The following is a 53,762-nucleotide window of genomic DNA, read 5'->3' as shown; positions in this document are numbered from 1 at the left end:
GCGAGGCTCACCATCGCCTGGATGCGGCTGCCGTCGCCCGACTGCAGGCTGGCGAAGCAGAGCTTGCCGGTGTTACGGAGGTGCACGACGCGGCCCGCGACGCCGACCGTGACGCCGGTCGCCTCGTCGGGCTGGAGCTCACCGAAGCGGGCGCGCACCGCCGGGATCGTGTCGGTGATGGGGAGGGTGACGGGGTAGGCGCCACCGGCACCCGACGTCGCCTCGTCGATGAGGCGCTGGCGCTTCGCGAGCCGGACGGCCTTCTGCTCGGAGAGCTCTGCCTGCTCTGCTGCGTCGTCGATCGGCTCTGGCGTCGTGTCAGTCATGCGGTGGGATTCTCCTCGTGCGGTCACTGGAGTTTACCGGGGACCGTGCGGGCCGCGCGCACGGCCGGTTTCCTATGAACCGGCTATCGACGGCCTGGCAAGGGTCTGCGAACAACCATTCGGAGGACATCGCCGGGTATCCGGGCCGTGCTTGGCTCGAAGGACAGGAGTCCCGATCGGGGGCACCGACGCCGGAAACGAACTCGAAAGGCTCGTCATGACGACGCTCTCCGACCACCAGCACACCGACCACCGCGACGCCACCACCGTCCCACCGGTCCCGGCCTCCCCCGCCGCGCCGCGCGGACAGGCGGGGATCGACGCCGGTCTCCTCCTCTTGCGCCTGGCCCTCGGCGTGGTCTTCATCGCGCACGGCCTCCAGAAGTTCCTCGTCGACTCGATCCCTGGCGTCGCCTCCGGGTTCGCCGGGCTGGGCATCCCGGCTCCCGAGGTCGCGGCGGTCGTCGTCGCCGGTCTCGAGGTGGTCGGTGGCCTGCTGCTCATCGTCGGCCTCGGCACGCGCATCGTGGGCGCCCTGCTCGCGGTGACGATGGCCGTGGCGATGGTGCTCGTGCACCTGCCGGCGGGGTTCTACGCCGCCGACGGTGGCTTCGAGTACGTCATGCTGCTCGCACTCGCGTCGCTCGCACTCACCCTCGCCGGCCCGGGCCGACTCGCGATCGACGCGCTGATCCGTCGCCGCCGTACCCGCTGACACGGGTCCGCTGACACGGAACCGCCCGCCTGCCCGGACTCGGGTGGGCGGGCGGCGGTCCGTCCACCCGGCTAGAGCAGCTCGTCGACGTCGGGCGTGGTCGCACCGCGCAGCGCCTCGTCGACCGACGACCGCACGAGCGAGGACAGGAAGCCGCCGGCGTTCTCCACACCGATGTCCTGGAGCAGACCCGTCGCCTGCTGCACGACCGCGCGGGAGAAGCTCGCGGCCGTCTCCACCGCTTCGGCGTAGGCCGCACGATCGGCCTCGGCGATGATCACGGGCTCCGCGCCCATCTCGACCACGAGCGCCTGCCCGATCGGTTGGACCGGGGCCGGTGCGGTCACGGCGAACGACGTCTCGTGCAAGCGGGCGAGGTCGAGGCTCGTCCCGGTGAACACCATCGCGGGGTGCAACGCCAACGGGATCGCGCCGGCCCGTGCGGCGGGAGCGAGGACAGCGGTCCCGAACCGAGCCGAGGTGTGGGCGACGAGCTGGCCCGGCTGCCACGCACCGACCGCCGCGAGCCCTTCGACCAACGACGCGAGTTGCGCATCGGGTACGGCGATGACGACCAGTTCGCTCCGCTCGACCACCTCGGTGGGATCGAGCACCGGCACATCCGGCAACAGGGCGTTCGCCCGTTCGAGGCTCTCCTCCGACACCGCGGTGATGCCGACGATCGCGTGTCCGGCTCCCCCGAGCGCCGCTCCGATGACCGGGCCGACGCGACCACTCCCGATGATCCCGACGCCGAGCCTGGCGCTCCGTCGTTCCGCGCTCACGTGGTCCACCGGTCCTGGTCGGTCTTCGGGAGCGGCACGGACGGCGCCGGGCGCTGCTCCTGCCACGGCTCGGCGCCCGCCTGCGTCGTCGGCCAGGTGTCCGACTGCGCCACCGGCTCATCGAGGTAGGGCGCCGTCGCCTGCGCCTCGGCCGGCTGGTGCTCGGGGTCGAAGCTCGCCCACCGGTGACTGCGGTCGATCGACTGCGCGACCACGATCGCCGCCGACGCCGCGTCGAACATCCGCACCGCCTCGTCGCGGGCCATGGCCGGGAGCTTGGCGATCACCGGGCCGGGGACCGTGTGCGCGGTCGCGGAGGCGAGATCGAGCGCCCGCAGGAGCGGTCCCTGGTCGATCCGGATGCTCTGCAGGCGTGCGAGCGGGAGGATGTGGAGTTTGCGCCAGACCACCCCCTGCCGGAACAGCAGCATCCCGTCGCGCAGGGCGTAGCCGGTACGACGCCAGGAGAACCAGTTGATCCATCGCGAGCGGCGGGGCGAACCCACGAAACCGACACCGTCACGCGTGGCGAGGGCCGACTGCAGGGGTGCCCAGGCACTGCCGTCGATGCGGCCCGCGAGCATCAGCTCCACGACCTGGGCGGCGTCCACGAGCGACCCGACCGGCAACACCGTGTTGCTCGTCGCACCGCGAGCAGCCTGCTCCAGTGACAGGCCGGCCTTGTTGATCCGGACCCGCCACCAGCCGAACGGGCGCCAGATGATGGGCTGCGACACCTCGATCGCGTGGATCCGTCCGGGCGGGACGGTGTCGTTGGTCGTCGAGAAGAGCCCGAAGCCGATGCGGACGCCCGAGGGCGTCGCGGCGATGCTGTAGCGCAGCGACTTCGTCACGCTCGACCAGACGAAGGCCCCGAGACTCAGCACCATGGGGACGAGCCAGAACCAGGCCCAGTCCAGGCCGTTGAGGAGGAGGACGACACCCGCCACGACCGAGATCAGGACGATCACGGTGAACGGGCTGAGCAGCGTGGACCCGACCAAGCGTCCGAGCGTCAGGCGCACGACGGAGTCCGGCACCGCCTCGTCCGGATCGAGTTCGGGCGAGATGAAGTCGTCGACGCGCTCGGTGACGAACCGGGACACCCCGCCGGCACCGTCGGGCGCCGATTGCGGCGGCAGGGTCGGGTTGACCGGGTCGCCGGCTGCGGTGGTCTGCCGGCGTTCGGCGAGTTTCACCCCGCTCGCGAGCGTGAGGACGTCCCGGCGGAGGCCGTCGGCGTCGGCACCGTACAGGTACTCGAGTTTGACGTTCGCGTCCTGGCCAGCGACGCTCACGTTGATGCGCGAGGCCCCGATGAGTCTGGCGAGGAGCGGCTTCTCGATGGAGACACCCTGGATGCGGTCGAGCTTGGCTTTGCGGTTCGTGCGGAACAGGATCCCGCTGCGCACCTCCACCGCCTCGTCGGTGACCCGGAAGGTGTGCATGCGCCATGAGAACCAGAACACGGCGATCACCACGATGAGCCCGACGGCGATCGCGAGGAGCACCCACCCGACGAAGCCGTGGTTGAGGATGTAGTCGATCGGGTCGGTCGGCTGCTCCATCCCCGGAGCGGGGATGAAGAACTCGATGAGGCGCTCGCGGAGGTTCGCGATGACGATGCCGAGGATGGCGACGAACGCGATCCCGCCGCGCAGCAACGGCGTCGCCGGGTGCAGCCGGTGCCACTGCCCGTCGACGAGACTCTGTCCGGCGACCCGTGGGACGATCGCCTCGGCCGTCGGCTTCACCCGAGGACCCGCGGCCGGAGCTTCGAACCGCTCCGGCGGTCCTGCCGCCTGGTGCTCGCTCACAGTCCGGTCCGCCGGCTCTCCGCCACGGCGACCAGGTGGTCGCGCAGCCCCTCGGCTTCGGCTTCCGGCAACCCGTTGATCACCACTCCGGTCGAGGCGGAGGCGGTCACGAACTTGAGGTCGGCGAGGCCGAACGCCCGCGAGAGGGGCCCGCGGTTGATGTCGACGAGCTGCATGCGCCCGTACGGCACGGCGACGAAGCGCTGCCACATGATCCCCCGGCGGAACAACAGATCGTCCGCGCGCAGCTGATACCCGATCGATCGGATGCGGCGCGGGATGAACGCGGCGGCGATCAGGGAGATCACGGCGAAGGCGGCGAACGGCCACCAGATCCAGGTCCAGTCCCAGACGAGCGCGACGAAGACCACGGCCGCCGTGACGAGCACGAGGCCGGCGCCCTCGGAGATGAACTCGACCGCGATGAGCTTGCGACTCACGCGGCGCCACTCGGCATCAGGCAGTTCGAGCCGCTTGCCGCTCTGCTCCGCGGGGCCGGCGTGTACCGTGTCCGGCGACGACAGCTCCTCCAGCGGCGTCTCGATCAGCGGCCGTTCAGCGGGCTGATCAGGTGTGGGACGGGGCTCCCCCGGGTGCGGCGTCGTCATCATCATCCTTCGGAACGGTGCAGAACCACTCGGCCACCAAGGCGGCGACGACGAGTGCGACGGATCCCACGATGGACGCGATCACCAGCCACAACGAGCCTATCGCGGGCAGGATCGGGCGGGTCAGGACGAAGAGCAGGATCCCGACGGTCGCCCCCGCCACCAGGGAGCCGGCGTGGCTCGAGGCCTTCGCGAGCGCGGCGACCCGCATGGCGCGGAACGGATCGATCCGCCGGGTGGCGCGACCGGTCGTGCTGCGGCGGATCGGCCAGGACAGGGCGATGAGGATGATCGCGACCGCCACGAGCGAGACCGCAAGGGTGACGGGCGGGATGATCGACGCGCGTCCGCCGGAGACCATCGCGACCTCGACGAGGAAGCCGACGACGACGCCCACCCCGGCGAGGACGATGAGCGGTGTCGCGGTGGTGCGGGTCACGGGTGCGTGCCGTCGTCGGGGACCACGGAGCCGTCCTTGGCGGCCGCGAGGGTGTCGAGGCGGCCGACGCCGGGCAGCGTCGCGTCGGGGTCGAGGAGCAGCCAGGGCACGACGACGAACCCGCGCTCGGCGGCTCGCGGGTGCGGGACCGTCAGGCGTTCGTCGTCGATCGTCTCGTCGTCGTAGGCGATGAGGTCGAGGTCGAGCGTCCGATCTCCCCAGCGCTCCTCGCGGACGCGGCCGTGCGAGAGTTCGATCCGCTGGAGTTCGTCGAGGAGCACGTGCGGCTGGAGGCGGGTGCGGACGGCCGCGACACCGTTGAGGTAGGCCGGAGCCGACTCGTCGACGCCGGACAGCTTGACGGCCGCGCTCGAGACGAGCGGCGACGGCCGCACCTCGAGCACCCCGTCGACGGCGGCGAGGTCGTCCACCGCCTGTGCGATCGTCGCCCGGCGGTCCCCCAGGTTCGCCCCGATGGCCACGACGGCCCAGACGGCACGGGGCTTCGGTGGCCCCGGCCGACGGGCTGGGTCGTGGATCGGTGTGCGCGAGACCATCAGACGGCCCGCCCGGCCTGGGTGCGATCGGCCTGGGTTCGCTCGATCGTCACCGCCACGTCCGCGAAGGGCACGGTGATCGGCGCGCTCGGCTTGTGCACCGTGACCCGGACCGCTTCCGCGCGTTCGTTCGCGAGCACCACGTCGGCGATGCGCTCGGCCACAGTCTCGATGAGGTCGACCGGGTCGCGCTCCACGGCCGCGACGACCGCCTCGGCGAGCTCCCCGTAGTGCATGGTCGCGCCGAGCTCGTCGCCGCCGGCGGCCGGGCGGAGGTCCAGCGACACGGTGACGTCGATAACGAACTCCTGTCCGGCCTCGCGCTCGAAGTCGAAGACGCCGTGGTGCGCGAACGCCCGCAGGCCCGTGAGGGTGATCGAATCAGTCATCGGCTCCACCTTGCCATGCATCGAGGGTATCGAGAGCGAGTCTGGTGGCGGCGACGTCGTGGACGCGCACACCCCAGGCTCCGGCCTGCGCGGCCAGCACACTCACCACGGCGCTCGGCAGGTCGCGCGCCTCCATCGGTGCGTCCTCGGGGAGGAGCGCTCCGATGAACCGCTTGCGGGACGCGCCCACCAGCACCGGGTACCCGAGCTCGCGCAGCAGGTCGAGTCGGGCGAGGATGCGCCAGTTGTGCTCGGCGTGCTTGGAGAACCCGAGGCCGGGATCGACGACGATCCGGCCGGGGTCGACGCCCTGACCGCGGAGGGTCGTCACCCGATCGTCGAGCTCCTGAGCGACGTCGACCGCCGCGTCGGTGTACGTGGCGCGGCTCGCCATGTCGGCCGAGTGCCCGCGCCAATGGCTGATGACGCAGTCGAGACCGGACGCCGCCATGACGCCCGGCATGCGGTCGTCGGCGAGGCCACCGGAGACGTCGTTGATGATCGAGGCACCGGCGTCGGCCGCGGCACGGGCGGTCTCCGCGTTCATCGTGTCGATGCTCACTCGCGCACCAGCGGCGGCCAGCGCCGCGATGACGGGTGCGACCCGGTGCTGCTCCTCGCGAGTGTCGACCCGGGCGGCACCGGGCCGCGTCGATTCGCCGCCGACGTCGATGATGGTCGCGCCGGCCGCGATGAGCTCGAGCCCGTGGGCGACGGCGTCGTCGACGTCGAGGTACCGGCCGCCGTCGCTGAACGAGTCGGGTGTGACGTTGACGACGCCCATGATCTGGAACATGCGATCACCCCGCCTGGTCGGCGGACGCGCCGATCAGGACCATCAGCTCGGCCCGCGCGGCCGGATCGGCCAGGGCTCCACGGCTGGCGATGGTGACGGTGGTGCTCGTCAGCTGGCGTGAACCGCGCATCGAGACGCAGCCGTGTGCGGCCTGGAGCACGACGAGGACACCGCGAGGCGCGAGCCGTTCGACGAGGGTGTCGGCGATCTGCTCGCTCAGGCGCTCCTGGACCTGCGGGCGCGACGCGAGTGTGTCGACGAGCTTCGGCAGGGCACCGAGTCCGATGACGAGTTCGTCGGGCAGGTAGGCGATGTGCGCCATGCCGAGGAACGGGAGCAGATGATGCTCGCAGACGGAACGGAAGGCGATGTCGCGGACGAGCACGACGTCGCTGGTCGCGCCCTCCTCGATCGGGATGGGGCGGGCCAGGTGCACACCGGCGTCCTGACCGACGCCACCGAAGAACTCCGCGTACGCGTCGGCGACACGCGTCGGGGTGTCGGTGAGGCCGTCGCGGGAGGGGTCCTCGCCGATCGCCTCGAGGATCTCGAGGACCGCTGCGGCGATCCGCTCGCGGTCCACGGACGACCGCGAGGCCGAGCCCTGATCGGGCTCGGCCTGCGCGGCTGCGACCGCGTCGTCCGCGGTGTGCTCGCCGTGGGTCATGCGGGCTAGGCGGTCGCCGGTCGAGGCTTCGTCGCGCGGGTGCGCTTGGGCTTCACGGGAGCCTCGGGCTCGGGCTCCGAGCTCACGCCGCCGTCGGCCGCACCGGAGTCGATGGGGGCGGTGAAGGACGAGGAACCGACGGCCGAACCCGACCCGACGGGCCGCTTCTTGCTGGACAGCCAGACGGGGCGCGGCGGGAGCTTCTTGACGTCCTTGAAGATCTCGGCCAGCTGGACGTGGTCGAGGGTCTCCTTCTCCATCAGCTCGGCGGCGAGGCGGTCGAGCACGGCCCGGTTGGTCGTGATGACCTGCCAGGCTTCGTCGTGCGCGGCCTCGATGAGCTCGCGGACCTGGGCGTCGACCCGCTGCGCGATCTCCTCGGAGTAGTCGCGCTGGTGGCCCATGTCGCGGCCGAGGAACATCTCGCCCGAGGACTGCCCGAGCTTGACGGCACCGACGTCGGTGGTCATGCCGTACTCGGTGACCATCTTGCGGGCGATCCCCGTGGCCTTCTCGATGTCGTTCGACGCACCCGTGGTCGGGTCGTGGAACACGAGCTCCTCGGCGACGCGGCCGCCCATCGCGTAGGCGAGCTGGTCGAGCAGCTCGTTGCGCGTGACGGAGTACTTGTCTTCGAGGGGCAGGACCATCGTGTAGCCGAGGGCGCGGCCGCGCGGAAGGATCGTGACCTTCGTGACGGGGTCGGTGTTGTTCATCGCCGCTGCAGCGAGCGCGTGCCCGCCCTCGTGGTAGGCGGTGATGAGCTTCTCCTGCTCGCGCATGACGCGCGTGCGGCGCTGCGGGCCGGCGATGACGCGGTCGATGGCCTCGTCGAGTGCGCGGTTGTCGATCAGCTGCGCGTTGGAGCGCGCCGTGAGCAGCGCGGCCTCGTTGAGGACGTTGGCGAGGTCGGCACCGGTGAAGCCGGGCGACTTGCGGGCGACGACCTCGAGGTCGACGCTCGCGGCGAGCGGCTTGCCCTTGCCGTGCACCTCGAGGATCTTCTTGCGGCCGGCGAGGTCGGGGGCGTCGACGCCGATCTGGCGGTCGAAGCGGCCCGGGCGCAGCAGCGCGGGGTCGAGGATGTCGGGGCGGTTGGTCGCGGCGATCAGGATGACGTTCGTCTTGACGTCGAAGCCGTCCATCTCGACGAGCAGCTGGTTGAGGGTCTGCTCGCGCTCGTCGTGACCGCCGCCCATGCCGGCGCCGCGGTGACGACCGACGGCGTCGATCTCGTCGACGAAGATGATCGCGGGCGAGTTCTCCTTGGCCTGCTGGAAGAGGTCGCGGACGCGGCTCGCGCCGACACCGACGAACATCTCGACGAAGTCGGAACCGGAGATCGAGTAGAACGGCACGCCGGCTTCACCGGCGACGGCGCGGGCGAGGAGCGTCTTGCCCGTTCCGGGAGGGCCGTACAGCAGGACGCCCTTCGGGATGCGCGCACCGACGGCCTGGAACTTCGCGGGCTCCTTGAGGAAGTCCTTGATCTCCTCGAGCTCCTCGATCGCCTCGTCGGCGCCGGCGACGTCGTCGAAGGTCACCTTCGGCGACTCCTTCGAGACGAGCTTCGCCTTCGACTTGCCGAACTGCATGACCTTGTTGCCGCCGCCCTGCATGCCGGAGAGCATCAGCCAGAAGAAGACACCGATGAGGAGCAGCGGGAGGAGGAGTCCGAGCATCGACAGGAGCCAGCTCGGCTGGGGCACCTTGTCGTTGTAGCCACCGGACGGGTCTGCGGCGTCGACGGCCTCGACCACGTCGGCCGCGCGGGCGCCGACGTAGTAGAACTGCACCTGCTTGCCGAACTCGTCGTCTGCCTTCGTCAGCGTGAGGTCGACGCGCTGGTCGCCGTCCGTGATGACGGCCTCCTTGACCTGACCCTTCTCGAGGAAGGCGAGACCCTCTTGCGTGGAGACCTCACGGAAGCCGTTCATGCTCATCAGGCTGATGCCGATCCAGAAGACCAGGGCGGCGATGATGAGGTACGGGATGGGACCCTTGAAGAGACGCTTGACGTTCATAAGTTGAGAGGCCGGGGCTGGCCCGTTCCCTTTCTGCAGGAGGGGTCGACGGGCGGAGCCGCGTCGCAAATCAGGCTACCCCCTCGCCGCTGGATGCCTCCCCTGTGTTTGCCGTGGGCTTAACGGGGGTGCGGTGTGAGGTCGGTGGAGTGGTTCAGGCGTAGACGTGCGGGGCGAGGACGCCGACGTCGCGGAGGTTGCGGTACTTCTCGTCGAAGTCGAGACCGTAGCCGACGACGAAGTCGTTCGGGATGTCGAAACCGACGTACTTGCACTCGACGTGCACCTTGGCGGCCTCGGGCTTGCGGAGGAGCGCGCAGACCTCGATGGACGCGGCTCCGCGCGAGGCGAAGTTCTCGAGCAGCCAGGAGAGGGTGAGGCCGGAGTCGATGATGTCCTCGACGATCAGGACGTGACGGCCCGTGAGGTCGGCGTCGAGGTCCTTGCGGATCTGGACGACACCACTCGACTTCGTGCCGGCGCCGTACGAGCTGACCGCCATCCAGTCCATCGAGAGCGGGATGCGGAGTTCGCGCGCGAGGTCGGCCATGACCATGACCGCACCCTTCAGCACGCCGACGAGCAGGACGTCCTTCCCGGCGTAGTCGGTCTCGATCTGCCGGGCGAGTTCGGCGAGCTTGTCGCGGATCTCCTGCTCGGTGACGAGGATGGTCGTGAGGTCGTCGGAAATGTCGCTCTGCTCCATGCGTCGAGTGTATGCGAGATGACCCGGACGCCCGTGCGCCTCCTGCTCGGGAAGCCCTGGGATCAGCGGGCCGTGAAGACGATGCGTCCCGCGTGCCGGGACGCCGTCAGGCCGGGCAGGTCGATCGGTCCCTGGCCCGCCCAATCGGTGACGAGCCGCGCGACCTCGATCGTCTGCGACCTCGTGAGCGAGACGCCGAACTCGCTCTGCACGATGTAGCGGATGATCCGCTGGCGGAGCGCCGCCGGATTGGCGGCGAGTGCCCCGGCACTGACGGAGATACCGGCCTCGGCGTGCTCGACGAGCTCCTCGATGGTCTCCTCGATCATCTCCTCGAACGCGTCCGCGTCCTCCCGGGCGGCGTCGGCGGTGCGGGCGAGGGCCTCGGCGATCCCCGGCCCGAGCTCCGCCTCGAGCACCGGCAGGACCCGCTCCCGGACCCGGACCCGCGCGTAGGCGTCGTCGGTGTTGTGCGGGTCGTGCCACGGTTCGAGCCCTTCGGCAGCGCACGCCTCCCGGGTCTGGGAGCGCCGGATCCCGAGCAACGGTCGGAGGAGCGCACCGGAGACGGGCGCCATCCCCTGGAGGCTGCCGGTTCCGGACCCGCGAGCGAGGCCGAGAAGCACGGTCTCCGCCTGGTCGTCGAGGGTGTGCGCGAGCAGCACCAGGGACGCACCGACCTCGACTCGCGCGGCGTCGAGTGCGGTGTACCGGGCCGCCCGTGCCGCGGCCTCCGGTCCACCCTCGGAGCCCACCTCGACGGCCCGGACGAGGACGGGGTCGAGCCCGAGGGCACGCGCCTGGTCTGCGGCACGCGCCGCGACGTCGGCCGAGCCCGGTTGCAGTCCGTGGTCGACGATCACGGCGCCGGCCCGCAGGCCGACCTTTCCGGCTTCGAACGCGGTCGCGGCGGCGAGCGCGAGCGAGTCCGCACCGCCGCTCAGTGCGACGAGCAGGTCGGCACCGGCGGCGTCACGCGACGGCGTGGACGCCGTGCCCGCGATCGCGTGGCGCACCGCCTTCCGGAGGGCGGCGACGGACGGGTGGAGCGGGGGTCGGACGTCGTTCACGCGGACCACGCTATTGCACCGCGCCGAGCGCCTCCCCACACCGTTCGCTCCGGGACGCATCGGTTATGGTTGGTCCTCGTCGGCGACCGCGCCGACTCCACGTCATCCAACCGCGCAAGGAGCAGGCTTATGGCCGAGTACGACGCCGTCATCGAGATCCCGCGGGGCAGCCGCAACAAGTACGAGATCGACCACGAGACCGGTCGGGTCTTCCTGGACCGCGTCCTGTTCACGAGCTTCGTCTACCCCGCCGACTACGGCTTCTTCGAGAACACCCTCGGCGAGGACGGCGACCCGGTCGACGTCCTGGTCCTGCTCGACTTCCCGACCTTCCCGGGCGTCGGCATCAAGGTCCGCCCCGTCGGTGTGCTGCACATGACGGACGACGGCGGCGGCGACGACAAGGTCATCGCCGTGCAGTACAAGGACCCGCGCTGGTCGCACATCCAGGACCTGAACGACATCCCGCAGGCGACGCGCGACGAGATCGAGCACTTCTTCGTCCACTACAAGGACACCGAGCCCGGCAAGTGGGCGCGGATCGACGGCTGGGGCGACGCCGCTGCGGCCGAGAAGATCATCCTCGCGGGCTTCGACAAGCTCAAGGCGGAGGGGCACTGACCCCCTGCGGACCTCCGCACACCGCATGACGAAGCGGCCGGCACCCTCGGGTGCCGGCCGCTTCGTCGTGCGGGTCGATGCGCTCGATCAGCCGAGCGGCGCCCCGCGGTCGGCCATGAACGGCTGCGCGTCGATCGCGCTGCCGTTGATGCGGACCTCGAAGTGCAGGTGGCAGCCGGTGGAGGCGCCGGTCGTGCCGACGTAGGCGATGACCTGTCCGGCGGAGACCTGGTAGCCGACGCCGACCTGGATGCCGCCGTTCACGATGTGCGCGTAGCCGGTCGAGACGCCGGAACCGTGGTCGATGAGGATGAAGTTGCCGTAGGTGCCGTACCAACCGGCGTAGGTCACGGTGCCGGAGGTCGCCGCGTAGATCGGGATCCCGCAGCCGCCCGCGATGTCGGTGCCGCGGTGGAAGCTCCCTGAGCTGCCGCCGCCCGTGGAGATCGGATCGCGGTAGCCGTAGGTGCCCGAGATGCTGCCGGAGGCCGGGATCGCCCAGCCCTGGCTGCTGAGCTGACCGCCGTCGGCGCTCTGCCCCCGTGCGGCGGCTTCGGCCGCGGCCTTCGCCTTTGCCGCAGCGACTCCGGCTTCGTAGTCCTGAACCGTCTTCGCCGTCGTGTCCTGCAACGCGGTCAGCTGCGCGTTGAGCGTGACGATCAGCTCCTGGTTCTTCTCGAGCTTCGCCGCCGCCGCGGACGCCGCCGCCTGTGCGGCCTCCATGGCCGCCTGCGCCGCCTGCCGGAGCGACTCGCGCTCGTCGCGGGCGACACCGGCCTGTTCACCGAGCGCAGCCGCGGTGTTGCGTGCAGCGACCGCCTGCTCGTAGACACCGTTGCTGTGCTCGGCGACCTGGTTCATGTTGCCGAGCTTGGACAGGAGGTCGGTCGCGCCCTTGCTCTCGCCGTCGAGGAAGAGGCTCAGGCTGAGGTCGGCGCCGCCGGAGCGGTAGAGCTGCGAGGCGACCCGGCCGGCCTGCTTCGTCGCGGTGTCGGCCTCGGCCGTCTTGGCATCGGCCTGCGACTGGATCGCGGTGGCCCGGGCGTCGGCCTCGAAGAAGGCCTCTTCAGCGGCCTGGAACTCCGTACCGCGCTTCTCGGCCTCGTCCTGGGCGACCTGCAGCTCGTCCTGCAACTGGACGATGAAGTTCTTGATGTTCGTGACCTCGGCGGCCTTGGCGGCCTCATTGCCCTTCGCGGCCTGGACGTCGTCCCACGAGGGGTAGTCGGCTGCTGAGGCCGGACCGGCGACACCGAAGGAGCCGACGATCGCGAGCGACATGACGATGGCGGCGGTGAGGCGTCCTCGCCATCGCACGGAGGACGCCGATCCGGCGTTGGTCGTCCGGCTTCGGCGCCAAGCGCCGGCAAGCTTCTTGCTCATGAAGTAGGGGCCCATCTCGGTTCGCTGCAGTCACATCGGTCACATCGGTACCACTGTCCACGCTAGCCCGACGGGGGTCGGGACCGGCTGCGGACACTCCCGTCGGCCGCGGCATCCGGGAGTGGTCCACGCCAGAGGCTAACCCCGGCCGGGGGCCGTGCAGTGGTCATTCGGCGCCTGTCGTCACATCCGGCATGGAGCGCCGATCGCTGCTCCGCGAACCCGATTTTGGATTCGGCGGTTTCATCCGTATGCTTGTCGCTCGGTAGTCATGAAGCTTCAGGGCTTCGCGGCCCTATCGTTTAGCGGCCTAGGACACCGCCCTTTCACGGCGGCAGCACGGGTTCGAATCCCGTTGGGGTCACCACCGACTACTGGAAAAACAGCCGAACAGATTCAGGTATAGTGAGTCTGCGCGACTGCGAGAAGCACTGAGGAACACCAGCATCACCGCAGTTCGTATCACCAGCAATTCAACATGTATGGCCCTGTAGCGCAGTTGGTTAGCGTGCCGCCCTGTCACGGCGGAGGTCGCGGGTTCAAGTCCCGTCAGGGTCGCAAAAGGTCGGAAGCCCTCTCGCAAGGGAGGGCTTCTGCTTTTGAGACATCGTCGCCGTTCGTGCAGCTGATGTACTCGGCTCTGTAGCTCAGTTGGTAGAGCGCACGACTGAAAATCGTGAGGTCACGGGATCGACGCCCGTCGGAGCCACGGAACCCCCACCTAGCTTCTACATGGTGGGGGTTCTTTTTTTCTCACAGTCGTTCCACCCCGCACTTACCCCGCACATTTGGCGCTAGCCGTTGAGCAGTGATTCGAGTGATTGAGCAGCTTTCTTGCTCCCCGAGTTGCGAGCCATGTAGACGTCCTGCGTCATCGACGGGTTCTTGTGCCCGAGGTAGTCCGCGATGTCGCGCGCGCTGAGGCCTGCACCATCCAGGACCGTCGCGACGGTCTTGCGGAAGCTGTGTGAGGTGACGCCCGGGTACCCGAGTTCCACACGTCGCTCTCGCCACTCTCGTTCCGTGTTGGACGGATCCCGAAGATTGCCGAGCAGTGACGGGAACACGAGGCCGAGGTCGTTCGGGGCGACGTTGCCGCGGCGCCGCTTCAGCATGGAAAGCACAGAGGCGGGGACGGAATTCGTGCGTCGCGAGCTGTCAGTCTTCCCGTACTCTTGGCGCACCATCCCCTCCCCACGAACACGAACCGCGATCGCGGTCATGGTGACCGTGCCCGTCACGTAGTCGACGTCGGACTCGACGAGTCCGCATGCTTCGCTGATCCGCCAGCCCGTGCCAATCATGAACTCGAGCAGGTCGACGGTGTCACGCTCGACAAGCACCGGATCGGCCGCAATCGCTGCGCGGAGCGCCGGCAGCTCCTCGAGCGGGATGGCAGACGATCCCTTGACGGCCTTCTGCTGGATCCGTTCGAGTTCACGGACCGGGTTCCGATCAGATGCACCGTTCCGCACTGCGTAGCCGAACATCCCGCTGAGCACCGACCTGCAGTTCTTGGCCGCTCCCGGCCCTCGCGACTTGTGCACGCCTGTGAGGAACGCCTGCAGGAACTCCGGGGTTGACTCCCGGATGGTCAGTCCACCGATAGACGGTTTGATGTTGACGCGTACTGCGTACTCGTACGTCTCTAGGGTGCCCGCAGAACGTCCAACGACAGCCCTGTCGAGCAGGAACCGGTCAGCGAGCTCCGACAGCTTCATCGCCGGGTTGAGCGCTCCTCCACTCCCCTCCTCGATGGTTTGGAGCGCGACCTTCAACGCGAGCTCCGCTTTGGCAGAGGTCTTGCCTGCTGCGAACCGCTCGACCTGCTTGAGCTTGCCGTCACGGAATCTATACCGAGTCCGAGCACGCCACTTTCCGGGCTCGACCTCCTTCACGTGGACGACGCCGTAGGAACCGACAGGGTTCCGGGGGCGGGCCACCTCAGTCGCCTCGCTGGATGGAATCGACGAGACTGGCGACCTCCTCCACCGCACCTGCAGGCACCTTGACGTTGGCAAGCGGCGCAGTGCGCAGCAAGACCGCAATGAGCTCCTTTGTCGCTTCCAGCTGGCGAGTCCAGGACTCGATTTGCCGTTCAGCGGCACCGTCGGCCGCCTCGCGGTGAATCTCCGCGATTTGCCGTTCAAGCGCCGTCGCTCTGAGCTGGTACTTCACCAGGTCGCGGGCCATGTTCACTCGGTAGATCGGGTCGAACATGGTCGATTCGTCGAGCTCCGGCGGGTTCTCGAAGATGAACTCGAAGAGCGTGACAATCGCCGGTTCGTGTGCCCAAGCGCCAACCAGCAGGTCCGTACCGGCGGGTTCGAACAGGTTCTCCACGTCGAAGATCAGGGACAGTGGCGAGACTCGTAGCCCGTAAGCGATCGCGAGGACATCTCGAATACTCGGGTCCGACTTTCGTCCAGCCTCGATGTTGACGATGGTCGACCTCGAGACTGCGTTGTCAGGGATGAATTCAGCGAGAGCCTCCGCCGTCTTGAACCCTCGGAGCTTCCGGTAGCTGGCGATCCGTTGGCCGATGGCGCTCTTGTTGGCGCTTCGTGCAGTTGTCATATCGACAATCTACACGGTAGTTGACATTCATTGCGAGTATCCGCTAGCTTCTGAGCAAGGCATTCGCAAAACGACAGCCCCAGCCAAAAGAATCGTCAATTTGAGAAAGGTTCGAGATGACCGTCATCAACCCAAGCGTCACTGGCTCCAGTCGCCGTCTACTGGACGTGAAGGAACTGGCAGAACAGTTGCACGTCAGTGTCGCCACCATCTACCGCAAGAGAAGCCTCAGCGAGCCGCTGCCGGCCGCAGTGAAGATCGGCGGGCGTGTGCGCTGGCGTCAGGACACCGTCGATGCCTGGGTCGAATCTCAGGAAGCTGCGGTCGCATGACTGTTGAGCTCGAGGGCAAGGTCCGGGCTCACAGCCGTGAGGAGTCCTGGGAAGCAGCCGGCCGTCAGACGAAGTCGAAGACCGAAGCCGTCAAAGCGACGATCCTGACTCTGCTCCGTCGCCACGGCGGGATGACTCACGAGGAACTCGTCGACCGGTACGAGGCTTCGGCGTGGCTCGACGAGAGCATCCCGAAGGTGACGCCGCAATCTGTGAGATCCCGCGCGCACGAGCTTTTCGTCGAAGCGAAGATCACCGACGCCGGCCGACGCGGCAGAACCCGGACCGGCAATACGGCGACGGTCTGGGAGGTCACCTGATCTTGACGGATCCACAGGGCATCGACCTTTCAGGCCTGCCGACTCCCGCTCACCGCGACCCGACTGGTGATGCTGCGATCCGTAACATCCTCGCCGGCATCGACTGGTCACCACACGCCGACTGGCGTCTCTTCGGACCGGACGGAGGCGACGGAACGCCCGTCACCCTTTTGCTCGCCCCAGACGTCGCACAAGCGTTCTTTGCGTTCCTCTTGAGGAACAGCGAGACGAAGAAGACCCGGAGCGGGAACAACTACCGCGTCCGGCTCAAGAAGAAAGCCCCCGGAACCCCAGTCGTTGGAGCGACTGGCCGGGAGCCTCACACCGATTCACCCAACCCAATGGAGAAACCAAATGTCTAACGTCATCATCCCACAGGTCGCCATCGTCCGCACTGCCGAGCAGGAGCAGGCGGTCCTCGACTGGGCGGCGCAGGTCCGAGAGATCCACGCGCGGGACAGCCGGCCGTTCGAGGAGAACGACCTCCGTACCGCGGCGCTCATCGAAGCCAGCAACAAGAAGTACGGGCGCAACATCACTGAGATCCCGGAAGACTTCTCGCCGGAGGATCTGGGCCGGTTCTACTTCGACGACGTCAGTGAGCTCCCCGCTTTCCCGATCGCGCCGCCGGCGTGGGCTACGGAGACGAAGGTGCTCAAGTCCCAGTACCCCGACATCGTGATCGAGTGGGAGGGTGCACCCCGAACCGCTGGCGGAGGGCAGTTCCTCGCGTTCATCGAGCAGATGGGCTACGTCGTCGTGGACGAGGACAGCGGAGAACTTCACGGGCAGAAGCCCGCCGCCATCGGCGACAACAGCTTCGACGCTGCCCATGTGTTCGTCCGCCCGGTTGGGGAGCTGCTGACCGCTGACGACGCGATCAGTCTCGCGTTCTGTATCGACGAGGCCGGCCAGGAGCTCGCTCAGCACGAGTTGAAGGCGGCACGGGCATGATGCGCCAGCAGCACGTCAACAGGGTCATCGGCGAGCACGTCGCCTCTGTCCTCTTGGGACAGGGGGCCTCGAAGCAAGGAACCGCACGTCGGGCTGGTATCGCACCGACCACGTTCAGACGTTGCCTGACGGGTGAGCGAGCGTTGTTCGTTTCGGAGCTGTGGAGGGTGTCGCAAGCACTCGCCCTCGATGTGGGTGCGCTTCTGCCACCGGCGGAGCTGCTGAACGCTGCGGTCGACCGACAGCGCGCGGAGTACCTCGACGACAGCGAATGGCCTGAGGGGTAGGCATGGTCAACGAAGAGGGGCCGGTGGACACACGTCTGCCGGCCCCTTTCCGGTATCCCGAACCGAACCCGAGATACGACGTCTACCTCGCCGGGTGGGTCAAGGGCTTCCACGAGCGTGACGACGAGATCGCCCGACTGCAGGCCGAAGTTGACCGGCTGTACCTGCTGGCCTTCAACAGCCCCGAGAAGATCGCCGAGATCCAGCAACGGCGCCTCACGCAACACTTCCGCGACGAGGAGCGCCGATTCTTCGCAGACCCGCCCAAGCAGTGACGTCCGTCCTCAACACGACGCGAGATTTTGAAAGGCAGGCCACATGGCCGACACCGCAGAACATCGGATCGCACGGCTGACCCCAGCCGCGACAGTCCGAATCCAACGACAGAAGGAGCTCAAGCCGAAACAGATCCCACTCGGAACCTGCACCGTCGTGGCAGGCATCGCAGGAGAGGGAAAGTCCTCCTACCTAGTCGACGTCACCGCCCGCGCGAGCATGGGGCAGCTTGAGGGAGACTTCGCCGGCACGAAGGTTGCTTCGATCTGGGTGAACATCGAGGACGACCCCGGACGGGTTCAGGTACCCCGGCTGAAAGCTGCCGGCGCTGACCTCGACCAGGTGTACTTCCTCACCATCGACTCCACGATCGACGAGGAGACCCGAGAGAGCATCCCCAGCCTGCCGATGGACATCGAGCCGATCAGGGTCGCGATCATCGAGAGCGGTGCACAGCTCGTCGTCCTCGACCCGGCGTCGTCGCTTATGTCGGGAGACTTGAACAAGCGGGATGACGCCAGACGCTCGCTCGACGTTCTCTCCGCACTCGCGCAGGATCTCGAAATCGCGATCGTGCTAGTCCTCCACTTCGGGAAGGGTCGAGGATCAGCGTCTGAGAAGATCAGCGGCTCACACGCTCTCCGCGATGCAGTCCGGTCGGTGCTTCTCGTTGCTCGTGATGATGAGACCGGCAATCGCATCATCACGCTCGACAAGTCCAACTACTCCCCGCACGTGGGGCAATCGTGGGCGTTCGACATGGTCGACACCGAGGTCACAACCGACGACGGCGAGGTTGTACACGTTGGTCGCGTTGTGGACCTCGGTGAGACAGACGTGTCGGTGGGCGACATCATCAACCGTGAAGCCGGCGACGACGCTCGAGAGGACCGGAACGCAGCCCAGGAGTTCGTACTCGACTTCCTCGTCAACAGCACCCCGCACGAAGCGAAAGCCGGCGACGTACTCAAAGCCGGTCGAGCTGCAGGGTTCACCGATCAGGACATCAAAGACGCCCGTCGTCGCAGCCGCAACCCGAAGATCCTGAGCGTCAAATCCGGATTCGGCGCTGGGTGGGTTTGGCAGCTTTCGTCCGAAGGTGGCACCGAAGGTGGCGAAGATGGCGCGTATTCGAATACGGCCACCTTCGCCACCTTCGTGCCACCTTCCAGCGCTCCGAGCAACGTCACGCCCCTGCATCCAGGGGGTCAGAGCGCATGACGATCGCCACTAACGCCTACATCGCGCTGCAAGACGCGATGACCCGTAACGATCCCGAATGCCAAGACGACGGACGATTCATCCTCGACGACCAACCCGCCGACAGCCTCGCGTACATCTGCGAACGCTGCCCGGTGCTCAACCTCTGCCGCACCTACGCGGCCGCGGAACGACCCAAAGGAGGCGTCTGGGCAGGACGCCGCTGGAACACAAAGGAGACCCAATGACCGACAACAACCCGGACACCGAAACCGAACCCGTCGAGTACACCGTCGAAGAGATCGTCGCAGCGGTCACCCGCGGGAACTCAACCAGCCAAGACATCACCGACATCGTCAACCAGGCCACCGGCCACTGAAAGGAACAACACCATGTATCACCAGTTTGAGGAAAAGCACATGGACCTCGTCGAGTGGCTCGTCACCCTCGAAGAGCTCGGAGTGAACGTCGCCGAAGCATTCCCTGCCGTCCTCGCCGCCAACGAACGCATCGACACCCTCGAAGCGATCCGCCAGCAGCACACCAGCACCGAACCCGACCTCGCCAGCTTCGCCCGACGCATCGGCCTCACCGCTGAACTCGACAACCCCGACACCGTCCTCGCCGACGTCGCCCAGGTCGCGTACAACCAGGATGAGGAGCACCGGCAGCGAGTGGGGGAACTCCTCGAGCGCGCAGCCGACACGGCCAAGGGCGAGGCAATCAGGCGGTTCCGACGCAGCGACATCCTCGCCGCCATCACCCCCACCTTCGACACCATCGCCTCACGCATCGTCGCCAGCACAGCCACCATCACCACCAGCGTGTTCAACCTCGACGACGCCGCACGCCTCGGATACGCCGACACCTACCTGCAACTCGAACGCGACCTCACCACCTGGAAGCAGATCGCCGATCTCATCGGGGTATGGAAGACACAAGGGATCCTCCCCGACCAGGGCGGCTACACAGTCGGCTACATGGTCAACGACCCCGACGCCTACCGGGAAGCCGCAGCAGGTACCGCCCGCCCCTCACGGCAAGCCGCCGGTATCACCGCCGGGGTACCCCACCTCCACCTACCCGACCCCACCCCCTTCGAGCCACTCAACGACAGGCTCACCGAACGTGCAGCACGTGACGCCAACCACGACGACCACACAGCACGAGCAGACCTCGGACTCACCACAACACGGTAGAGACCGACACAAGACATCGCGTCAAAGTCACTCCCGATCACACGAGCGCGGAGAACCAAGGAGCAGCACGCCATGATGGCCTCCTGCGCGATGACAGCGCCGGCCGAGTTCCAACACAAGGACTCGGCCGGCGTCCCACCTCGACCATCTCCGTGACCCCACGAACACGGTCAGAGGACCCGCCACCACCCCCTCCCCCCGGGCTGCAAGAGCGCGGTGAGCTGCTGTAATGCAGGCTTCCTACGGGTCTGGGGATTTTGCCTATACCGCCATTTCTGGACCCCTTTACTAGCTTCAAAGAATCTCAGAGCCGTCACCAACGGGCACTACTGATCGCACTATGCAGAGGCCACCTTCGGGTGGCCTCTCGCGTTTAAGTGCACTCGCTGAGAGGAAGCAACATGGCTACATTCATTGGCTGCGCGAGCGGCCAGACCGTCAGGGGTGTCTCTGATGGCTACTGAAATCGCAGATGCGTATATCGCGCTGTACACGAGGATGCCGGGCGTCAGCCGGGACATCGGTCGTTCGCTTGGCGCGTCGGATGTCCAGGGTGCCGTGGACGCTGCAGGGCAGCGGTCCGGGAACTCGTTCGCCGCGGGTCTGGGGAAGATCGTCAAGAGCGGAGCTGTGGCCGTTGGAGTCGCTGCTGCCGCTGGTCTCGGCGTCGCTCTGGCGAAGGGTTTCGGTCGCCTCGAAGCCATCGACACCGCTGAGAAGAAGCTCACGGGTCTGGGACAGACCACGGAGAACATCTCTCAGATCATGTCGAATGCGTCGTCCGCGGTGAAGGGTACCGCGTTTGGTCTCGGTGACGCTGCGACTGCTGCTGCGTCTCTGGTGGCGGCGAACATCAAGCCTGGTGAGCAGCTGCAGGGTGTCCTGAAGTCCGTGGCGAACAGTGCTTCGGCTGCTGGTGTGGGTATCGGCGACATGGGTTCCATCTACGCGAAGGTTGCGTCGCTGGGTAAGGCTCAGAACGACGTCCTGCAGCAGGTCGCCGACCGGGGTATCCCGATCTACCAGGCGCTCGCGGACAACCTTGGTGTGACGACTGAGGAAGTCTTCAACATGGCTTCGGCCGGGAAGATCGGTTTCGCTGAGTTCGAAGCGGCCATGACGTCCGCATCGGGCACAGTCGCCGAGGAAATGGGCAAGACCATCCCCGGCGCCACGATGAACTTCTTCGCCGCGCTCGGTCGGGTGGGCGAAGGCCTCCTCGCCGGCGTGTACCCGATGATTGCCCCGCTGATCACAGCAGCAACCGGGGCGCTGAAGCCGATCGAGGATCTCGCCGTGAAGGTGGGTGAGAAGATCACCGGGTTCCTCGGGCCGGCGCTGCAGTGGATCACTGACCGGTTCAATGCAGGGTTCGACCTGACACCGTTCATCGACCTGATGACGGCTCTATCCCCGTTGGGAGTGGCACTGAAGGCTCTCGAGCCGTCACTGAAGGTCATCGGTGGGGCGTTCAGCGACATCGGGGCGGTGCTCGGTGGCGTGCTGATGACCGTGATCAAGACACTTGTGCCGCTGGTCATTCAGCTCGCTGAGGTGTTTGTCGGCGTCCTGGCAGCGGTCCTGCCGCAGATCGTGCCGGTGTTCGAGCAGCTCGCCACGGTCTTCGGGACGATCCTGGCCGCGGTGGAGCCGCTCATCGCGCAACTCATCACCGCGCTTCTGCCGGCGTTCAACTTGATCGGCCCGCTGATCGGCATGCTGGTCCCGATCTTCTCCACCCTCATCTCGGCCCTGATGCCGATCGTGGAGATGATCTTCCCGCTGCTCTCCACCTTGGTCGCGGCACTCGCCCCAGTGTTCATGCAGTTGGTCGGGGCAATCACGCCCCTGCTGACACCGATTCTGGCGCTCCTCACCCCGCTGCTGGATCTGATCGGGGTCATCCTTCCACCGCTGATCCAGCTGCTGTCGTTCCTGATCAACGCGGGAGTCATGGGGCTGCAGATCGCCCTCGGCTTCCTGATCCCGATGATCACCTCCGTGGTCAGCGCGATCTCAGGAATCCTGGTCCCGGTCATCCAGATGATCTCCGACACCCTCGGCGGTCTGATCACGTTCATCACTGGTGTCTTCACTGGCAACTGGGAGCAGGCATGGGACGGGATCGTCCAGATCTTCGCTGGCATCTGGAACGGCATGGTCGGCATCGTCAAGGGCGTCATCAACGGCGTCATCGACCTCATCAACGGTGTGATCGCAGGAATCAACAACGTCGCACAGGGCATCAAGGACGCTTCCGGCGGAACCATCGACCTGACGGTCAGTGAGCTTCCGAAGCTCGCGAAGGGGGGCATCATCGCCGCCCGTCCTGGCGGCATGGCAGCGATCCTCGGTGAAGGCCGCTACGACGAAGCCGTGGTGCCCCTCAGCCCCCAGAACCTCGAGCAGATCCGAGGCGGCGGAAGCGGCGGGATCACGCAGAACAACACATTCGAGCAGCGCCAGGAGGATCCACAAATCCTGTTCCGGCAGGCCGGCCGTCTGCTCGAAGAAGCGATGGGATAGGACCAAAGATGAAACGACGATCAAGGAGAGAGAACATGTCACGACACCTGGACCCCGAGTTCTGGTCGGAGGTCATGCGTGAGTCACGAGTAGCCGTGACACAGATCGCCCGACAAGCAACGGAAACCGGCACCTTCGACGCCAGCGTCGTCGGCAAGAGCGTCAACGAAGCGATGGACCGCTACGACACAACCGAGGAGAAAGCCGCGGCCATGAACCTCTGGGCACAGTCGGCGATCGGCATGCTGTCGACGACGCTCAACTCGCTCGCGCAGCAGCGCGGGTACAAGAGCTTCGACGAGTTGCAGACGATGGTCACGCTTGAGGAGCTGCTGAACGACGAGTAGGACAAGCCCCGCCAGGGACCACTTCGGTGACCTCTGGCGGGGCTTTTCGTCGTTCTACCGCTCCTGGATCGGCAAGTCGTCGCCGCGGTTCTCGTCAGAGAGCGCTAGAGCGATCTCCTGCACCCCGAAGGCGAGGTGATGCAGTGCTTGCGCAAGTTCCCGGATGGCTGGGTCGCTGTGACCCTTGAGTCGAACGGCAGTCGCTGTGGCGGTTTGGCTTTTCTGGATGCCGGCATGAATTAGCTCGAGTCTGCTCTGCGTCATGCGCCAAGTATGGCGACGGATCCGCCGCCTGTCGCCATCTGATGCTCTTCGGGAACCGCAACCTAGTACGCTCCACGGCATGACCCTTCGATCTGAAATAGAAGAGATATTCAACCAAGCGCAAGCTCAAATCGCTGCAGCTAGCACCCCGCACGGTCTGCCTCGTGAGACTGGTCTGGACATCCGATTTGTCACTATCAACGCCAACAACCAGGCATTCGCGGAGGCTCTCATGAAGATTGCTGATCGACTGGACACCATGGAGAGTGATTCGGTGGCTTAGCTCTTCGATCGCCATCCGCACATGCCGCACAGAGCATCGATTCCAGTCACTTCACCCCGCACTTACCCCGCACATACGTTGCAAGCTGGTGCGAGAATCTGGATGTCTAAATCGCAGAATCTCGCTGCGGATGAAGACGACGAGATCCCGCAGAAACCCCTGATAGGTGCCGACGGTTACTCGTGAGGTCACGGGATCGACGCCCGTCGGAGCCACGGAACCCCCACCTAGCTTCTACATGGTGGGGGTTCTTTTTTTGCCCGGATGCCCGTGAACACCCACGCCACCTTCTGAGTTGCCACTCCTGGCCCACGGCGGACAGACTCGCACTGTGGAATCGAAACCGTCGCGCTGGGTGACCGCCTCCGTACTCGCAGTCATGCTCGGCACGTCGCTCGTCGCCTGCTCGGACACGCGGTACGGACTGCCACGTGGTGAGGCCGTCGGCACCTGGCGCAGTGGGGACACCCGGCTCGAGCTGGCCGACGACGGAACCTTCGAGGCCACCGCCTGGCCCTCGGATGTCCAATGCAGTCGTGGCGACGACCCCCGCGCGGACGACCCGATCGACTTCTCCGGGACCTGGATGGTGGACAACGAGGGGACCCACCGAGACCTCGTCCTGCATCCCGGCGACGGCGCATGCGAGACGTCCCGGATCACCTCCGACGTACGGAGCGACGACGGTCTCGCGCGCCTGTGCGTCCACGCCCGCGGATCCTTGTCCGGCCCGGCCGAGAACTTCTTCACCCTCTACCAGGGTGATCCTCCGGAGACCGAGGATCCGGATCGCTGCCTGAACTACTAGCCCGCCCGATCCGAGCGACCGCGCGGGCAGACGAGTCTCGCCCGCCCGATCCCTGAACCTCCTCCGCTCCCTGAGCCTGTCGAAGGGCACTCGGAGAAGCATCCAAGACCAGCGACACCCTTCCGGTCCCTGAGCCTGTCGAAGGGTACTCGTAGGCACTTCGACAAGCTCAGTGACCGGAAGAGGTGCACCCGCACTCACTCCGGTCTCCGCGCAACCTTCCCCGGTCCCTGAGCTTGTCGAAGGGCACACGGGAGAACCCCACAAAACCGGTATGCCTCCTCCGCTCCCTGAGCCTGTCGAAGGGCACCCGAGGAGACTTCCACAACCGGGACAAGTCGTCATCTGGAATGTCAGTGGTCCATGGTGGACTTGTTCCATGACCGAGACCATCACCACCGCGATCCGCGCGAGCGATGAGCACGCCGCGCGCCTCGCGGAGTTCTCGGATCGCTACGCGGACATCCAGCGTCGGCGTGCTGCTCTGGATGCCGAGGAGGCCCGGCTACTCGCCCGTTCTGCGGCCTATGCGGACGCGCTCGCGGACTCGGTCGTTCCGGCCGTGTTCCCGCCGGCCGAGCGCCTGGCGCTCTCCCGCCGATCCACCTGCGCGGCCCTTGCAATGGCGACCCGAACGCCCGAGCGGACGGTCCAGCGCGCGACGAACACGGTGCCGGCACTGAGCATGGCCGGCGTCTCCGACGTGCCCGGCATGCTCGACGGGTACGGACCCATCGACCCCCAGACCGCAGCCCGTATCGCGGTGAACGCACCCGGCTTCACCCGGATCATCGTCCAACCGGAAACCGGCGCGGTCCTCTCCGTCGGGCGGAACCAGTACCGCGTTCCGGCCGACCTCCAACGTGCAGTCCGCCTACGGGACGGCACTTGTCGGGCACCGGGCTGCGGGCGACGAGCCAGAGCCTGCGACCTCGATCATTCGGTCGCGTGGGAGGACGGCGGGACCACGGATGTCGGGAACCTTGCCTGTCTCTGCCGACATCACCACCGGATGAAGCACCTCCCCGGCTGGAACCTCGACCACCAGCCCGGCGGGGTCCTCGAGTGGACGACACCCGACGGGAAACACCATCGGACGGAACCGGACCCCGCACCGTTCTGACCTCCGCCGGTCCCTGAGCCTGTCGAAGGGGTCCCCGTGGGCACTTCGACAAGCTCAGTGAGCGGGAAAGGTGTGCCCGGAACGATGAGGCATCCTCGTGGGCACTTCGACAAGCTCAGTGACCGGGATGGGTGTGCCCGCGTAGCTTCGGCCGTGAGCCTGTCGAAGGGTTCCTCGTGGGCACTTCGACAAGCTCAGTGAGCGGAAGAGGTGTGCCCGGAACGATGAGGCATCCTCGTGGGCACTTCGACAAGCTCAGTGACCGGGAGAGGTGTACCCGGAACGATGAAGAGTCCTCGTGGGCACTTCGACAAGCTCAGTGAGCGGAAGAGGTGCGCCCGGAACGACGAGGCATCCTCGTGGGCACTTCGACAAGCTCAGTGAGCGGAAGAGGTGCGCCCGGAACGACGAGGCATCCTCGTGGGCACTTCGACAAGCTCAGTGACCGGGGAGAACAAGCTCGGTGACCGGGAGGAGTGTCCCCGGAACGCTCCGGTCCCTGAGCCTGTCGACGGGCAGTCGGGGTGCGCTCGCTCGGTGCGCGGCAGGACGTCCGCCGGCTCACATCGTGCACCTCCGTCCGCAAGCCCGAGACATCCGGGGCCGATCGGGACAGACTGGTGGCATGAGTTCCGCAGACGACCGCACCACCGACGGCCCCGACGACGCCCACCGAGTCCCCGCAGGGGTCGACGACGCCACCGTGGAAGCGGTCGGCAAGGTGACCGAGGCGCTCGAAGTCGTCGAGCAGGCGCGCGGCATGCTCTACGGCTTCCATCGCCTGACCGGCAAAGCGGACCTCGCGCTCGGCGAAGCCGCGGACGCCCTCCGCGAAGCAGGACACGACGCCCTCGCCGACCGGATCGACACCGAGCTGGTCGGACGCAACGTCATCGACGGACGCTGGACGTTCCAGATCGTCGAGGACTACGACGGCAACTACTGGGAGCCGTTCCGCACGCTCGAGGCGGAGGTCCGGAACGAACTGGCGGGCGGCCGACGCCACCTCGCGGAAGCCGCCATGAAGGAGGACCGCCGCACGCACGGCGCGCCCCACCACGAAGCCACACCACCGACGGTCTGAACCCGCACGGCATCAGTGCCGCGTGCCGTTAGGCTCGATCCGATGACCGATGCACCCGTTTCCCGGACGAAGTTCTCCCGCCAACGGGTGATCGTCGGAGCCGCCGAGTTCGCCGACACCTACGGCGCCGACGCCCTCACGCTCGCCGCTTTGGCCCGCGAGCTCGACACCTCGGCACCGGCCCTCCTCAAGCACGTCCGCAGCACCGAGGACCTCCGCGCCGCCGTCGCCCAGCTCGCCCTCGCCCAACTGGCCAGCGGACTCGACATCGCGACGAACGGCCTGAGCGGGCCCCCCGCACTCACCGCGCTGGCCGACGGGTACCGCCGCTTCGCCCTCGCCTATCCCGGTCGGTACGCCCTCGCGTTCTCGATCGAGGACGTCCGCACCGACACCGGCGAGCCGGCCGACCGCGAGCTCGTGATGCTCGTCGAACGAGCACTCGCGGGGCGCGGTCTCGACAGTGTGGCGATGACGGACGCCGGACGCATCGTGCGGGCAGCCCTCCACGGCTTCGTATCCCTCGAGCTCGTCGGCGGCTTCAGCCGCGGCGCCGACCCCGCCACCAGCTACGCTGCCCTCGTGGACCTGCTCGACCATGCGGCCGCGCTCGGCTCACGCCACCTCCAGGAGACGCCATGACCATCACGCCCACCACCCCCACCGTCCTCTTCGTCTGCGTGCACAACGCCGGCCGCTCCCAGATCGCAGCCGGCTTCCTCGGTGCCCTCGCCGGCGACCGGGTCGAGGTGCTGTCGGCCGGGAGCGAACCGAAGGACCGGATCAACACCGTGGCGGTGGAGGCGATGGCCGAACACGGCATCGACATCACCGCAGCCGTGCCCCGCATCCTCACGACCGACGCCGTCCGGGCGTCCGACGCGGTCATCACGATGGGCTGCGGCGACGCCTGCCCGATCTTCCCCGGCAAGCGCTACGAGGACTGGCAACTCGAGGACCCGGCCGGGCAAGGCATCGAGGCCGTCCGCCGCATCCGCGACGACATCGAGGAGCGGATCGCCGCGCTCTTCGTCGAACTCGTGCCCGCCGAGGCGTCCGAGTTCCCGGCCACCATCGGCTCGGTCGCCCACGAAGCCCTCGGCGCGCACGGATTCACCCGCTTCGAGCAGCTCACGCGGGTCTCCCCCGCCGCCCTGCTCCGCATCCACGGCGTCGGCCCGAAGGCCGTCAACGTCCTGACCGAAGAACTCACAGCCCGTTCACTCGCCTTCGCCTCCTGAGAGCGATGGTGGTCGGCCAGCGCCCGGCGTCGGCACGCAACCCCATTGCCCAGCGCGACACCCGTCGTATCGTGGTCGTATGAGCAAGCACGCAGCGAACGACGACAACCTCCCCGAGGACCACGAGACCACCGAGGACTCCATCGAGCAGGAGGTCGACGGCGAAGACACGTTCCTCCCCGTCGCCGAGCCGACCACCGGTCCCGCTCCCGCCCCGTAACCCGACGCGCCTCCGGGGCCGCGGATCAGGGGCCGACGAGTGCCTGGAGGTCGCGCAGGGAGCCGTCGAAGACGTTCACATCGATGAACTCCTCCTTGCCGACGTACCCGAGCATCCGTTCCCGGCTCGTGTACTGCCAGAGGTCCCACGCCCGCCCGTCCGACAAGACCGGCGGCGTGATGACCGAGCGGATCCACATCGGGTTCCGCTCGTACGCGCCCGTGAGGAACGCGTCGTAGTACCGCATGGTGGCGTAGACGATCGGCGGCCGACCGTAATGCTCCTCGAGTGCCGCGAGGAGCGGATCGAGTACGGCGGCGACCCGCTCCGCACTCGGTGGCGTCCGACAATAGTCGGCGTAGCACTCGAGATCGATGGTGATCGGGAGAGCACCCGCGGTGACCGGGACGGTGTCGAAGATGTTCTGGGCCTGCGTCTCGGCCGGGCTGTCGAAGCTCAGGAAGTGGTACGCCCCGATCAGCAAGCCGGTCTCGTCGGCCGCGCGCTGTGCACCCGCCCAGTTCGCGGCGAACCGTTCGTCCCGATCGCCGGATCCCTCGGTCGCCTTCATGATCGCGAAGTCGATGGGCTGAGCCGCGAGGACGTCCCAATCGATCTCGCCCTGGTACGAGGAGACGTCGACACCGCGCACCGCGTACGAGGCGGCCAGGATGGCGTTCGTTCGGGCGCACGAGCCCCATGGCGACGAGCGCCGCGCAGATCCCGCCGATCGCGAGCGTGCCGGCCGCCCCGACGACGAGCGGCCACCAGCGTCTCCAGAATCGGTTCATCGACTCACTCTGTCACGTCTCGGACGTGTCCCGGTGCAGGACGCCTCAGCGCGGGTAGAGGACGGCTGCCCGCGGGTCGACCAGGAAGTCGACGACGTCGCCCGTCGACCAGCCCGCGGCCGCGAGCTGCTGCACGGCGACGTCGGCGGTGATGACCGCCGAGCGGACCCGGACGACGTCGCCCCGCGGCTCGAGGTCGGTGATCGTCGCGCGGAGGGCGCCTGACGCACTCGGGCCGCCAGACCCGTCAGCCTCCCGGACCTCGACGCGGGACGGTCGGAACGCGCAGGCCACGGCGACCCCGACCGGGATCGGGTCTGCCTCCGCGGAGGAGTCGACCTCGACCTCCGCTCCGTCCGGCAGACGGAGCCCGCGTGCCGTGCGAACGCCCGTCAGCAGTTCGAGTCCCGCGAGGTCCGCGGTGAACGCCGTCCGCGGCCGCTCGAGCACCTCCGCCGTCGGCCCCTGCTCGACGATGCGCCCGGCGTCCAGGACGATCACCCGGTCCGCGAGCGTGTAAGCGTCGAGCACCTCGTGCGTCACGAGCACGGTCGTCCGCCCACGCAACTGCTCGCGGAGCATACGGCGCAGGTGCGGCGCGACCGTCGCATCGAGCGCGGCCATCGGTTCGTCGAGGAGGAGCAGGGCCGGGTCCGGGGCCAGCGCACGGGCGAGCGCCACCCGCTGCGCCTGGCCGCCGGACAACTCGGCGGGACGGCGCCCCTCGAGCTCGGACGCCTCGACCTCCGCGAGTCGTCGTCGGGCGACGTCCCGAGCCTCGCCGCGCGACGCACCGGCGACCAGCGGGCCATAGGCGACGTTGTCGAGCACGGAGCGGTGCGGGAAGAGCAGCGCCTCCTGCGCCAGGAGCGAGATCCCCCGCCGGTGCGGCGGCAGCCAGTGGTCCCGACCCGATCCACCGACCGCGAACAGCTCGCGACCGGCGAGCGTCGCGTGACCGGTGTCCGGACGCAGGAGCCCGGAGAGGACCGCGATCAGCGTCGACTTGCCGGCGCCGTTGGGGCCGAGCACGGCGACGGTCTCCCCCGCGGCGAGGTCGACGGCGAGCTCCCAGTCGCGTTCACGCAACGTCGCTCGGAACTCCAGGGCCGCCCCGGTCATCGCACCGCTCCGGCGACGGTCCGTCCACGGCGGAGCGACCCCTGCGCCCCAGCGACGCCCACGACGAGCACGGCTACGACGACGAGGACGAGCGACAGCGCGACCGCGGCGTCGGGATCGGTCTCGCGCTGCAGGTAGATCTCGAGCGGCAGCGTCCGCGTGACCCCCTGCAGGCTGCCCGCGAACGTGAGAGTAGCCCCGAACTCACCGAGGGCCCGCGCGAACGAGAGGATCGCGCCCGACACGACGGCGGGTGCGAGGAGCGGCAGCGTGACGGTGCGGAAGACCGTGGTGGGACGCGCGCCGAGCGTCGCGGCGACGGCCTCGTACCGCGAGCCGGTCGTGCGGATCGCCCCCTCCAGGCTCAACACGAGGAACGGCAGGGCGACGAAGGTCTGGGCGAGGACGACGGCGGTCGTGGAGAACGCGATGTCGATCCCGGCGTCCGCGAGTGCCGGCCCGAGCAGGCCGAGCCGGCCGAAGGTGTAGAGCAGGGCGATCCCGCCGACGACGGGCGGGAGCACGAGCGGGAGCAGGACGAGCGACCGCAGCAGGCGCTGCCCCGGGAACCGGGTGCGCGCGAGGACGAGGGCGAGGGGCACGCCGAACACGACGCAGAGAGCCGTCGCGAGTGACGACGTCCGCAGACTCAGCCCGAGCGCCGCGACCGACGACTCGGAGGTGACGAGTGCACCGAAGTCCGCCCAGTCCACCCGCAGGACGATGGCGACGAGCGGCAGCAGGACGAAGGCTGCGCCGACCATGGCGACGACGACGATCCAGCGGGGCACCCCCGAGCCGAGTTCCCTCACGGGGTCACGGTGCGCCGAAGCCGGCGTCGGCGAGCACCCGCTGTCCCTCGGCGCTCACGACGTAGGCCGCGAAGGCCGCCGCGACGGTGGGGTTCGCGCTCCCTGCGAGCGGCGCGATCGGGTAGGTGTTGACGGCCTTCGACGACTCCGGGAAGGTGATGCCCCGCACGGCGTCGCCGGCCGCGATGACGTCGGTCACGTAGACGAGCCCCGCATCGGCCTCGCCCGAGGTCACCTTGCCGAGGACGTCGGTGACGGAGGACTCCTCGCTGACCGGGCTCAGCGCGACACCCGTGGCGTCCTCGACGGCGACGGTGGCCGCCCCGCAGGGGACCTCCGGCGCGCACACGACCGTCTTGACGCCCGGACGGGCGAGATCGGCGAACGTCTTCACGCCGGCGGGGTTCGACGGGGGCACGGCGATCTGCAGGACGTTGGTCGCGAAATCGACCGGGTCGCCCTCGACGAGGTCGGCATCGGTCAGCTTCGCCATGTTCTTCTCGTCCGCCGAGGCGAACACGTCGCCGGGAGCACCGTTCGTGAGCTGCGTGACGAGGTCGGAGGAGCCGGCGAAGGTCAGCTCGACGGTCGTACCGGGGTGCGCCTCCTTGAAGTCCTCCGCGAGCGCGGTGAAGGTCGTCTTGAGCGACGCCGCCGCGTACACCGTGATGGAGCCGCTGAGCTCGTCCGCCGCGGCCGAGACGGTGGGTGTCGACGTCGCGGCGGGGGCGGCGCAGGCGGACGCCGCGAGCAGGACCCCGGTGCCGAGGGCCAGTGCACTGAGCAGTCGGAAGGATCGACGGGGTGCGGTGCGGTTCATGAGCTCGCCTTCGGGGTTTCGATGAGGACCGTCGTGGCTTTCACGACGGCGATTGCTGTCGAGCCGAGTTCGAGACCGAGTTCGCGGACCGCCTCACTGCTCAGGAGCGACACCACGCGATGCGGCCCGCACTGCAGTTCCACCTGCGCCATGACCGTGTCCATCGTGATGTCGGTGACGATGCCGACGAAGCGGTTGCGTGCCGAGCGTCCGATCTCCGAGGGGTCGACGGGGAGGACGGCGTTCTCTCGGGCCAGCCGAGCGAGCGACAGGCCGTCGACGACCGCTCGGCCCGCCTCGTCCTTCGCGCTGACGAGTGCGCCCTGGTCGATCCAACGACGGACGGTGTCGTCACTGACCCCGAGGAACAGGGCGGCGTCTCGGATACGGATCTGCGGCATGGAGACAGGCTAGTGCACGCATTCGCGTTGACACGACCTAGCTGTAACCGCATTCGCGCTTCGGGTCGTCGGCGGCGGGCCGGCGCTTCGACCCTCCACGACGCCCCCTGCTCCGAACCATCCGTATGAGATCACGCCTGCTCGCCGCCGTCACCCTGCTCGCCCTCGCCACCGGCCTCTCCGCCTGCGCATCGCCCGATTCAGGAACCGGCGGCGCCACGGGCGACGGACCGCTCGTCGCGTTCTACGGCGACTCGTACACCCTCGGCACCGGAGCGAGCGACCCGGCCAATCGCTGGTCCACCGTCGTCAGCGAGGAACGCGGCTGGCGGGAGTTCAACCCCAGCGTCAACGGCCTCGGGTTCGTGAACCACCGCGACCGATTCGGCGACGGCAGCGGCGACCTGCCCTCCCTCATCATCGCCGAGCAGCCCGACATCGTCTTCGTCACGATGGGCCTCAACGACGCGTTCAGTTTCGACGATGCCGCCGACCGGATCCACGAGCAGATCACGACGGACCTGCATCGCCTCCGCGACGCCCTCCCGGAGGCCCGCTTCATCGTCGTCGAACCGTTCTGGTACACCGATGAGCGACCGCAGTCGATCGAGACGATCATCGGCTGGGTGGCCGACGCCGCGCAGGAGATCGACGCCGACACCGTCCCCGGGGCGTCGCACTGGATCGAGGGGCACCCGGAGTGGATGGCCGCGGACGGCCTCCACCCGAACGACGAGGGGTACGCGGAGATGGCTCGGCGGATGGACGTCGAGCTCGAGCGCCTCGGACTCTGACGCCCCGGTGTCCGTCGCCGCTCAGCCCAGGCGGATGCCCCGGTCAGCCATGAACGGGACGGCATCGACGCGCGAGCCGCCGATCCTGACCTCAAAGTGCACGTGGCATCCGGTCGAGGCACCCGTCGTCCCGACGAGCGAGATGTTCTGACCGGCGGACACCCACTGCCCCTCGCCGACGAGGATGCTGCTGTTGTGCGCGTACCCGGTCATGACGCCGCCACCGTGGTCGACGAGGACCCAGTTGCCGTAGGTGCCGAGCCAGCCGGCGTAGACCACGGTGCCGGCGTTCGCGGCGTAGACCGCTCGCCCGCAACCCGCTCCGATGTCGGTGCCCGAGTGGAACGGGTTGACGCCGGGCACGGGGCGACCGGGTCGCGGTCCGTAGTTGTCGGTGATCCGGCCGGAGATCGGCAGGGCCCACCCCTGGCTCCCGACGGCACCCGAGGCACCGCCGCCTCCGCCGCCGCCGCCTCCGCCGCCGCCGCCACCGCCGGCGTTCGCAGCGGCCTCGGCAGCCGCCCGTGCGGCCTCAGCGGCAGCCGCCGCGGCTGCAGCAGCGGCGGCGGCAGCCGCCTTCACTTCCTCACCCTTGCGGTAGTCGGCCTCGGTGGCTGCGCGGTTCTCCTTGAGGACCACGAGCTGGGCCTCGAGCGTCGCGAGGTACTCCTGCTGCTCGGACACGGCGGTCTCGGCGTCGGCACGGGCTGCGACCGCATCTCCGAGCGCGGTCTCGGCTGCCGCGGCGAGCTCGCCGAGGGCGGCCTCGGCGATGGTCGCCTGCTCGGTGAGCAGCGACGCCGTGTTCGCATCGGTCCTCGCCCGGTCGTAGGTGCCGTCCGTGGACTCGCTGAGCTTCGTGATCGTGCTCAAGCGCCCGAGGAGCGACTCCGGCTCCTGGCCGTCGAGGAATGCGGCGGTGCTGAGGTCGACGTTCCCCGACCGCAACCACGCGGCGACGAGCGCGCCGGCCTGACGTTTGGAGGCCTGCGCCGCGGTCGTCGCGGCGACGGCCTGCTCGCGGAGCGAGACGGCACGGTAGCTCGCCTCGTCGACGGCCAGCTGAGCGGCCTCGTACTCGCCGGCACGGAGGACGGCCTCAGCTTCGGCGAGCGCCGCAGCGGTCTTCAGCTGCTGGACGAGCCCTTCGATCTGACCGATGGTCGACTGCTTCGAGGACTCGCTCGAGCGGGCCGCCTCGACGTCCTCCCAGCTGGGGTATTCCGCAGCGGCGGCCGGCTGTGCGAGACCCATCGAGAGGACGATGACTCCGGCGAGGGCCGCGGCGATGGAGGCGCGACGGCGCGCGGGACGGAGGCGTGGCATGGTGCCATCGTGGCAGTGGTCAGCCCCGTTCGGGGGGAGGCTCGCCCGCCTGGGAACGAACCGGCTCCGCCCGGTGGGCGAGCACGAGGTCGAGCACCCGGTCGGCGATGCTGCGCTTCGAGCCGGTCGCCTCACCGACCACCTCGCCGGCGCCGTCGATCACGACGACCTCGTTGTCGGCCGTGCCGAAACCGTTCATCCACCCCACGCGATTGAGCACGAGGAGGTCAGCGCCCTTGCGTGCCGCCTTGGCCCGGCCGAAGGCCAACAACTCCTCGCGGTCGGCGGCGGTCTCTGCAGCGAACCCGACGACCATCCGTCCCGGCACCGGGGCAGCGGCGAGTCCGGCGAGCACGTCGGGGTTGCGGACGAGTCGCAGGGTGAGCTCCTCACCGGTGTCGTCCTTCTTGATCTTCCGTTCGGCGATCTCGGCGGCGCGGTAGTCGGCCACGGCTGCCGCCATGACCACGAGTGTCGCGTCGGCCGCCACGTCCTCCATGGCGACCGCGAGTTCCGCAGCGGTGCCGACCGGGACGATCCGCAGACCGTCGACCGCAGCCGCTTCGGCCGCGACGTCGGCGTCCAGGTGCGCCGCGACGAGCACCACCTCGGCACCGCGCTCGGCGGCGGCCTGCGCGATGGCGAGCCCCTGCCGACCGCTCGACCGGTTCCCGAGGAACCGCACCGGGTCGAGCGGCTCACGGGTGCCGCCGGCCGAGACGACGATGCGCTCGGCCCGCAGGTCGGCCGGGTCCGCGTCCGTTCCGCCGGTGCGTCCGGCGAGCAGTGCCAAGCCCGCGGCCACGATGTCGTCGGGCTCGCTCATGCGTCCCGGCCCCGTGTCGCCGCCCGTCAGCGCACCGTGCGCCGGCCCGATGACGGCCACCCCGCGCGATCGCAGGAGGGCGACGTTCGCCGTCGTCGCCGGGTGCTGCCACATCTCGGTGTGCATCGCCGGTGCCAGCAGGACCGGTGCCCGGCTGGCCAGGATGGTGGTGCCGAGGAGGTCGTCGGAGAGGCCCGCAGCGAGTTTCGCGAGGGTGTTGGCCGTCGTCGGCGCCACGACGATGAGCTCGGCACGCTGCCCGAGGGCGACGTGCCGGACTTCGGCGACGCCGTCGTACAGCGAAGTCGTGACGGGGTTCCGGCTGATCGCCTCGAGGGTCGGCAGGCCGACGAACCGCAGTGCGTTCTCGGTCGGCACGACGTGGACGTCGAATCCCGCGAGGACGAACCCGCGGACGACGCCGACCGCCTTGTAGGCGGCGATCCCGCCCGTGATCCCGACGACGACCGTGCGCCCTGCCGCCTCCCGCGATGCGTCCTGCACGCCCATGCCGCCTCCTCGCTTCCGGCGCTCCCGCGCCGGGTCCTCGTCTAGTCTGTCCTAGTCCGGCCGGCCGAGGAGGAACCAGCGTGTGCACCGTGATCATCGACTTCGAGCCGGGGCGCGCGTGGCCGATCGCCGTGCTCGGGCTGCGAGACGAGCAGCCGGGGCGCGCCTGGGACCCCCCAGGCGCGTGGTGGCCCGGACTCGGTGACAGCGTCCGCGGCATCCACGACCGCGAAGCGGGCGGCGCGTGGCTGGCGACGAACGACGATGCCCCGGGCGGCCCACGGGCGGCGGTGGTCCTCAACCGACGCGAGGACCTCGACATGCCCGCCGCCGGGTGGACCTCGCGAGGCGTCCTGCCGCTGGAAGCCGTCACGACCGGCGTCGATGCGGACGACGCCCGCAGCGCCCGATCCTGGAACCTCGTGGAGCTGCGTCCTGATCGCGTCGCCGTGACGAGCTGGGACGGCACCTCGCTCCGGTCGATCGACGTCGCACCCGGTCTCCACCTCGTGACGCACGAGGGCCCCGACCACCTCGACGTCCCACGGGTCCACCGGTGGCGGCCGGCCTTCCTCGACGTCCCGTCGCCCATCGGTCCGCTGGACGGTGCGACGGCCGCGTCCTGGGAGCCGTGGCTGCGCACGTTGCGCTCCACGACGACCGTCCCCGCCGATGCCGACGAGGCGATCGTCCGCATCGACGACCATGACGGCCTGCGCCTCGCCTCGCTCTCGGTGACGGCACTCTCGCTCGGCCCCGACGGCGCGGTGCTCCGGAACGCCCGACTCGCCGAGCCCGGCCATCTGCCGGAAGAGCTCGTCTGGGAGTGACCCGGACGGCGACGGTCGTCACCCTCCGGGAGCCACGGGACCCGGATCGGACTGCCACCCGTGTGGAGGGCGCCCTGGCGCGCTCGATACTGTTGCAGCATGGCCCTGAACCCCGTGCGACTGCGACTGCTCGAGGCGTTCGACCGCCTCGGTACGATCCGCGCCGTCGGCCGTGAGCTCGACCTCAGCCCCTCGACCGTCTCGCAGCAGCTCTCCGTGCTCGAGGCCGAGACCGGCGCCGCGCTCCTGGAACGACGCGGCCGGACGCTCACCCTGACGCCGACCGGTGCGCTGCTCGTCGAACGCGCTCGGGCCCTGCTCGCGCAGATGGACGCCATCGAGGTCGAACTGGCCGAGGTCGAGTCCGAGCCGTCCGGTCGGTTCCGCATCGCCGGGTTCGCGAGCGTCATCGCCCCAATCCTCATCCCCGCCGCGCGCTCCCTGGCGCGGCAGTACCCACGCCTCGAGGTCGAACTCATCGAGGTCGAACCGCACGAGAGCACCACCGCCGTCCAGCGGGGCACCTGCGACGTCGTGATCACCGTCGATCAGGAGGACGGGTTCCTCCTCGACCCCTCCGTGCACAGCGTGCCGCTGACCACCGACCCGCTCCTGCTCATCGCGCCGCTCGACCACCGACTGGCCGCGCAGGAGCAGGTCACCTTCAGTGAGCTGCAGACGGAGTCGTGGGCCCTCGACGCACCGGGCACCTACCTCGGCGAACTCGTCCCGCTGATCTGTCGTCGCGCGGGGTTCGAGCCGAGGGTGGCCGGACGGTTCACGAGCTACGAGGTCGTCATCGACCACGTGGCGGCCGGGCTGTCGATCGCCGTCCTCCCGGACATCGCGATCGGCTCGCGGACGGACGTCGTGCGGAAGCCCATCGCCGGGATGAGCGAGCGGAAGATCGTCGCGACGGCGCGGAAGGGCTCACTGCAGCGTTCGGCCGTCGCGGCAGCGCTCGCAGCGGTGCAGCGGGCCACGGACGAAGCCGTCGCCCGCTGAGCCACCGCGGAACCGGCCAAGCCTCCTGCGGGGAGGATCAGCCGTGGTAGCCGGACTTGGACATCGCGACGAGCGCCCCGACCAGGCCGATGCCGCCGAAGACGGTGATGAAGGCGATCACGCCGATGAGGATGTCGTTGACGGTCATGCACCCATCGTACTGAACTCGACGGGCCCCACGACTAGGGTTGGTCCGTCCCCCGACAACCACCCGGAGCAGCACCATGATCACCTCATCGAGCGAGTCCCAGGCTGCCGCCTTCCGCGACGGCAGGATCCCTGCGACGGAACACCTCGACGCCGACACGGTCGTCATCGCCGTCCCGACCGGCGACCCCGGCAATCCCTTCACCCTCTGCTCGGTCCTCTTCGGCACCGACGGTCGCGCGATCGTCGTCGACCCCGGAACCGACACCCCCGAGGGCCGCGAGCACCTGTTGCGGGAGCTCCGCGGCATCGGCGTGACGACGCTCACGGGTGTCGTCGTGACCCACCTGCACCCCGATCACCTGGGCCTCGCCGGCGCCCTCCGCGACGAACTCGCCGCACCCGTCCTCATGCACCGTCTCGAAGACGAGGCTGCCGGCTCGACGCCGCCCGGCCCGGCCGACCTCGCTGTGGCGTTGGACGAGTGGGGCGTCCCGGCGGACGACACGACCGTGCGCCCCTGGGCCACTGGTGCGACGGCACCCGCCGGGCACCTCGGCGACACCCGCGCGGACCGGACGCTCGAGGACGGCGAGCTGCTGACGCTCCCCGGTCGCTCGATCAGGGTCCTGCACACACCCGGCCACACGACGGGTCACCTCACCCTGCGCGATGAGGACCGCGGCTACCTGTTCACCGGTGACCACGTGCTGCCCACGATCTTCTCGGGCCTCGGCCTCGGGGCGCGCACCTCGGAGAACCCGGTGACGGCCTACCTGTCGTCGCTCGACCGCGTCCGCGGCTACGACGGCGATCAGGTGGTCCCCGGACACGGCTTCCGGTTCACGGGACTCGCGGACCGCTGCGACGAGCTGGCCGCGCACCATCTGCGGCGAGCCGACGAGGTGCGCGCCGTCCTGGCGGACGACCCCGATGCGAGCGTGTGGACCATCGCCTCTCGCATCGGCTGGTCGGCCGGATGGGACGCACTGACCGGTCTCCTCCGCGTCTCGGCGCTCACACAGACCGAGTGGCACCGGGCACGCCTCCAGCAGCTCGCCGGCTGACCATCCGCGCTACCGACTGAGGCCGGCCCACCCTCCTCGACGACGCGCCAACGCCCGTTCGAAGGCGTAGAGCCCACCGCCGGCCGCAACCCCGGCGGCGAGCACCGCGAACACGACGACCCCGATCGTCGAGGCGAGTCCGATGGGTGCGGCGATGAGGCCGCCGACGATCAGGACGAGGAAGGCCGCACCGCCACCGGCGATCCAGGCCCGGTGGACCGGGCCGCGCTCGCCCCAGTGGTCGAGGATGCCGAGCGCCAGCAGCGCACCGACCGCCCCGACGGCTGCGAGCATCCCACCGACGAGTCCGCCGACGAGGACCGCGATCCCGCCGAGATCGGCCGGATGCACCGAGACGGTCCCGACCGCCCCGAAGAGCTCTGCACCGGCCGCGAGGGCCGCTCCGGCGACCGCACCGACGCTGACGGCGAGGCCGAACAGCGGGACGACACGGAGGAGGGACCAACCCGGGTCCGCTGCTTCATCGAACACGTCCATGGCTTCGACCGCCTCCTGCGCGCCTCGTCGTCGACGGCGCTTGGCGCTCAGCGTGGCACGAGGGTGCGTGGTGCTCCAGGGCGTTGCGCGCGAAGGAGGAGCGGGTGTAAGACTGCGGCGTCCGCTACCAGCCGCGCGTGCCCGGGGCGCCCTTGAACGGCCCGACGATCCCCGGCGTGATCCATCCGCCGTAGAAGTCGCCCTCCTGCGCCTGCACCGGCACCCCGTCGACCTCGCAGGCGTCCATGCGTCCCGGATAGACGGCGATCATGCCGAACAGCGGCGCGTATCCCGGGCGTGGATCGGGGTAGGTCCACGCGGCGGCACCGGCGACCGCGTCGCCCACCCGTACGTCGAGGTAGTGGGCCTCGCCCTTGAACTCGCACATGGTCGTCCCGTCGACCGGCACCAGGACCCCCGGCGAGAAGTCCGCCGCCGGGACGTAGTACACCGGAGGGTGACTCGTCTCCAGGACCCGGACCGCGGCCGTGGACTCCGCGATGACCGTGCCGCCGAACCGGATCACGACGCGCTCGTCGCGCGGCTCGACCCGCGGCGGACGCGGGTACTCCCAGACGGACTCCTCACCGGGTCCGGGCTGGACGGGCAGGGGGCGGCGGAATCGCGAGGAGTCGGGCATCTCCCCACTCTGCCCGGTCCACCTGAGCGACGACCGCGAATCAGGCGCGTCGGTCCACGGGCCGGAGCGCCAGCCAGAGCAACCAGGTGCCGGCCGCGGCGTACCCGATCAGCAGCAGCACGACGGCCGTCGACCCGAGGTCGTACATGACGGGGACCACCGGGGAGCCGCCGACGCCGGCATCCGTCGACTTCCAGTTCGCGGTGAGGAGGGCCAGGACGAGTAGCACCGCGGCGCTCGAGAGGATCGGTCCGCCGGTGGCCCAGACCTTCTGCCTGGTCGTCCAGGCGCGCGACCGCCACAGCATGACCATGCCGGCCACCCAGCCGACGAACGGCACGACGAGCCCGCCGAGCATCACGAACAGGGCCGCCGTGATCGCGAAGCCGCGGCGTTCGAGGACCTGCTCCGCGAACGGCCGGTCGTCCTCGGGTTGGCGGGCGCCCTCCTCGTCATCGTGTCCGATCAAGCGCTCCTCCTCGTCGACGTCGCCCGGACGTGCATCCGTTCGCCCTGCTTGCCGAACAGGCTGAGGAACTCCACCGCTCCGGCCTCTGCCCGGCCGAACCAGTGCGGGACGCGCGTGTCGAACTCGGCGACCTCCCCCGCCGTGAGCACGATGTCCTGGTCGCCGAGGAGGAGCCGCAACCGACCGTTGAGGACGTAGAGCCACTCGTATCCCTCGTGGACCTTCTGTGTCTCGGGCGTCTGCGGACCGTCGCCGCCGTGGATGATGCTCTTGAACGCGTGGAGGCCGCCCGATCGACGCGTCAGCGGCACGATCGTCTGGCCGTACCGCTGGACGGGCTTCAGGTGGACGCGGGGATCACCCGTCTGCGGAGCACCGACGAGGTCGTCCAGGGGCACCTGGTGCGCCTTGGCGAGTGGCAGGAGCAGCTCGAGGTTCGGTCGGCGCTGGCCGGACTCGAGCCGGGAGAGGGTGGAGACCGAGATGCCCGTCTCGGCCGACAGCGCGGCGAGGGTGGTGCCACGATGCTGCCGGATGGCTCGCAGCCTCGGCCCGACAGCATCCAGCACGCCGTCGATGGACCGTTGCTCGTCGTGTGCATGCGCCATGGGTCGATTCTCGCTCCCACGTTGCCGCTTCGGCAAGTCTTCTTGCCACTTCGGCACCGGTCGGCGCACCCTGGACACCTCCCAGCACGTCGACCGAACGGAACGATCCATGAGCACCCCCGTCACCCCAGCAACCAGCACCGACCTCGTCGACGCCGTCATCGTCGGCGGTGGCGCCGCAGGGCTCAGCGCAGCCATCATGCTCGGACGATCACGACGATCCGTGATCGTCGTCGACGGCGGCGAGCCGCGGAACGCACCCGCCGACGGCGTGCACGGCTTCCTGACCCGCGAGGGCACCCCGCCTCGTGAGCTCCTGCGCCTCGGCCGAGCGGAGGTGGTGTCGTACGGCGTCCGCATCGTCGACGGCCAGGTCGTCGATGCCGGGCGCGACGACGACGGGTTCATCCTGACGACGGCGGACGGCGCGATCGTCCGGGGCCGCCGCCTCCTCATCGCCACCGGCACCGCCGACGAGCTCCCGCCCATCCCCGGCCTCTGGGAGCGGTTCGGCCGCGACGCCCTCCACTGCCCCTACTGCCACGGGTGGGAGGTCCAGGACCGCGTGATCGGTGTCCTCGGCACGAACGCGGAGGCCGCAGCCCACCAGGCGCAGCTGTTCCGGCAGCTGAGCGACCGGGTCGTCGTGCTCCGCAACACCGCGGGCGCCTTCACGCCGGAGCAGGAGGCGGCGTTCGCGGCACGGGGCATCGAGGTGGTCGACGGCGTCGTGGAGCGGCTCGAGATCGCCGACGACCGGCTCGTCGGCGTACGCCTGGACGACGGCCGCACCGTCCCCGTCGAGGCGCTGGCCGTGGCCCCGGTCAACCGGGTGCGCGCCGAGGCGTTCACCGGTCTCGGGCTCCACACGCGACCGCACCCGCGAGCAGCCGAGTTCGGAGACGCGATCGGCGTCGACGAGCTGGGCGCCACCTCGGTGCCGGGTGTCTGGGCGGCCGGGGACGTCACCAACCTGCGCACCCAGGTCCTGCAGGCGGCGGCCGCCGGATCGATGGCCGGCGCGATCATGAACGCCGACCTCGTCCAGGAGGACGTGCGCCGAGCCCTCGCGAAGCGGTAGAACCACCACTGTCGCGCGAGACGCGGACATGGGACGATGACGGCACGGGGGCAGCGGCTCCCGTGCCGTCTCCGTTCCGACGAGGAGAGACATGCCGGGTGCACCCACCACGATCGACGACTACCTCGCCACGCAACCCACCGACGCCGCGGACGCCATCGAGGAGATCCGACTCCGCGTCCACCGCATCGTGCCTGGAGTCACCGAGGCCATCCGGTACGGCATGCCGACCTTCATGCTCGACGACCGCTACCTGCTGTACCTCGGCGCCTGGAAACACCACATCGCCCTGTACTCGATCCCGCCGTTCGACGGCCCCTTGCAGAACGCCGTCGCCGACTACCGGGCGGCGAAGGACACGCTGCAGTTCCCGTTCAGCCGGCCGATCCCCTTCGAGCTCATCGACCGGATCGTCACGGAACTATTGGAGCGGCGCCGGGCGGCCGACGCACGCCACGAGCACTGAGGGAGAGCGACGCGTCGCCGCCCTTCGACAGGCTCAGGGACCGGGGAAGGGTGCTCAGGGACCGGGGAAGGGTGCTCAGGGACCGAGGGTGCGCTGCGACGTCACGGGAGTATCGCGCCCGCACCCTGGGCCAGCCAGAGCCCGACGGTGGCGAGGGCCACCGTCAGCGGGGCGACCACGAACCCGAGCGCGATGAAGCGGCCCCAACCGAACTCGACGTCCGCCGCGGTGAGCCGCGCGTGCCAGAGCAGCGTCGCGAGTGCCGCCCACGGGGTGATGAGCGCGCCCGCGTTCACGCCGATGAGCAGGGCGGCGAAGCGCACGGGGTCGCCGGCCACCGGCTCGAGGGCGAGGTACGCCGGGAGGTTGTCGACGAGGTTGGCACTCGCCATACCGACCCCCGCCAGTTGCAGGAGCGCCAGGAGCGAGTCGCCGGTCCCCGCGATGGACGCGAGCGCCCGCGCGAGTCCGAGAGCGTGGGCCGCCTCGACCACGAGGAACAGCCCTGAGGCGAGCAGGACGAGCTGCCACGGGACCAGCGCCGGACGCAGCGCCGCCGGACGCCGGATGAGGAACACCACGACGAGGACCACCGCCGCACCGACCGCCGACATCCACACCGGGATACCGGACACCAGCAGCGGCAGGAGCACGAGCACCACGACCCCGGACGTCCACAGCAGCACCCGGTCGTCGTCCTGCGCTTCCACGTCCACCGTGTAGGCACCGGCGAGCTGGCGGCGGTACACGATGGCGAGGACCACGCACGGGACCACGACCGCGATGATCGCAGGGACGACCATGAGCGCTGCGAATCCGCCGGGGCCGAGTGGGCCGCCACCCGACGCTGTGGCGGCCTCGTCGATCGCGTGCTCCGCGAGGAGGTTGGTGAGGTTCGACACCGGCAACAGCAGCGACGCCGTGCACGCCAGCCAGACGGTGGTCAGGGCGAACGGCACCGGCGACAGCCCGGCGTGTCTCGCGAGCGTGATGACGACCGGCGTCAGGAGGACGGCCGTGGTGTCGAGCGAGAGGAAGACGGTGCTGAGCGTTGCCAGCGCGACGACGAGCAGCCACAGCAACCAGGTGCTCCCCCGACCCCAGCGCACGAGCCGCGAGGCGACGAGGGTGAACAGGCCGGCGTCCGCAGCGAGTTCGGCGACGACGGTGATCGCGACGACGAACAGGAGGATCGGCCACACGCGGTCGGCGATGCCGAGCGCCTCCGGGGCGGGGAGGACACCGGTGAGGATCGCGATCGTCCCGATGACGAGCAGCACGAGGCCGAGCACGGCACTGCGCACGAGGCCTCCTTCACCACCGGTCCGTCGGTGCGCTGTCGCCCGCTCGGCAGTCGATCATACGACGGCTCGCCGACCGCGTGCGCTCACGCTCGTCGACGGTTGTCAGGCCCGAACCCAGCGCCCGATGAGTTCGAGCAGGGCGGGTTCGGCGTCGACTGCCGCATCGATGGTCGAGAAGGTGACGACACCGCGGTCCGGTGCCGCCCACACCACGAGACCGGAGGGGTCGTCGAACCGGAAGGCGTCGGTGTCGTCCCGCTGATGCGCGCCCCGGTGCAGGATGATCCGGATGCGGTTCGCCGGGTGCAGAGCGAAGGTGACGCGGTCCTCGCCGTCGTAGACGAAGCTCGGCGCCTTCCACTTGAGGTGCTCCGACATGCCCTCGTCGGAGGCCATGATCGCCTCGCGCAGACGGACGACCGCCGGCTTCAGCTGGTGCGTGAGGGAGGCGAGGTAGGCGTCGACCTCGGCGGAGCTCATGGGGTCAACCCGTCGGGCGACCGACGTAGGGTGCGACGTCGCCGGATCCCCAGATGCCGCCGACGCGGGTGCCGGCCCGCTCGTTGGCGGCCTCGACGATCTGGCCGTTCCCGAGGTAGATGGCGACGTGGTAGTAGTCGTAGCCGCTCGACCAGAAGATGAGGTCGCCGCGCTGCTTCTGGCTGTAGGGCACCAGACGTCCCTGCGACTGCATCGTGTAGTACTGGTTCGTCGCCGAGTGCGTCCCGATGCCGCTCCCGTAGGCCGCGCGGGTGAGCCCCGAGCAGTCCCAGACGTTCGGGCCGGAACCGCCGAGCTGGTAGCCCTTGCCGACCTGGGCGAGCGCGAAGGCGATCGCCGACTCGACGCCGGCGGAGTCCGGAGGTGCGACCGAGCCGCCGCCGCCACCGCTGGACGCACCGCCACCGCCGCCACCACCGCTCGATCCACCGCCGCCGGACGAACCGCCGGACGAGGCGGGAGGGGTGTTGGCCGCGGCAGCAGCCGCCGCTGCTGCAGCCGCTTCCGCCGCCTGGCGAGCGGACTCGCCGGCCGCGTACCCGCGCTCGGTCTCGGCGGTGGTGTTCTTCAGGGAGGCGAGCTGCGCGTAGAGCTGGTCGGCCTGCTGCTCCTGTGCCGCCACCGCTGCGGATGCCGCCGCCGAGGCGCTCTCCGCCTCGTCGTACTTCGTCTGCGCTTCGCCCTCGAGGCGTTCGCGTTCCGTCTTCGCGACCTCTGCTTGGTCGGTCAGGCCGCTCGCCGCGTTGCGGTCGGTCACCGCCTCGGCGTAGCTCGCCGCGTTCCGTTCGCCCAGCTTGTCCATGACGGACAGCCGGGACAGCAGGTCGTCGGACTTCCCCGCGCCGAGGACCAGATCGAGCGAGACGTCGCCACCGCCGCCGCGCGACAGCTGCGCGATGAGTGCTCCGGCGCGCTGCTTCGAGACCTTGGCTGCGGCCGCAGCGGCCTCGGCCTGCTCGCGCAGCGCCGACTCACGGGCGGCCGCCTCGGTCACGGCGTCCTGCGCCTGTCGATAGGCCTCGGCGGCGATCTGCGCCGTGCGGAACGCGGCGTCGGATTGCTCCTGCAGCGAGGTGATGAGTGCGGTGATGTTCGTGATCTCGGCGGCCTTCGCGGACTCACTCGACTTGGCCGCTTCGACGTCGGCCCAGCTCGGATAGTCGTCCGCGTGGGCCGGCAGGGCACCGACGGTGAGTGACGCCGTGACGACGCCGACGGAGAGGGCCATCGCCAGCCAGGGACGGCGGCGGCCGTACTGCGCACCGGGCGTTCGTGCGGGGGTCATCATTCTCCAGTCCGACGACACGATCACGGCGACCTCGGCGGGTCGCAGCCGTCATCCTGTCACAACAGTCACAATAGAAACTTTGATCACACTAGCCACTCTCGTCCCGGAGCACCAGCTCGAATCCCCCCGGACGGGGCACGGGTGTGCAGATCCGGCCCTCAGCGGACACCCGAAGTGCAGCCCCTGCTGGACACCCTCGCATCACGGAGGTTCCTCGGGGCACTTCGACAAGCTCAGCGACCGGGAGAGATGCACCCGGACTTGGAACGGTCCCTGAGCCTGTCGAAGGGCAGCCCCGGCTGGACACCCTCGCATCACGGAGGTTCCCCGTGGGCGCTTCGACAAGCTCAGCGACCGGGAGAGGTGCACCCGGACCTGGAACGGTCCCTGAGCCTGTCGAAGAGTCGCCCCGGCCGGAAGCCCTCGCATCATGGAGGTTCCCCGTGGGCGCTTCGACAAGCTCAGCGACCGGGAGAGGTAGACCCGGACCTGGAACGGTCCCTGAGCCCGTCGAAGGACAGCCCCGGGTGGGCACGCTCGCATCATGCGAGGTTCCTCGGGGGCACTTCGACAGGCTCAGCGACCGGGAGAGGTGTACCCGGACCTGGAACGGCCCCTGAGCCTGTCGAAGGGCAGCCCTGGCCGGACACCCTCGCATCACGAAGGTTCCCGTGGGCGCTTCGACAAGCTCAGCGACCGGAAGAGGTGCACCCGGACTTGGAACGGTCCCTGAGCCTGTCGAAGGGCGGCCCGGCAGGCAGGTCAGGCGGGTTCGACGTCCTCGGGTGACCAACGGGAGGACTCGCCCGAACGGATGATCGCAAGCAGCTGCGACCGCAACGCCGACTCGTCGGGAAGTTCGGGGAAGACGTCGGCCTCGAGCCGGTGTGCGGCCAGCCAGGCCTCATCGCCCGCGGGCGTCCGGCTCACCACGTGACGCCGACGGTCGTCGGCCGCGGCGATGCGCTCGATGTGGCCGGCCCGCTCCAGTCGGTCGAGCGTGCGCGACATCGTCTGGTTCTGCACGCGGGCTCGCCGGGCGAGCTCCTTCTGGCTGGCGGGGCCACTGTCGAGCAGGTGCAGCACGATGAGACCGGCGTGGGTCACCCCGATGCCGTCGAGGGCCTGCTGCCAGGTGTGCTCGATCAGTCGCGACGCCGTGGAGAGAAGGCGCCCGGTGGGCCAATCGGCCATGGGATCGCGGGCGGCGTCGGCGATCACGCCATCGGTCGCGCGCGCTCCATCCATGGCACCAATGTAGTCGCTGAGCGTACGGCCGAGCCGCCACCCACCACCGGCGTGACGTCGGCGGACCGTGCTGTCCCCCACCGGGCGGCGACGAGAGCGACCGACGAGGTCCGTCGTCATCTCGGCCGATGACGACGGAATCGCGCGTCGAAGGACCCCCACACCCCCAGCATTGGGGGCGGCGACCCCCCTGGAGTGGGGGATCCGCCGATGACCCCCGCTTCCTACAGTTGAGGGATATCCAAGGGGGACGCTCATCTCGACCGGTTTCACCGGTCGGTCGTGGGCACACGAGCGACGTCGCGTTCTCCGCGGGCGGCCCGAACCGCCCTTGCGCATCGCGCACCCGAACCGCACCCGAACCCCACAAGTGGATAGCAACCCAATGACGACGTACCCGAACCGCCGTCGGTCCTCCCGACAGATCCGTCCGCGCACCCGAAGCGCGGCGTTCGCCCAGTTCCGCTCCGAAGGGTCGACCCGGGCATGAGCGCCGACGTGAACGACAACGCCTTCCCGATCACGGGACCCATCGCACTCGTCCGACGCCGAGCTGCTGCGCTCGGCGCGGAGTCCTCCACCGTCGCGGTCAAGTCCATGACGCAGCGCGAGTGGTCGAAGCGCTACCGTCGCTGGCTCATCCTCACCGACAGCGTCATCGCACTCTTCGCCGTCTCAGCCGCCTTCGTCGTGCGGTTCGGCGACGACCCGGTCGGCCCCGAGGCCCAGCAGCTCTACATCCTGCTGTCGGGCGTCATCGTGCTCGTGTGGCTCGCCTTCCTCGGCTTCACCAGGACCCGGGACAGCCGCATCATCGGTTCCGGCGTGGCCGAGTACAAGCGCGTCGTCAACGCCAGCGCGTTCGCCTTCGGCATCCTCGCCATCGTCTTCCTGATCCTGAAGATCGACATCGCCAGGGGCTACTTCATCCTCGCGCTCCCCGCGGGGACACTCGCGCTCCTCGCTTCCCGCTGGATGTGGCGCAGATGGCTGCTCAGCCGTCGTCGCGTCGGTGAGTACACCGCACGGACGGTCGTCGTCGGCCGGCGTGACGACGTCGCGTACGTCCTCGAACAGGTCGCCAAGCAGCACAGCATGAGCTACACCGTCGTCGGTGCGGCCGTGGTCGACCAGGAGACGGCAGAGCCGTTCTCGAGCCGGGGAACCTCCGTCCCGGTCATCGCGCACATCGACGGCGTCGCCCAGGCCGCCGCGAACCTCACCGCCGACGCGGTCATCATCGCCGGCCCCGTCGACGGCGGCAGCGACTACGTCCGCCGACTCGGGTGGGACCTCGAGGGCACGGCGACCGAGCTCGTGCTCGCGGCCCGACTCACCGACGTGGCCGGGCCCCGCATCCACTTCCGCCCGGTGGAGGAGCTGCCGCTCATCCACGTGGAGATCCCGCAGTTCGAGGGCGGTCACCACATCATGAAGCGCGCACTCGACGTCGGGCTCACGAGCCTCGGGATCCTCCTCATCTCGCCGCTGCTGGCCCTCGTCGCCCTCGCCGTCAGGCTCGACAGCCCGGGCCCGGTCCTCTTCCGGCAGGAACGCGTCGGCAGGAACGGTGAGCGCTTCACGATGTTCAAGTTCCGATCCATGGTCACCGACGCCGAAGCCGTCCTCCCCGCCCTCATGGCGCAGAGCGAGGGCAACGGCGTGCTCTTCAAGATGAAGAACGACCCGCGCGTCACCCGCGTCGGTCGCATCCTGCGCAAGTACTCCCTCGACGAGTTGCCGCAGCTGTGGAACATCCTCACCGGCGACATGAGTCTCGTCGGGCCCCGGCCGCCGCTGGCGAGCGAGGTCGCCGAGTACGAGAAGGACGTCCACCGGCGTCTGCACATCAAGCCGGGCCTCACCGGCATGTGGCAGGTCTCCGGGCGCTCCGACCTGACGTGGGAGGAGAGCGTCCGCCTGGACCTCTACTACGTCGAGAACTGGTCCATCACGGGCGACCTGATGATCATGTGGCAGACCGTCAAGGTCGTGCTCAAACCGGTCGGCGCGTACTGATGTCAGGACTGCTGTCGGTGATGCCCCCAAAGCGAGGGGTGTCCTGCGAAAAGAGGACAAATCCCCTTCCAGAGGGGGCAACACTTCGATACAGTCGTCACCATCACCGCCCGCAGTCGCACGGCGAGTCACCCGAAAACGGCTCGATCGCACAGCTGCTCACTGGCGAGACCCGCACACCCGAACCCGCCCGCGACGCACTGCAGCGACGACTTACCCGAGCCGTCGGCGCATCACCTCCGGCACCGTGCGCGCCCCGCCACGATTCCCGCACTCCGGCACCCGTCCGGTCGCGGAACACCCGAACCCGGGCGCGCCTTCGTCGCCCGACCGCTCACGACCGCTCACCCGAATCAGCGATCGCCTGCAGCGCCCACATGAGAACACAAGGACCGGCATGACCCGAACTGCCCCCATGACTCAGCCCACGGAAGACCCCGAAGTCGCCGAGCGGTACTCCGACATCGTCGCCCGTCTCGCCGGTGCACAGAAGAAGCGGACGCGAGGCGCTCCGGCGTACTCGATCTACGTCAACCGCAAGGCGGGTCGCTACCTCGCCGCGGCGGCGTACCAGCTCGGTCTCACGCCGAACATGGTCACCGTGATCAGTGCGGTCTTCACGTTCAGCGGCATCATCATGCTCGCGACCCTGCCCCCGAGCATCGGTCTCGGTGTCGGCGTGTGGCTCTGTCTCGCGATCGGGTACGCCTTCGACTCGGCCGACGGCCAGGTCGCGCGACTGCGCGGCGGCGGATCACCGTCCGGTGAGTGGCTCGACCACGTCATCGATGCGACGAAGATCTCGTCCCTCCACCTCGCCGTCCTCATCAGCGCGTTCCGGTTCTTCGAGCTGCCGACCCCTGCGCTGTTGCTCATCCCGATCGGCTACTGCGTCGTGGCGGCCGTCGCGTTCTTCGCGATCATCCTCAACGAGCAGCTCAAGCGCGTCTACGGCGCCGACCCGGCTCCGGAGAACGGCCACAGCACCATCCTGCGCTCGCTGCTCGTCATCCCGACCGACTACGGCTTCCTCTGCCTGATCTTCGTGCTCCTGGGTGCCCCGCAGGTGTTCTTCGCCGCCTACACCCTCATGTTCCTCGCCAACGCCGGCCACCTGCTGCTCGCGTCGGTGAAGTGGTTCCGTGACATGGAGCGGCTCGGCTCGGTCGGGACCGCGTCCGGCGGCCAGCCCGTCGCGCTCGGCCGGTGACCGCCATCGACGCATCGGAGACCACCCTGGACGCTCACGCGCTCGCCGGCACCTCGGCCACCGATGCCGGTCAGACGGTCCTCATCGCGAACCCGTCGGGTGACGTCTACGGCTCGGACCTGCAGATGCTCGAGAGCATCAGCGCGTTCGTCGGGCGCGGGTACCGGGTGATCGTCGCCCTCCCCGCCGACGGCAAGCTGGTCCCGAGGTTGCTCGCCCGCGGCGCGGAGGTCCGGTTCGTCCCCTTCCCCGTCCTCCGGCGGGCCAACGCCTCGCTGGGCGGCGTCGCCTCGCTCGCGATGGAAGGCCTGCGCTCCGTCCGCTTCCTGCGGAGGGTCATCGAGGAGATCGCGCCGACCGCGGTCTACGTCAACACGGTGACGCTCCCGTGGTGGATCCTCGCCGCGCGCCTGACGCGCACACCGGTCGTCTGCCACGTGCACGAGGCGGAGACCGCGGACGGCAGGCTGGTCCGGTTCGCGCTGAACTCACCGCTGATCCTCGCCGACGCGCTCATCGTCATCAGCCGCGCGGCGGTCGAGGCGACCACCACGGCCGCGCCCGGACTCGCCCGGAAGGTCCGGCTCGTCTTCAACGGCGTCGCCGGCCCCGACGTCGACCCCACGCCGGCGCCGATCGGCTCCGAACCGCATCGACTCGCGATCGTGGCCAGACTCTCCCCGCGGAAGGGGCCCGACATCGCGCTCGACGCGGTCGGGATCCTGCGCCGTGCCGGACGCGACGTGCGGATCGAGATCGCGGGCACGCCGTTCGAGGGGTACGAGTGGTTCGAGCAGCAGCTCCGGGACCGTGCCGACCAACCGGACCTCCGTGGCGCGGTCACCTTCTCGGGTTACGTCTCCCCGATCTGGCCGGCGCTGGAGCGCGCGCACCTCGTCGTCGCCCCCTCGCTCCGGGAACCCTTCGGCAACGCCGTGGTCGAGGCCCAGCTGGCGCTGCGACCCGTCGTCGCATCGGCAGCGCTCGGCCATCTGGAGAGCATCGAGGACGGCGTGACCGGTCTTCTCGTGCCGGCGGGTGACGCCGAGGCCATGGCCGCAGCGGTCGCCGAGCTCCTCGACGACCCGGACCGGAGCGCACGGATCGCCGACCGGGCCCGCCGCTCGGCGCAGGAGCAGTTCTCCCCGGAGCGCTACCGATCCGAGATCATCCAGGTGGTCGAGTCCGTCCGGCGCGTCCGCGTCTGACGGCGAGGTAACCGACGGACCGACGCACCGACCACGACACGAGGAACGGCCCCTGGTATGCCAGGGGCCGTTCCTCGTGTCAGCTGGGCCCGCGCCCGATCAGGCCCCGAAGAACTCGTCGACCAGGCGGCGCGTGCTCTGGATGTTCTGCCGGCTGGAGGCCCCGAACACCATCGACTCGATGTTCGGCTGCTCGGAGAGCCACTCGATCGCCTCGCGCGGCGGGATCGCGCCGGACGCGTAGACGGACATCGCGACGGCACGGAACCGACGCTCCTCGAGCACCCGCTGGTACCCCTCGATACCGCCCGACATGCGGAAGCCGATCTTGTTGATGTTCGAGCACACGATCGGGTTCTCGAGGCCGGCCTCGTCCAGGGCGTCGAGCAGCAGGGGCAGGTTCATCGTGATGAACCCGGGCTGCGCGTGGTACTTCGTGCGCACGTGGTGGTCGAAGATGGCGAACGCGTCCTTGAACCCGAGGCCGAGCAGGAGGTCCACGACGACGTTCTGCAGCCAGATCACCGGCGTCTTGACGCCGCGGAACATCGCCATCTCGGCGTCGATGAGCAGCGTGATGATGCCCTCGACGTCCTTCGTGGCGAACGCCTTGCCGCCACGCAGGGCGGCGTTCATCAGGCCCTCCTCAGGCAGGAAGCGCTTGAGCGCACCGAGCATGCCGTTCTCCGTGACGGCGTCCGCGTACTTGTGCGCGTACGGCATGCACGGTTGGAACGTGAAGTCGGCGTACCGCGTCGGGTCGAGCCGTACCCGCTCCGCGACCTCGGCGATCCGGTCGTGCGTGGTGCACATGAACGAGGTGATGCCCTCGTCGTACGCGACGTCGAGCACGTCCATGATCGCGCCGGTGTCCTGGAAGCGCATGGCCTGGGCGCGCGCCTTCTCCTCCGACATGTGGTTGACGCCGAAGAACTGGTTGTCTCCGAACAGGAGCCGGGGAAGCTTCGGGGCAGCGGTCGCGGCCGCTCCGGTCTGGGTCTCTACGCTCGTCGCCATGGGAGGAGGCCTTTCTTCTTCGCGACGGGAGCGGGTGCGGCCGTCGCGGCTCGGGTGGACGGGCCTGCCGCCGCGTCGATGGTGAGGAGTTCGAGGACGTGGTCGGTGGCGGCCGCGCTGGTGAAGGAGTTCGTCCCCAGCACGGCACCCTCGACGACCCGGGTGACGAAGTGGTCCAGCTGGGCGCTGTACTCCTCGCCGCGCAGGTAGTACCAGACCTCGTCGGTGAGCTCGGTGGTGTACTTGACGTTCCAGCCGGTCTCGTAGCCCTCGATCTCTGGCGCGGTGTCGCGCAGGTAGACCTGGCATTCCTGCCGGTCCGCGTGGATGCGACCGGCGGTCCCGGTGATGGTGATCTGCGTGGTCATCTTGCGATAAGACTCGTCCGACCAGTTGACGGAGAGCTGCGCGCTGACCCCGGCGTCGAAGAACAGGGTCGAGAAGACCTCGTCCTCGGTGTGCTCGGAGAACACGCTGCCGAGGACCGTGCCACCGACGCCGATCGGCTCGCCGGCGTACCAGGTGAGGAGGTCGACCGGGTGGGCGGCGTAGTCGTAGAGGCAGCCGCCGCCCTCGTTGCGGTTGCTCCGCCAGGTGGAGCCGCGCGATTTCAACACGACGGGACCGTAGGCCTCCGCCTGGATGTGCGTGACGCGACCGATGGCACCGAGGTCGAGCAGACGCTTGACCTCGCGAAACGCGCCCACGAAGCGGTTGTGGTACCCGACCTGGGTCACGACGCCGCGACGCTCGGCCAGTGCGGCGAGCTCGTCGGAGTCGGCCGCGCTCAGGCTGAGCGGCTTCTCGCAGAAGATGTGGAGACCGCGCTCGAGCACCGACTTCACCATGGGTGCGTGGAACTTCGTCGGAGTCGCGATGATGACCGCGTCGAGCTCGACCTCGGCCAGCATGTCGTCCACCGAGGTGAAGGTCCTGAGGCCGGTGTACTTGCCCAGGACGTCGAGGATGTAGCCGGTCGAGTCGACGACCGCGTCGACGCTCACCCACGGGTGGGCCTTGATCATGGCGAGGTGGGAGAGGCCCATCTTGCCGAGACCGATCACGCCGACCCGCACGCGGGCCGTCTCGATGGGCACTTCCGCGGCCGGGGCGTTCGTTTCAGACACGTGCGACACGTGCACCTCCAAGGTAGGTCTGCAGGACGGTTTCGTATTGACCGGCGACGTGCTCCCAGGTGAACTCCTCGGCGTGCCGCGCGGACGCGGCGGAGGACAGGGCGGCGCGGCGGGCGGGGTGCTGGAGCAGCTCGCCGATCCGTGCGGCGGCGTCGTGTGCGGTGGTGAAGTAGAGGGCGCCGTCGCCGGCGACCCATCGGTTGTACGGGTTGTCGTGGGCGATCACGGCGTTCCCGGCGGCCATCGCCTCGACGAGCGAGGGGTTCGTGCCACCCACGGTGTGCCCGTGGAGGTAGCCGAGCGCGTGGAATCGGAGGGCGGCGAGCTCCTCGGGGTCGTAGACCGACCCGACGAACGCGACCTCGTCGCTCGCGGCGTCGACGACGGCGCGGTGGTACGGGTCCGTCTCCGGGGTGTAGGTGCCGAAGACGGCGAGGGTGACGCCACGTCGTTCGGCCGAGAACGCCTGCACGAGCTCCAGGATCGTGTTCTCGGGGATCGGGCGGCAGATCAGCGTCAGGTACTCCCCCGGCGTCAGCCCGTGGGCCGTCAGCGGTGCGACGGGTGCCGAGTCGACACGGTGCGCGCCGTAGGTGATCGTCGTCAGCTTCGACCGCTTCGCCTTCTTCGCGAGGTAGGTCTCGATCTCGGGGTGGTCCGCGATGAGCGTGTTC

Annotated in this window: 63 protein-coding genes, 3 tRNA genes and 1 pseudogene (2 of these 67 cut by a window edge); 33 read left to right on the top strand and 34 right to left on the bottom strand. The window is 69.0% G+C overall.

Annotation, left to right across the window (positions count from 1 at the left end; genetic code table 11):
• Positions 1-326, bottom strand: partial view of a lysine--tRNA ligase gene (lysS, locus tag ITJ66_RS06030; protein WP_194643996.1) — the 5' end (the start) only. The gene continues 1,195 nt to the left of window position 1, outside the view; 326 of the gene's 1,521 nt are visible here — the first part of the coding sequence; the start codon lies at positions 324-326; its stop codon lies beyond the left edge, outside the window.
• Positions 327-543: 217 nt separating this feature from the next.
• On the opposite strand from lysS, the gene ITJ66_RS06025 reads away from it, so the two are divergent.
• On the top strand, positions 544-1,041 hold the full coding sequence (locus ITJ66_RS06025) for a DoxX family protein (protein ID WP_194643994.1): 498 nt from the start codon (positions 544-546) through the stop codon (positions 1,039-1,041).
• 71 nt (positions 1,042-1,112) lie between these two features.
• Here the strand turns inward: ITJ66_RS06025 and ITJ66_RS06020 are convergent, their stop codons facing one another.
• The 11 genes from ITJ66_RS06020 to tilS form a co-directional block, all read right to left on the bottom strand.
• The gene (locus ITJ66_RS06020) at positions 1,113-1,826 is read right to left on the bottom strand and encodes a Rossmann-like and DUF2520 domain-containing protein (protein ID WP_086474715.1); all 714 of its coding nucleotides are present in this window, start codon (positions 1,824-1,826) and stop codon (positions 1,113-1,115) included.
• Positions 1,823-3,643, bottom strand: coding sequence for a PH domain-containing protein (locus tag ITJ66_RS06015; RefSeq protein ID WP_194643991.1), 1,821 nt, complete (start codon positions 3,641-3,643; stop codon positions 1,823-1,825). The genes ITJ66_RS06020 and ITJ66_RS06015 overlap by 4 nt, the downstream gene beginning before the upstream one ends.
• Positions 3,640-4,254 (bottom strand): PH domain-containing protein, encoded by a 615-nt coding sequence (locus tag ITJ66_RS06010; protein WP_370582578.1) that lies wholly within the window; start codon positions 4,252-4,254, stop codon positions 3,640-3,642. Before ITJ66_RS06010 ends, ITJ66_RS06015 begins: the two co-directional genes overlap by 4 nt.
• The gene (locus tag ITJ66_RS06005; protein ID WP_079001580.1) at positions 4,211-4,690 is read right to left on the bottom strand and encodes a DUF3180 domain-containing protein; all 480 of its coding nucleotides are present in this window, start codon (positions 4,688-4,690) and stop codon (positions 4,211-4,213) included. Before ITJ66_RS06005 ends, ITJ66_RS06010 begins: the two co-directional genes overlap by 44 nt.
• Positions 4,687-5,247 (bottom strand): 2-amino-4-hydroxy-6-hydroxymethyldihydropteridine diphosphokinase, encoded by a 561-nt coding sequence (gene folK / locus ITJ66_RS06000; protein WP_192018690.1) that lies wholly within the window; start codon positions 5,245-5,247, stop codon positions 4,687-4,689. Before folK ends, ITJ66_RS06005 begins: the two co-directional genes overlap by 4 nt.
• Positions 5,247-5,636 (bottom strand): dihydroneopterin aldolase, encoded by a 390-nt coding sequence (folB, locus tag ITJ66_RS05995; RefSeq protein WP_079705157.1) that lies wholly within the window; start codon positions 5,634-5,636, stop codon positions 5,247-5,249. The genes folK and folB overlap by 1 nt, the downstream gene beginning before the upstream one ends.
• The gene (gene folP, locus ITJ66_RS05990) at positions 5,629-6,432 is read right to left on the bottom strand and encodes a dihydropteroate synthase (RefSeq protein WP_137242241.1); all 804 of its coding nucleotides are present in this window, start codon (positions 6,430-6,432) and stop codon (positions 5,629-5,631) included. Before folP ends, folB begins: the two co-directional genes overlap by 8 nt.
• 4 nt (positions 6,433-6,436) lie before the next feature.
• Complete coding sequence (folE, locus tag ITJ66_RS05985) at positions 6,437-7,099, bottom strand: GTP cyclohydrolase I FolE (protein WP_194643986.1); 663 nt, start codon at positions 7,097-7,099, stop codon at positions 6,437-6,439.
• Between the two features lie 5 nt (positions 7,100-7,104).
• The gene (gene ftsH, locus ITJ66_RS05980; protein ID WP_194643984.1) at positions 7,105-9,123 is read right to left on the bottom strand and encodes an ATP-dependent zinc metalloprotease FtsH; all 2,019 of its coding nucleotides are present in this window, start codon (positions 9,121-9,123) and stop codon (positions 7,105-7,107) included.
• A 154-nt stretch (positions 9,124-9,277) separates the two neighbouring features.
• Positions 9,278-9,829 (bottom strand): hypoxanthine phosphoribosyltransferase, encoded by a 552-nt coding sequence (gene hpt, locus ITJ66_RS05975; protein WP_064294334.1) that lies wholly within the window; start codon positions 9,827-9,829, stop codon positions 9,278-9,280.
• 62 nt (positions 9,830-9,891) lie between these two features.
• Entirely contained in the window at positions 9,892-10,899 is a 1,008-nt protein-coding gene (gene tilS, locus ITJ66_RS05970; protein WP_370582577.1) for a tRNA lysidine(34) synthetase TilS, read from the bottom strand.
• 129 nt (positions 10,900-11,028) lie between these two features.
• On the opposite strand from tilS, the gene ITJ66_RS05965 reads away from it, so the two are divergent.
• Positions 11,029-11,520, top strand: coding sequence for an inorganic diphosphatase (locus ITJ66_RS05965; RefSeq protein ID WP_064294335.1), 492 nt, complete (start codon positions 11,029-11,031; stop codon positions 11,518-11,520).
• An 87-nt stretch (positions 11,521-11,607) separates the two neighbouring features.
• Here the strand turns inward: ITJ66_RS05965 and ITJ66_RS05960 are convergent, their stop codons facing one another.
• The gene (locus ITJ66_RS05960; protein WP_228501514.1) at positions 11,608-12,903 is read right to left on the bottom strand and encodes a M23 family metallopeptidase; all 1,296 of its coding nucleotides are present in this window, start codon (positions 12,901-12,903) and stop codon (positions 11,608-11,610) included.
• A gap of 291 nt (positions 12,904-13,194) precedes the next feature.
• Here ITJ66_RS05960 and ITJ66_RS05955 point away from each other — a divergent pair.
• From ITJ66_RS05955 to ITJ66_RS05945, 3 genes are all read left to right on the top strand, one after another.
• Positions 13,195-13,270 (top strand) — tRNA-Glu (locus ITJ66_RS05955).
• Positions 13,271-13,387: 117 nt separating this feature from the next.
• Positions 13,388-13,461: transfer RNA gene (locus ITJ66_RS05950), tRNA-Asp, on the top strand.
• A 78-nt stretch (positions 13,462-13,539) separates the two neighbouring features.
• Positions 13,540-13,612: transfer RNA gene (locus ITJ66_RS05945), tRNA-Phe, on the top strand.
• An 85-nt stretch (positions 13,613-13,697) separates the two neighbouring features.
• On the opposite strand, the gene ITJ66_RS20110 is transcribed toward ITJ66_RS05945, so the two are convergent.
• Together ITJ66_RS20110 and ITJ66_RS05935 are read right to left on the bottom strand one after the other, a co-directional pair.
• A complete protein-coding gene (locus ITJ66_RS20110; RefSeq protein ID WP_194643981.1) occupies positions 13,698-14,846 on the bottom strand; it encodes a site-specific integrase in 1,149 nt (382 codons plus the stop codon).
• Between the two features lies 1 nt (position 14,847).
• A complete protein-coding gene (locus tag ITJ66_RS05935; protein ID WP_194643979.1) occupies positions 14,848-15,480 on the bottom strand; it encodes a helix-turn-helix domain-containing protein in 633 nt (210 codons plus the stop codon).
• A 116-nt stretch (positions 15,481-15,596) separates the two neighbouring features.
• On the opposite strand from ITJ66_RS05935, the gene ITJ66_RS05930 reads away from it, so the two are divergent.
• The 12 genes from ITJ66_RS05930 to ITJ66_RS05880 all read left to right on the top strand — a co-directional run bounded on the left by ITJ66_RS05930 (position 15,597) and on the right by ITJ66_RS05880 (position 22,921).
• On the top strand, positions 15,597-15,812 hold the full coding sequence (locus ITJ66_RS05930) for an AlpA family transcriptional regulator (RefSeq protein ID WP_194643977.1): 216 nt from the start codon (positions 15,597-15,599) through the stop codon (positions 15,810-15,812).
• Positions 15,809-16,132 carry a hypothetical protein gene (locus ITJ66_RS05925; RefSeq protein ID WP_194643975.1) on the top strand — a complete coding sequence of 108 codons (324 nt, stop codon included), beginning with the start codon at positions 15,809-15,811 and terminating at the stop codon, positions 16,130-16,132. The genes ITJ66_RS05930 and ITJ66_RS05925 overlap by 4 nt, the downstream gene beginning before the upstream one ends.
• Before the next feature lie 2 nt (positions 16,133-16,134).
• On the top strand, positions 16,135-16,494 hold the full coding sequence (locus ITJ66_RS05920) for a hypothetical protein (RefSeq protein WP_194643973.1): 360 nt from the start codon (positions 16,135-16,137) through the stop codon (positions 16,492-16,494).
• Positions 16,487-17,086, top strand: a complete 600-nt coding sequence (locus tag ITJ66_RS05915) for a hypothetical protein (protein ID WP_194643971.1) — start codon at positions 16,487-16,489, stop codon at positions 17,084-17,086. Before ITJ66_RS05920 ends, ITJ66_RS05915 begins: the two co-directional genes overlap by 8 nt.
• Positions 17,083-17,373, top strand: a complete 291-nt coding sequence (locus tag ITJ66_RS05910) for a hypothetical protein (protein WP_194643969.1) — start codon at positions 17,083-17,085, stop codon at positions 17,371-17,373. The genes ITJ66_RS05915 and ITJ66_RS05910 overlap by 4 nt, the downstream gene beginning before the upstream one ends.
• Before the next feature lie 23 nt (positions 17,374-17,396).
• Positions 17,397-17,648 carry a hypothetical protein gene (locus ITJ66_RS05905; RefSeq protein WP_228501512.1) on the top strand — a complete coding sequence of 84 codons (252 nt, stop codon included), beginning with the start codon at positions 17,397-17,399 and terminating at the stop codon, positions 17,646-17,648.
• Between the two features lie 43 nt (positions 17,649-17,691).
• Positions 17,692-18,870: an AAA family ATPase gene (locus tag ITJ66_RS05900; protein ID WP_194643965.1), complete on the top strand. Its 1,179-nt coding sequence runs from the start codon at positions 17,692-17,694 to the stop codon at positions 18,868-18,870.
• Positions 18,867-19,097, top strand: a complete 231-nt coding sequence (locus ITJ66_RS05895; protein ID WP_194643964.1) for a WhiB family transcriptional regulator — start codon at positions 18,867-18,869, stop codon at positions 19,095-19,097. The genes ITJ66_RS05900 and ITJ66_RS05895 overlap by 4 nt, the downstream gene beginning before the upstream one ends.
• Positions 19,094-19,228 carry a hypothetical protein gene (locus ITJ66_RS19985; protein WP_255528000.1) on the top strand — a complete coding sequence of 45 codons (135 nt, stop codon included), beginning with the start codon at positions 19,094-19,096 and terminating at the stop codon, positions 19,226-19,228. The genes ITJ66_RS05895 and ITJ66_RS19985 overlap by 4 nt, the downstream gene beginning before the upstream one ends.
• Positions 19,229-19,268: 40 nt before the next feature.
• Positions 19,269-20,048 (top strand): hypothetical protein, encoded by a 780-nt coding sequence (locus ITJ66_RS05890; RefSeq protein ID WP_194643962.1) that lies wholly within the window; start codon positions 19,269-19,271, stop codon positions 20,046-20,048.
• Positions 20,049-20,501: 453 nt separating this feature from the next.
• Positions 20,502-22,574, top strand: coding sequence for a tape measure protein (locus ITJ66_RS05885; RefSeq protein WP_194643960.1), 2,073 nt, complete (start codon positions 20,502-20,504; stop codon positions 22,572-22,574).
• A 35-nt stretch (positions 22,575-22,609) separates the two neighbouring features.
• Positions 22,610-22,921 carry a hypothetical protein gene (locus tag ITJ66_RS05880; RefSeq protein WP_194643958.1) on the top strand — a complete coding sequence of 104 codons (312 nt, stop codon included), beginning with the start codon at positions 22,610-22,612 and terminating at the stop codon, positions 22,919-22,921.
• 54 nt (positions 22,922-22,975) lie between these two features.
• Here the strand turns inward: ITJ66_RS05880 and ITJ66_RS05875 are convergent, their stop codons facing one another.
• A complete protein-coding gene (locus tag ITJ66_RS05875; RefSeq protein WP_194643956.1) occupies positions 22,976-23,185 on the bottom strand; it encodes a hypothetical protein in 210 nt (69 codons plus the stop codon).
• 79 nt (positions 23,186-23,264) lie between these two features.
• Here ITJ66_RS05875 and ITJ66_RS05870 point away from each other — a divergent pair, with 79 nt between their 5' ends.
• The 7 genes and pseudogenes from ITJ66_RS05870 (at position 23,265) to ITJ66_RS05840 (ending at position 27,944) form a co-directional block, all read left to right on the top strand.
• A complete protein-coding gene (locus ITJ66_RS05870; protein ID WP_194643954.1) occupies positions 23,265-23,468 on the top strand; it encodes a hypothetical protein in 204 nt (67 codons plus the stop codon).
• A 331-nt stretch (positions 23,469-23,799) separates the two neighbouring features.
• Entirely contained in the window at positions 23,800-24,276 is a 477-nt protein-coding gene (locus ITJ66_RS05865) for a hypothetical protein (RefSeq protein ID WP_194643952.1), read from the top strand.
• 379 nt (positions 24,277-24,655) lie between these two features.
• A complete protein-coding gene (locus ITJ66_RS05860; protein WP_228501510.1) occupies positions 24,656-25,399 on the top strand; it encodes an HNH endonuclease signature motif containing protein in 744 nt (247 codons plus the stop codon).
• Between the two features lie 625 nt (positions 25,400-26,024).
• Positions 26,025-26,483: a hypothetical protein gene (locus tag ITJ66_RS05855; protein WP_064294389.1), complete on the top strand. Its 459-nt coding sequence runs from the start codon at positions 26,025-26,027 to the stop codon at positions 26,481-26,483.
• 42 nt (positions 26,484-26,525) lie between these two features.
• Positions 26,526-27,125 carry a TetR-like C-terminal domain-containing protein gene (locus tag ITJ66_RS05850; protein ID WP_194643948.1) on the top strand — a complete coding sequence of 200 codons (600 nt, stop codon included), beginning with the start codon at positions 26,526-26,528 and terminating at the stop codon, positions 27,123-27,125.
• Positions 27,122-27,529: pseudogene (locus tag ITJ66_RS05845) on the top strand (arsenate reductase ArsC); the annotation flags it as partial. The gene ITJ66_RS05850 and the pseudogene ITJ66_RS05845, both read left to right, overlap by 4 nt.
• 274 nt (positions 27,530-27,803) lie before the next feature.
• A complete protein-coding gene (locus ITJ66_RS05840) occupies positions 27,804-27,944 on the top strand; it encodes a hypothetical protein (protein WP_153303386.1) in 141 nt (46 codons plus the stop codon).
• Between the two features lie 25 nt (positions 27,945-27,969).
• Here the strand turns inward: ITJ66_RS05840 and ITJ66_RS05835 are convergent, their stop codons facing one another.
• From ITJ66_RS05835 to ITJ66_RS05815, 5 genes are all read right to left on the bottom strand, one after another.
• Positions 27,970-28,596 (bottom strand): GH25 family lysozyme, encoded by a 627-nt coding sequence (locus tag ITJ66_RS05835; RefSeq protein ID WP_370582576.1) that lies wholly within the window; start codon positions 28,594-28,596, stop codon positions 27,970-27,972.
• Positions 28,597-28,780: 184 nt separating this feature from the next.
• Complete coding sequence (locus tag ITJ66_RS05830; protein ID WP_194643944.1) at positions 28,781-29,857, bottom strand: sulfate/molybdate ABC transporter ATP-binding protein; 1,077 nt, start codon at positions 29,855-29,857, stop codon at positions 28,781-28,783.
• Positions 29,854-30,621, bottom strand: coding sequence for an ABC transporter permease (locus ITJ66_RS05825; RefSeq protein ID WP_137243125.1), 768 nt, complete (start codon positions 30,619-30,621; stop codon positions 29,854-29,856). Before ITJ66_RS05825 ends, ITJ66_RS05830 begins: the two co-directional genes overlap by 4 nt.
• 52 nt (positions 30,622-30,673) lie before the next feature.
• Positions 30,674-31,489: a molybdate ABC transporter substrate-binding protein gene (gene modA / locus ITJ66_RS05820; RefSeq protein WP_194643942.1), complete on the bottom strand. Its 816-nt coding sequence runs from the start codon at positions 31,487-31,489 to the stop codon at positions 30,674-30,676.
• A complete protein-coding gene (locus ITJ66_RS05815; RefSeq protein ID WP_137242253.1) occupies positions 31,486-31,890 on the bottom strand; it encodes a molybdopterin-binding protein in 405 nt (134 codons plus the stop codon). Before ITJ66_RS05815 ends, modA begins: the two co-directional genes overlap by 4 nt.
• A gap of 125 nt (positions 31,891-32,015) precedes the next feature.
• Between ITJ66_RS05815 and ITJ66_RS05810 the strand changes: the two genes are divergently transcribed.
• Positions 32,016-32,684 (top strand): SGNH/GDSL hydrolase family protein, encoded by a 669-nt coding sequence (locus tag ITJ66_RS05810; protein WP_137242254.1) that lies wholly within the window; start codon positions 32,016-32,018, stop codon positions 32,682-32,684.
• Positions 32,685-32,705: 21 nt separating this feature from the next.
• On the opposite strand, the gene ITJ66_RS05805 is transcribed toward ITJ66_RS05810, so the two are convergent.
• A complete protein-coding gene (locus ITJ66_RS05805; RefSeq protein ID WP_194643940.1) occupies positions 32,706-34,010 on the bottom strand; it encodes a M23 family metallopeptidase in 1,305 nt (434 codons plus the stop codon).
• 19 nt (positions 34,011-34,029) lie between these two features.
• Positions 34,030-35,346, bottom strand: a complete 1,317-nt coding sequence (coaBC, locus tag ITJ66_RS05800) for a bifunctional phosphopantothenoylcysteine decarboxylase/phosphopantothenate--cysteine ligase CoaBC (RefSeq protein WP_194643938.1) — start codon at positions 35,344-35,346, stop codon at positions 34,030-34,032.
• 80 nt (positions 35,347-35,426) lie between these two features.
• On the opposite strand from coaBC, the gene ITJ66_RS05795 reads away from it, so the two are divergent.
• From ITJ66_RS05795 to ITJ66_RS05785, 3 genes are all read left to right on the top strand, one after another.
• A complete protein-coding gene (locus ITJ66_RS05795; RefSeq protein ID WP_192018701.1) occupies positions 35,427-36,176 on the top strand; it encodes an NRDE family protein in 750 nt (249 codons plus the stop codon).
• Positions 36,177-36,275: 99 nt separating this feature from the next.
• Positions 36,276-37,181: a LysR family transcriptional regulator gene (locus ITJ66_RS05790; protein WP_191940551.1), complete on the top strand. Its 906-nt coding sequence runs from the start codon at positions 36,276-36,278 to the stop codon at positions 37,179-37,181.
• Between the two features lie 224 nt (positions 37,182-37,405).
• The gene (locus tag ITJ66_RS05785; RefSeq protein ID WP_194643935.1) at positions 37,406-38,395 is read left to right on the top strand and encodes an MBL fold metallo-hydrolase; all 990 of its coding nucleotides are present in this window, start codon (positions 37,406-37,408) and stop codon (positions 38,393-38,395) included.
• Between the two features lie 9 nt (positions 38,396-38,404).
• Here the strand turns inward: ITJ66_RS05785 and ITJ66_RS05780 are convergent, their stop codons facing one another.
• The 4 genes from ITJ66_RS05780 to ITJ66_RS05765 all read right to left on the bottom strand — a co-directional run bounded on the left by ITJ66_RS05780 (position 38,405) and on the right by ITJ66_RS05765 (position 40,610).
• Complete coding sequence (locus ITJ66_RS05780; protein ID WP_191940549.1) at positions 38,405-38,893, bottom strand: hypothetical protein; 489 nt, start codon at positions 38,891-38,893, stop codon at positions 38,405-38,407.
• A 124-nt stretch (positions 38,894-39,017) separates the two neighbouring features.
• On the bottom strand, positions 39,018-39,533 hold the full coding sequence (locus ITJ66_RS05775; RefSeq protein WP_079705137.1) for a DUF427 domain-containing protein: 516 nt from the start codon (positions 39,531-39,533) through the stop codon (positions 39,018-39,020).
• Between the two features lie 40 nt (positions 39,534-39,573).
• A complete protein-coding gene (locus ITJ66_RS05770) occupies positions 39,574-40,002 on the bottom strand; it encodes a hypothetical protein (RefSeq protein ID WP_194643933.1) in 429 nt (142 codons plus the stop codon).
• Positions 39,999-40,610: a helix-turn-helix transcriptional regulator gene (locus tag ITJ66_RS05765; RefSeq protein ID WP_191940547.1), complete on the bottom strand. Its 612-nt coding sequence runs from the start codon at positions 40,608-40,610 to the stop codon at positions 39,999-40,001. The genes ITJ66_RS05770 and ITJ66_RS05765 overlap by 4 nt, the downstream gene beginning before the upstream one ends.
• 109 nt (positions 40,611-40,719) lie before the next feature.
• Here ITJ66_RS05765 and ITJ66_RS05760 point away from each other — a divergent pair, with 109 nt between their 5' ends.
• Both ITJ66_RS05760 and ITJ66_RS05755 read left to right on the top strand, forming a co-directional pair.
• Complete coding sequence (locus ITJ66_RS05760; RefSeq protein ID WP_194643931.1) at positions 40,720-41,691, top strand: NAD(P)/FAD-dependent oxidoreductase; 972 nt, start codon at positions 40,720-40,722, stop codon at positions 41,689-41,691.
• A gap of 91 nt (positions 41,692-41,782) precedes the next feature.
• Positions 41,783-42,157, top strand: a complete 375-nt coding sequence (locus tag ITJ66_RS05755; protein ID WP_137242265.1) for an iron chaperone — start codon at positions 41,783-41,785, stop codon at positions 42,155-42,157.
• 101 nt (positions 42,158-42,258) lie between these two features.
• Here ITJ66_RS05755 and ITJ66_RS05750 read toward each other — a convergent pair whose 3' ends face one another.
• From ITJ66_RS05750 to ITJ66_RS05735, 4 genes are all read right to left on the bottom strand, one after another.
• Positions 42,259-43,461, bottom strand: a complete 1,203-nt coding sequence (locus tag ITJ66_RS05750; RefSeq protein ID WP_086474718.1) for an SLC13 family permease — start codon at positions 43,459-43,461, stop codon at positions 42,259-42,261.
• 102 nt (positions 43,462-43,563) lie between these two features.
• On the bottom strand, positions 43,564-43,941 hold the full coding sequence (locus ITJ66_RS05745) for a DUF1801 domain-containing protein (protein ID WP_194643929.1): 378 nt from the start codon (positions 43,939-43,941) through the stop codon (positions 43,564-43,566).
• Between the two features lie 4 nt (positions 43,942-43,945).
• Entirely contained in the window at positions 43,946-45,247 is a 1,302-nt protein-coding gene (locus ITJ66_RS05740) for a C40 family peptidase (RefSeq protein WP_228501506.1), read from the bottom strand.
• A 765-nt stretch (positions 45,248-46,012) separates the two neighbouring features.
• Positions 46,013-46,498 carry a MarR family winged helix-turn-helix transcriptional regulator gene (locus tag ITJ66_RS05735; RefSeq protein ID WP_228501504.1) on the bottom strand — a complete coding sequence of 162 codons (486 nt, stop codon included), beginning with the start codon at positions 46,496-46,498 and terminating at the stop codon, positions 46,013-46,015.
• 486 nt (positions 46,499-46,984) lie between these two features.
• Between ITJ66_RS05735 and ITJ66_RS05730 the strand changes: the two genes are divergently transcribed.
• From ITJ66_RS05730 to ITJ66_RS05720, 3 genes are all read left to right on the top strand, one after another.
• Positions 46,985-48,517 (top strand): sugar transferase, encoded by a 1,533-nt coding sequence (locus ITJ66_RS05730; RefSeq protein ID WP_228501503.1) that lies wholly within the window; start codon positions 46,985-46,987, stop codon positions 48,515-48,517.
• A 415-nt stretch (positions 48,518-48,932) separates the two neighbouring features.
• Positions 48,933-49,727, top strand: a complete 795-nt coding sequence (locus tag ITJ66_RS05725; protein ID WP_138946426.1) for a CDP-alcohol phosphatidyltransferase family protein — start codon at positions 48,933-48,935, stop codon at positions 49,725-49,727.
• Positions 49,724-50,935, top strand: a complete 1,212-nt coding sequence (locus tag ITJ66_RS05720; RefSeq protein WP_191940543.1) for a glycosyltransferase family 4 protein — start codon at positions 49,724-49,726, stop codon at positions 50,933-50,935. Before ITJ66_RS05725 ends, ITJ66_RS05720 begins: the two co-directional genes overlap by 4 nt.
• Positions 50,936-51,034: 99 nt before the next feature.
• Here ITJ66_RS05720 and ITJ66_RS05715 read toward each other — a convergent pair whose 3' ends face one another.
• The 3 genes in view from ITJ66_RS05715 to ITJ66_RS05705 are tightly spaced (each overlapping or abutting the next) and all read right to left on the bottom strand, a layout consistent with a single transcriptional unit that may run on beyond the window.
• Positions 51,035-51,952 (bottom strand): hypothetical protein, encoded by a 918-nt coding sequence (locus ITJ66_RS05715; protein ID WP_194643927.1) that lies wholly within the window; start codon positions 51,950-51,952, stop codon positions 51,035-51,037.
• Entirely contained in the window at positions 51,937-53,079 is a 1,143-nt protein-coding gene (locus tag ITJ66_RS05710; RefSeq protein WP_198425034.1) for a Gfo/Idh/MocA family protein, read from the bottom strand. The genes ITJ66_RS05715 and ITJ66_RS05710 overlap by 16 nt, the downstream gene beginning before the upstream one ends.
• Positions 53,072-53,762 carry the 3' portion of a DUF1972 domain-containing protein gene (locus tag ITJ66_RS05705; RefSeq protein WP_191940541.1) on the bottom strand. 461 nt of this gene lie beyond the right edge of the window, so 691 of the gene's 1,152 nt are visible here — the last part of the coding sequence; its start codon lies off the right edge, out of view; its stop codon occupies positions 53,072-53,074. The genes ITJ66_RS05710 and ITJ66_RS05705 overlap by 8 nt, the downstream gene beginning before the upstream one ends.

The organism is Plantibacter sp. VKM Ac-2885 (genome assembly GCF_015351205.1).
In the GTDB taxonomy this organism is placed as follows: domain Bacteria; phylum Actinomycetota; class Actinomycetes; order Actinomycetales; family Microbacteriaceae; genus Plantibacter; species Plantibacter auratus.
The sequence above is the reverse complement of the archived record's forward strand: the minus strand, read 5'-3'. Positions and strand labels throughout refer to the sequence as shown.

Bases quoted from the DNA above. Each gene is read 5' to 3' on its own strand.
- ITJ66_RS06025 (WP_194643994.1), top strand. From the start codon at position 544: ATGACGACGCTCTCCGACCACCAGCACACCGACCACCGCGACGCCACC.
- ITJ66_RS06010 (WP_370582578.1), bottom strand. From the start codon at position 4,254: ATGATGACGACGCCGCACCCGGGGGAGCCCCGTCCCACACCTGATCAG.
- folK (WP_192018690.1), bottom strand. From the start codon at position 5,247: ATGGTCTCGCGCACACCGATCCACGACCCAGCCCGTCGGCCGGGGCCA.
- folB (WP_079705157.1), bottom strand. From the start codon at position 5,636: ATGACTGATTCGATCACCCTCACGGGCCTGCGGGCGTTCGCGCACCAC.
- folP (WP_137242241.1), bottom strand. From the start codon at position 6,432: ATGTTCCAGATCATGGGCGTCGTCAACGTCACACCCGACTCGTTCAGC.
- folE (WP_194643986.1), bottom strand. From the start codon at position 7,099: ATGACCCACGGCGAGCACACCGCGGACGACGCGGTCGCAGCCGCGCAG.
- ftsH (WP_194643984.1), bottom strand. From the start codon at position 9,123: ATGAACGTCAAGCGTCTCTTCAAGGGTCCCATCCCGTACCTCATCATC.
- hpt (WP_064294334.1), bottom strand. From the start codon at position 9,829: ATGGAGCAGAGCGACATTTCCGACGACCTCACGACCATCCTCGTCACC.
- ITJ66_RS05965 (WP_064294335.1), top strand. From the start codon at position 11,029: ATGGCCGAGTACGACGCCGTCATCGAGATCCCGCGGGGCAGCCGCAAC.
- ITJ66_RS05960 (WP_228501514.1), bottom strand. From the start codon at position 12,903: ATGAGCAAGAAGCTTGCCGGCGCTTGGCGCCGAAGCCGGACGACCAAC.
- ITJ66_RS05935 (WP_194643979.1), bottom strand. From the start codon at position 15,480: ATGACAACTGCACGAAGCGCCAACAAGAGCGCCATCGGCCAACGGATC.
- ITJ66_RS05930 (WP_194643977.1), top strand. From the start codon at position 15,597: ATGACCGTCATCAACCCAAGCGTCACTGGCTCCAGTCGCCGTCTACTG.
- ITJ66_RS05925 (WP_194643975.1), top strand. From the start codon at position 15,809: ATGACTGTTGAGCTCGAGGGCAAGGTCCGGGCTCACAGCCGTGAGGAG.
- ITJ66_RS05915 (WP_194643971.1), top strand. From the start codon at position 16,487: ATGTCTAACGTCATCATCCCACAGGTCGCCATCGTCCGCACTGCCGAG.
- ITJ66_RS05910 (WP_194643969.1), top strand. From the start codon at position 17,083: ATGATGCGCCAGCAGCACGTCAACAGGGTCATCGGCGAGCACGTCGCC.
- ITJ66_RS05900 (WP_194643965.1), top strand. From the start codon at position 17,692: ATGGCCGACACCGCAGAACATCGGATCGCACGGCTGACCCCAGCCGCG.
- ITJ66_RS05895 (WP_194643964.1), top strand. From the start codon at position 18,867: ATGACGATCGCCACTAACGCCTACATCGCGCTGCAAGACGCGATGACC.
- ITJ66_RS19985 (WP_255528000.1), top strand. From the start codon at position 19,094: ATGACCGACAACAACCCGGACACCGAAACCGAACCCGTCGAGTACACC.
- ITJ66_RS05890 (WP_194643962.1), top strand. From the start codon at position 19,269: ATGGACCTCGTCGAGTGGCTCGTCACCCTCGAAGAGCTCGGAGTGAAC.
- ITJ66_RS05885 (WP_194643960.1), top strand. From the start codon at position 20,502: ATGGCTACTGAAATCGCAGATGCGTATATCGCGCTGTACACGAGGATG.
- ITJ66_RS05880 (WP_194643958.1), top strand. From the start codon at position 22,610: ATGTCACGACACCTGGACCCCGAGTTCTGGTCGGAGGTCATGCGTGAG.
- ITJ66_RS05875 (WP_194643956.1), bottom strand. From the start codon at position 23,185: ATGACGCAGAGCAGACTCGAGCTAATTCATGCCGGCATCCAGAAAAGC.
- ITJ66_RS05870 (WP_194643954.1), top strand. From the start codon at position 23,265: ATGACCCTTCGATCTGAAATAGAAGAGATATTCAACCAAGCGCAAGCT.
- ITJ66_RS05860 (WP_228501510.1), top strand. From the start codon at position 24,656: ATGACCGAGACCATCACCACCGCGATCCGCGCGAGCGATGAGCACGCC.
- ITJ66_RS05855 (WP_064294389.1), top strand. From the start codon at position 26,025: ATGAGTTCCGCAGACGACCGCACCACCGACGGCCCCGACGACGCCCAC.
- ITJ66_RS05850 (WP_194643948.1), top strand. From the start codon at position 26,526: ATGACCGATGCACCCGTTTCCCGGACGAAGTTCTCCCGCCAACGGGTG.
- ITJ66_RS05840 (WP_153303386.1), top strand. From the start codon at position 27,804: ATGAGCAAGCACGCAGCGAACGACGACAACCTCCCCGAGGACCACGAG.
- ITJ66_RS05830 (WP_194643944.1), bottom strand. From the start codon at position 29,857: ATGACCGGGGCGGCCCTGGAGTTCCGAGCGACGTTGCGTGAACGCGAC.
- ITJ66_RS05825 (WP_137243125.1), bottom strand. From the start codon at position 30,621: ATGGTCGGCGCAGCCTTCGTCCTGCTGCCGCTCGTCGCCATCGTCCTG.
- modA (WP_194643942.1), bottom strand. From the start codon at position 31,489: ATGAACCGCACCGCACCCCGTCGATCCTTCCGACTGCTCAGTGCACTG.
- ITJ66_RS05815 (WP_137242253.1), bottom strand. From the start codon at position 31,890: ATGCCGCAGATCCGTATCCGAGACGCCGCCCTGTTCCTCGGGGTCAGT.
- ITJ66_RS05810 (WP_137242254.1), top strand. From the start codon at position 32,016: ATGAGATCACGCCTGCTCGCCGCCGTCACCCTGCTCGCCCTCGCCACC.
- ITJ66_RS05805 (WP_194643940.1), bottom strand. From the start codon at position 34,010: ATGCCACGCCTCCGTCCCGCGCGCCGTCGCGCCTCCATCGCCGCGGCC.
- coaBC (WP_194643938.1), bottom strand. From the start codon at position 35,346: ATGGGCGTGCAGGACGCATCGCGGGAGGCGGCAGGGCGCACGGTCGTC.
- ITJ66_RS05790 (WP_191940551.1), top strand. From the start codon at position 36,276: ATGGCCCTGAACCCCGTGCGACTGCGACTGCTCGAGGCGTTCGACCGC.
- ITJ66_RS05785 (WP_194643935.1), top strand. From the start codon at position 37,406: ATGATCACCTCATCGAGCGAGTCCCAGGCTGCCGCCTTCCGCGACGGC.
- ITJ66_RS05780 (WP_191940549.1), bottom strand. From the start codon at position 38,893: ATGGACGTGTTCGATGAAGCAGCGGACCCGGGTTGGTCCCTCCTCCGT.
- ITJ66_RS05775 (WP_079705137.1), bottom strand. From the start codon at position 39,533: ATGCCCGACTCCTCGCGATTCCGCCGCCCCCTGCCCGTCCAGCCCGGA.
- ITJ66_RS05765 (WP_191940547.1), bottom strand. From the start codon at position 40,610: ATGGCGCATGCACACGACGAGCAACGGTCCATCGACGGCGTGCTGGAT.
- ITJ66_RS05760 (WP_194643931.1), top strand. From the start codon at position 40,720: ATGAGCACCCCCGTCACCCCAGCAACCAGCACCGACCTCGTCGACGCC.
- ITJ66_RS05755 (WP_137242265.1), top strand. From the start codon at position 41,783: ATGCCGGGTGCACCCACCACGATCGACGACTACCTCGCCACGCAACCC.
- ITJ66_RS05745 (WP_194643929.1), bottom strand. From the start codon at position 43,941: ATGAGCTCCGCCGAGGTCGACGCCTACCTCGCCTCCCTCACGCACCAG.
- ITJ66_RS05740 (WP_228501506.1), bottom strand. From the start codon at position 45,247: ATGACCCCCGCACGAACGCCCGGTGCGCAGTACGGCCGCCGCCGTCCC.
- ITJ66_RS05735 (WP_228501504.1), bottom strand. From the start codon at position 46,498: ATGGATGGAGCGCGCGCGACCGATGGCGTGATCGCCGACGCCGCCCGC.
- ITJ66_RS05730 (WP_228501503.1), top strand. From the start codon at position 46,985: ATGAGCGCCGACGTGAACGACAACGCCTTCCCGATCACGGGACCCATC.
- ITJ66_RS05725 (WP_138946426.1), top strand. From the start codon at position 48,933: ATGACTCAGCCCACGGAAGACCCCGAAGTCGCCGAGCGGTACTCCGAC.
- ITJ66_RS05715 (WP_194643927.1), bottom strand. From the start codon at position 51,952: ATGGCGACGAGCGTAGAGACCCAGACCGGAGCGGCCGCGACCGCTGCC.